Source organism: Kribbella sp. NPDC050820 (assembly GCF_040653975.1).
In the GTDB taxonomy this organism is placed as follows: domain Bacteria; phylum Actinomycetota; class Actinomycetes; order Propionibacteriales; family Kribbellaceae; genus Kribbella.
In genome coordinates, this window is record NZ_JBFAHB010000043.1 from 8,073 (window position 1) to 64,378 (window position 56,306).

Sequence of the window (56,306 nt, forward strand, 5' to 3'; positions counted from 1 at the left end):
GTTGTGGATTTCGGCTGATGTCGGCCGCCGAATCCGACCAAAATCCACGACTCGGCGAGGAGTATGGGTGTCGGGTGGTGCGTCGGCGGCGACATCCTGCTGTGAGTCGTTGAGTTGTGGATTTCGGCTGATGTCGGCCGCCGAATCCGACCAAAATCCACGACTCGGCGAGGAGTATGGGTGTCGGGTGGTGCGTCGGCGGCGACATTCTGCTGTGAGTCGTTGAGTTGTGGATTTCGGCTGATGTCGGCCGCCGAATCCGACCAAAATCGACAACTCGGCGAGGAGTATGGGTGTCGGGTGGTGCGTCGGCGGCGACATTCTGCTGTGAGTCGTTGAGTTGTGGATTTCGGCTGATGTCGGCCGCCGAATCCGACCAAAATCGACAACTCGGCGAGGAGTATGGGTGTCGGGTGGTGCGTCGGCGGCGACATTCTGCTGTGAGTCGTTGAGTTGTGTTTTGGCTGGTGTTGGCCGCGGAATTCGACCGAGATCGACGACTCGGCGAGGAGTTGGGTGTCGGGTGGTGCGTCGGCGGCGACATCCTGCTGTGGGTCGTTGGGTTGTGGATTTTGGTTGGTGTTGGCCGCGGAATCTGACCGAAATCGACGACTCGGCGAGGAGTTGGGTGTCGGGTGGTGCGTCGGCGGCGACATCCTGCTGTGGGTCGTTGAGTTGTGGATTTCGGCTGATGTCGGCCGCTGAATCCGACCACAATCCACGACTCGGCGGGGAACCTTCGTCGGGAGCGGAGCGGAGCGGAGCGGGGCGGGGCGGGAGCGGGCGGGAGCGGGGGTGGGGCGGGAGCGGGGGTGGGGCGGGGGCGACCACGCCGGTCGGGACGTGCTCGCGGTGCATTCGCGCAGCGACGACAGCCGTTCGGAGGCCGGCGCGGGAAGGCGAAGGGATCGGGGCGGGTGGGTCGGGGGGGTTCGGGTTTGGATGTTGGGGGTCGTGTGTGGATGAGTGTGGATGGGGTGATCGGGTAGGACGGTTCATGGTGACCGTTACGGTAACCGTTTGCCGCGGTTGTCGTGAGGAGCGACGAGTATTTTCGGGTGCACTCGATCGTCGTCCTGTATGACGATCCGCTCGGCGACGTGTTGGTCCCCCTCGTCGTCTTGCTCGCGGTCGTTGCCTTCAGCACCGGTTTCACGCGCTGGCGTATCCCGCGGTCGCCTACGCGCTGCGGTCTACGCGACCGGCCGCAGACCACATCTCACCGTGCTGAGGATAGGCCGCGGCAGGCGTCCTCGTGAACCAGGTCCCATTGGGCTGTGCAGGTCAACGCGTGGATCGTGCTCGGTGGATCAGGCGCTTGGTGACGGGGATGAGGAGGGCGAGGCCGATCATCGACAGGCTGATGATGGAGGCGTACCTGTCGATCATCAGGACGATGTCGACGGCTCGCTGACCGCTCCAGTAGCCGAGTGCTGCGATCAGGCCGGTCATGAGCACGGCACCGGCGAGGTCCAGCAGGAGGAAGACGGACAGCCGCATCCGTGCCCAGCCGGCCATCGCGTACACCACCGCGGTCGGAACGCCAGGCAGTACGGCGAGAAGCACGGCGACTCGCAGGACCCACGGCGGGAGCTCGGTGGTCCGGGCGGCGAAGCGCAGTACCCGTTGGCTGGTGGTGAACATCCGGATGATGCCCTCACCCCACTGCCGCCCGGTCCACCACGTCAGCCAGTCGAACTTCACCATCCCGGCCGCACCCGCGACGATCACCAACCACAGCGGCGCTTCCCCGATCCGCGCGAAAGCCGCCGCGGCGCCGATCGCCACCAGATCGCCGGTCAGGAACGCGAGCGCGACCGGATGCGACGCGACCAGGAACGGCTTGAGCGGACGCAACGCGAGCCCGAGTGCGACGACCCCGAGGATCGCGCCCATCAACGCAACGTCGACCCGGGTCGCGCGGCCCTGCCAGGGCACGAAGCGACGCCAGGCAGGAGATGCGTCCTGCTGAGCTTCGGACACCTCACGCCCCCAGCAGCGAGTCGCCCACCGGCGTACGGCGATAGACCACGCTGTTGCCGCGTCGAGTTCGTCCGACCAGACCCGCTCGCAGGAGGACCTGCAGGTGGTACGACACCGTCGGAGCACTCCACGGCAGTCGGCTGCTCAGCTCCTTCGTCGACTGGTGTTCGCCGAGCTCGGTCAGCAGTGCCGCACGCGTCTCGCCGAGGAGGTCGGCCAGTGCGCGATTGGGCGCCTGGACGGCGCGCTGCCAGAGTCGGCCGATGCCGTTCGCGCGGTAGACGACGGCCGGTTGCTCAGGACACTTCACCGTGAACTGCACCGGGCCGACGTGCGTCGAGGTCGGGATCATCAGTACGCCGTCGTCCGCCCAGTCGACGGTGACGTCGTACGGCCGGTCCAGGACGATGCCTTCGCCGTCCCACACCATGCCGCGGCCGAGGTCGTTGAGCATGGCGACGGCTCCGCGGGAGGCGAGCAGGTCGCTCTTGCGGCGTACGTCGTCCTCAAGGACTGCTGTGGTCCGGCTCCAGTCCGGTTCGATCGCGAGCTCGAAGAAGAGTTGCAGCGCCTTCGCGGCGGCCATGGCGACCGCTTCCGGGCCTTCGGCGATCACGCGCTCGAGCGGCTCGGGCGCCGTACGACGCCACCGCAGGTAGGTCTCCTCGTCGCCGAACAGCGCCACGACGTCGTCGCGGACCGGCCGGCCGCGCAGGCTGATGTCGAGTTGGCGCTCGATGTCGTCAGGGGAGCTGTTGGCGATGAGCCGCGCCTGCTCCTCGATCGTCACCGTAGGCCGCGCGGGCGGCGGCGTCAGGAAGTCCGGGGCGTAGTCGTGATCGGCCGGGACCAGCGCCTCCAGCAACGCCAGCTCACTGGCCGGCATCAACGATCGCGCCCGCGAGTACCAGGTCCTGGCGTGCTGCGCGGGATGCCCGTCGCGAAGGCGGACTGTGCTCACGACCTCCTGTGCAGGCGAGACGGCGAAGCGCGACCGACCAAGCTGATCCGCGGTCATCGTCAGGTGAATCGCCACCACTGCAGTATGCCGAGCAGCCCCCGCCAAGGAACCAGATTCGACCAGCTTCGAATCCGGTGTTACGTCAGGAGGGAAATGAGGATGGCGAGGGTGGTGAGGAGGGTGAAGGTGATGGCCAGGCGACGGCCGCGGGTGGTGCGGTGGTGGTGAGCCGTGCGGTCGAGGGTCCTGGCGCACGGGGTGAAGTCGGCGGCGTCGGGCGGCGCGAGCGCGCTGCTCAGGCGGCACAGCGGCGTACGGCGGGAGGCCTGGTGGGCTGCCTCCTGGATGACGAGCCGGCGCATGACCTCGCGCGGGTACGACGTGTCGGGTGGCAGCGCACGCTGGACGACGGCATGCGCCGCGGCCACCCGTCGGGGCCGGCTGATCGAAGGCGGGAGGATCAGGTAGGCCAGGTGGACCAGGAAGGCGTAGTCGTCGGGCAGCAACGCCTCGATCTGGGGTTCCTCACGCGTGGGTCCCTGAATCGGGCCCGGAACGAGTGGGGTCTGGACCGTGGCGGACATGCAACTCCTCGAATTGGCGTACCTCACACCCAACGAGCGAATCCCTGACCGGTCACGGACGGGTCGGCTACCCTCGGCCTCATGAGCACTGGTGACGGGGTGGCCGGACGGTGGGACGGGGTCGACATCCACTTCGGTGAGGAGGGTGGGCGGCTGACGTACGGCAGCTACCTGCGGCTGGCGCAGCTGCTGGACCAGCAGCGGCTGGAGTCGGATCCGCCGGCGCACGACGAGCTGCTGTTCATCACCATCCACCAGGTGTACGAGCTGTGGTTCAAGCAGGTGCTTCACGAGCTGACCGCGTCCCGGGACGCGATGCTGTCCGGTGAGCTGTGGCTGGCTGAGCACCTGCTCCGCCGGGTGCACACCATCGAGCGGACGCTGACCCAGCAGGTCGACATCCTGGAGACGATGACTCCGCAGGACTTCGGCGAGTTCCGGCACCGGTTGTCCCCGGCAAGCGGCTTCCAGTCGGTGCAGTACCGCGAGATCGAGTTCCTCTCCGGGGCCAAGGACCCGTCGTTCGTGAAGCGGTTCCGGGGCCTGACCGACGCCGAGAAGGCCCGCCTCGAGGAACGCCTGGCGGCGCCCACGCTCTGGGACGCGTATCTCGCCGTCCTCGAGAAGGCCGGATTCGCCACCGACTCCGAGGACGCGGTCCGCGACGCCCTCCGCAAGGTCGCCGGCGACCGCGCGCACTACGCCGCCGTCTGGGAGCTCGCCGAGGCCCTGGTCCAGCACGACGAGCTCGCCGCCGCCTGGCGAGCCCGGCACGTCGTCATGGTCGAGCGAATGATCGGCACCAAGCCCGGCACCGGCGGCTCGTCCGGCGCCGGCTACCTGCGCAGCCGCCTCGACCTGCGCTACTACCCGCTGCTCTGGGACTTGCGCTCGGCGCTCTGACCTACAAGAAAGGGCTGGACAGAGGGCACGAACAGGGTTGACCGTCTTAGTTTGCCTGCACGAATCGACCAGTTTACATGTTCGATCTACCTCGATAACATGACAGTATGTTCGCGCTCGAAGGACTGGAGGAGGCTCTGCAGACCCTTGGCGCGGTGCTCGAGAGCCGGCAGATCGAGAGCCGCATCCTTGTGGTCGGCGGTAGCAGCCTGCTGCTTCTTGGGGTCGTGAAACGACCGACAGCAGACCTCGACGTCGTGGGGCTGGTCGAGGACAACCACTACGTGAAGGCCGAGAGAATTCCTGCACCGCTCGCCGACGCGGCTCGTGAAGTCGGCGCAGCGCTCGGTCTGTCGGAGCGGTGGCTCAACAACGGGCCGGCTTCGCTGTTCGACTTCGGTCTGCCGGACCATTTCGAGGACCGGGTCACGGTACGGCGCTATGGATCACTCGAGGTTCATGTGGTCGGCAGGTACGACATGATCTGCTTCAAGCTGTACGCCGCCGTCGATCATTCCGGTGTTCGAACCAGCAAGCATCTGACCGATCTGCAAGCGTTGGCGCCGACAGCCGACGAGCTGGTAGCGGCGTCGCGGTGGACTCGGACGCACGACGACTCCGGCGGTTTCCGTCAGGAGCTCACGACGATCCTTGCGCAGTTGGGAGTTGAGGCCGGAGATGTCGACCTCTAGGAACCAGCGCTCATCCCTGCGTGAGCTCGAGCTCGAACTGCTCTGGGGAGCGTGGGCCGAGCTCGGGGTCTCGGGTTGGGGGCGGACTCACCGATCGTGGATCGTGGATCCGGAGCCGTTGATACTCCGCACAGCAGAGGTTGCCGACTTCGATCCCAGGCTTCGCGACGAGGCGCTCGACTGGTGCATTCACTACTGGCGCTACGTCTCACGGGTGCGCCTACGCGGTCTGTTGCGGAACAGACCGGAGGCCGCGGCGGCCTGGGGCTGGTTCGCGGCTACAGTCAACGAACACTCGACAGCTCGGTGGCCCGGGGCCACCGACGAGATTCCCTACGAGACCACCAATCGATCATCGCTGACGAGCATGAAACAGCCGTCTCGTGCTTGGCTGCGGATGCGAGCCGCGTTCGGTGTCGGCGCCAGGACGGAGATTCTCCGCTACTTCCTCTCCGGACCGTCACTTGGCTCGACGACGATCATCAGCGAGTGGATAGGTTATGCGAAGAGCAATGTCGTCAACGAATGCGACTCGCTCGAGAAGGCAGGAATCCTGCGCAGACGCCGGATCGGTAACCGGTTCTACTATTCACTGACACGATCGGAAGCACTGCAGGACTTCGTCGGCGAGCTCGGAGCGCACCGCCCGTCGTGGACAGCATTGCTCGACGTGACTGCTGCTCTTGTCGCGCTCGAGGATGCCGCGGAATGCTTGCCGCCTGCTGTGCTGATGGTCGAGTCACACAAGACGAACGGCCAGTTGGATGTGTTTCTCGATCAACTGAGCATCGAGGAACGACCCGATCTCAGCCGGTCCGACGAGTACTGGCCGAACACTCGAGAGTTTGCCTATGCCTATCTGTCGGCCTGGGCCTCAGGAGAGTGGGATCCTGCATCACCTCGGCGCTCTGAGTGATGAGAGTTCTCCAATCGTCGCGCTGAGAACCCGCACGGATCCCTAGACTGCCGCGCATGTGGAGCGTGACACGCGCTGCGGCCGTGGTCACGGTCCTCACCGCGGTATCGACGCTGCTCGGGTTCGCCCGGGACGTCGTCATCGCCGCGGTCTTCGGCGCCGGGGCAGCCCTGGACGCGTACTTCGTCGCGCAAGGCCTGATGAACGTCGTACTCGGCCTGGTCGCCGGCGCGATGGCCAAGGCCGCCGTACCCGTGACCGCACGCGAAGCCCGCGACGAGGACGGCCGTTGTCGCCCGCACCGCAGCTTCGACGTCGCGCTGTCGGTGACCTTGATCGTCCTGGGCCTCGGCTCGCTGGTGATGTGGATCGCGGTCACCCCCGTGCTCGCCGCCCTCGCTCCGGGCTTCGAGGGTGAGCAGGCCGAGCTCGCTCGCCAACTGACCCGAGTCGTGCTCGCCGCGACGGTCCTGATCGCCGGCACCAACCTGCTGGCCGGACTCGTCCAAGCCCATGGCCGCTTCGGCTGGTCCGGCTTCCAGGGCGTGCCGTTCAACCTCGTGATGATCGGAAGCGCTGCGATCTTCGGTCCCCAGTACGGCGTCATCGCGCTGGCATGGGGCTTCGTCGCGGGCTCTGCCACCCGCCTGCTCCTGCAACTGATCCCGGTGCATCAGTTGGGCATCCGGCTCCGCCCGTCGCTCCGCCTGGACGACCCGGGCTTCCGCGAGATCGCACGTCTCGTGCCCGCCCTGCTCGTCGGAAGCGCAGTCGGCAACGTCAACACCCTGGTCGACCGCGCGGTCGGTTCAACCCTTGCCGAAGGAACGATCTCGGCTCTCGGATACGCCTGGCGGCTGGTCAGTCTCGGCGAGACGTTGCTCGTCGCCTCGTTGCTCACGGCCCTCTATCCCGCCCTCGGCGCGTACGCGACGGATCGCGCCCGGATGCGGAAGCTCGTCGACCAAGGCCTCGCCGTGACAGCGGTGTGCCTGACACCGCTCTGCGTGATCCTGGTCTGCGCCGCAGAACCCTTGGTGACAACGGTCTTCGGCCACGGCGGGTTCTCGGACGACGATGCCGCGCTGGCTGCCAAGGCGATGGTCTTCTACGCCCCGGCGCTGCTCGCCCTCGGATGGCGTGAGCTCGTGGTCCGGGCGTCGTACGCGGTCGGCGACACGACTCGCCCGGTCGCGGTGGCCGTGGTGGCGATGGTGGTCAACGTCGTCGGCGACCTGACGCTTGGCCTGCGGTACGGCATCACCGGCCTGGCCGCCTCGACGACGTTGTCGCTCCTGCTGGCCGCGGCCGCGAACACCTGGCTACTAAGGCACCGGCACGACGGTGTCAGCCTCCGACCCGCGACGTTCCTTCTACTTCGATCGATGGCCCTCGCCGTCATCGCAGCCGGCGCCGGGCTCGCCGTACGCGTTCTGCTGACCCCGCATGCGGTCATCGAGTCCGCCTGCGTCGCGGTCACCGTCTGCGCCGTGTACGGCGCCGGACTGCTGGTCACCAAGGCGCCAGAGGGACGCCTGCTCCTGGACACGGTGAAGAGGCTGCGCGGCCGCGTCCGTCAGGCTGCATGAAAGGACTCTCATCGTGGATTCATCCACTCGCGCGGATTCGGCTGCCAGGCTGCGGACGAACCCGCGAAAGGACCTCGAGGAATGTCCGCTTGGACCACGATCGCCGTGCCGACCCGATGGCTGGAACCCACCGACGACCTGACCCTCGCGCTGGCCGAGCACCTGCCCGCGCTGTCCTCCGACGACACGATCGTGATCAGCGAGAAGGTCGCCGTACTGCTGTCCGGGGGCGCCGTCCCGATCGCCTCGCTGGGGGTCGGAGCCCTGGCGCGGTTCCTGGCCGGGAGAGTCCGGCCACGGTCGGGATCCCAGGGACTCTCGGTGCCCGCCAAGATGCAGTACGTCGTCCAGACGCAGGGCCGGGTGCGGATCAGTCTCGCCGTCCTGTGCGCCGGATTCACCCGGCCGCTCGGCCACAAGGGCATGTTCTACCGGGTGGCCGGCAACCTGGCGCGTGACCTCGACGGCGCGCGACCGCCGTACGACGACGTGCTCATCCCGCCGATGCCGCCGTACCAGGCTGTGGAGCTCTGCCGGCGCCTGGAGGCGAGGTTCCAGGCCGGGGTGGCGATCGTGGACATCAACGACTTCGGTGGATCGATCCGGGCGACGTCGTCCCGGTCGCTGCCGCCGGCCGACCTGCTCCGGATCCTCGGCGGGAACCCGCTGGGCCAGCGCCGGACCGGCACCCCGTTCGGCGTCGTCCGGCGGGCCACAGCCGATCTAGTTGCTGGCAGCAACGAGACGTCGCCGGTGCCGAGCCTCGGCGGGAGTGGCCCGAGCGGCCACCCCTCCTCCTGCTGACGAGGCTCCGAACGGGCCGCCCGGGCTTCACCCCCCACCGGGCGGCCCCTTCGTCTGTCAGTCCAGCAGCTCCGGGCCGGGCGCGAGGCGATAGCCCATGCCCCCGACGGTCTCGATCCGTTCTGGGCCGAGCTTCTTGCGCAGGTACCGGACGTAGACGTCGACGATGTTCGACCCGGGGTCGTAGTCGTACCCCCAGATGTGGCTGAGCAACTGCTGCCGCGACAGCACCTGGCCGGGGTTGCGCAGGAACATCTCCACCAGCACGAACTCCCGCGCGGTCAGCTCCACCACCCGCCCGTCCGCGGAGGCACGCCGGCTGCGCAGGTCGAGCGACAGGTCGCCGCAGCGCAGCACTGTGGGCTCCGCCGTCCGGTCGTCGCGCAGCCGCAACCGGATCCTGGCCAGCAGTTCCTCGAACCGGAACGGCTTGGGGATGTAGTCGTCCGCACCGCCTTCGAGCCCGGCGACGGTGTCGTCGACGGAGTCCCGGGCGGTCAGGATCACGACCGGCATCGTGCTGCCCGCCGCGCGCAACCGGGCCAGCACCGTGAAGCCGTCCAGGTCCGGCAGTCCGAGGTCGAGCACCAGCAGGTCGAACTCGCTGCTCAGCGCCCGCTCCAGGGCGAGCTGCCCGAAGCCCACGGTGGTCGGCGTGAAGCCGTTCGCCCGCAGGCCTTTCGCGACGAACGACGCGATCAGCTCCTCGTCCTCCGCGATCAGGATGCGGTTCACGACCGGTCCTGGTGACTCACTGTGGTTCCCCCAGGGATCTCGTACGGCGACGCCGTCCGCGGAATCTCCAGCCGGAAGGTCGCGCCACTGCCCGGCGGCGACTCCACCCAGGCATGACCGCCGTGGGCTTCGGCGATGGCCTGCACGATCGCCAGGCCGAGCCCGGAGCCCTCCGCCCGTTGGCCGCCGCGCCCACGCCGGAAGCGTTCGAAGATCCGGATGGTGTCCTCGGCCGGGACCCCCATCCCGCTGTCCCGGACCCAGAACCGGACCACGCTCGCGTTCGCCGACGACCCGATCGCGATCACATCATCGGGGCCGGTGAACTTGACCGCGTTCTCGGCCAGTTGCACCAGCGCCTGGGTCAGCCGCTGCGCGTCGGCCGCGATCGTCGCCTGGGCCCGTTGATCGATACGCCACTGGCGCTTGCCGAGGGTACGCGCCTTGTCGAACACCTCGTCGGTCAGCATCTCGACATCGACCGGCGCGGGGCGCAGGAAGTCCGGCCGCTGTGCCCGGGCGAGCAGCACCAGATCCTCGACCAGCCGGCTCATCCGGTCCAGCTCGCCGACCAGCAGCGTCCGGGTCTCGGCGACGTCACGCGGGTCGGACTCGTCCAGCAGCTCCAAGTGGCCGCGCACGATCGTGATCGGCGTCCGCAGCTCGTGCCCGGCGTCGTTCAGGAACTCCCGCTGAGTGGCGAACGCATCCTCCAGCCGGTCCAGCATCGCATTGAACGTGCGGGCCAGCTCGGACACGTCGTCGTGCCCGGTGACGTCGATCCGGCGGGTCAGGTCGGTGTCGCTGATTGCCAGCGCGGTTCGCCGTACGTCGCGAATCGGGCGGAGCAACCGGCCGGCCGTCAGCCAGGCGGCCAGCGCGACCACGGCCAAGGCAACGACTGCGACGGCGAGGTAGGTGCGGATCACGTCGGCGAACTCGCCGTGCTCGGAGGCCGTGAAGTAGGCGACCACGAAGGTGCCTTGGTGATCGGACTGTTTGACCGGCATCGTCGCGTACCGGACCGGTCCGTCGGGTGAGTCGTAGCTGCCGAACACCGGGACGTCCGAGCCCGTCGTCGCGGCCCGGAACCGGATCGTTGTGCAGCGGGAGGGCGTCGCGAGGCGTGAAGGTCCGGTCGGGCAGGAACGCGACGATGGTCTGGTGCTCGTCCGGCACGTTCCGGCTCATCGCGACCTGGAGCAGCCGGTCGACGCTGGTGAACGGCTGCCCGGTGCCAGGATCGATCCCGGTCCGGTGGAACTCGGCGAACTCCGCGATCTCCTGCTGCAGCGAGCGGTCGATCCGGACGTCGATGCGCTCGGTCTCGAGCAGGTACGCCGTACCGGCGGCGCCGGCCATGCCGAGGGCGGTGAGCACGATGACCCAGGCCAGGATCCGGGCCCGGACCGACCGGACCACCTCCGAGCCCGCGCCGACCAGCCGGCCGACCCCGGCCGGCTGCTCAGCCGTCCCCGCCTGCTTCGCCGTCGTCCCCGTCCGTTGCGCCTGCACTGCCGTTGCGGTCGTCATCATCATCGTCCATGCCTTCACCCCGGGTGCTGGACCGCACCGGCCGGCTCGGCTTCGGGGCCGGTTTCGGCGCCGTGGCCTGGGTCCGGGCCGGTGCCCGGGTCTTCGTCGCGGTCGGTGCCGGCGCCGGTTCCGGCGTCGGCGTGACCGTGTGAGGTGGTGTAGCCGGGGTACTCGGTCCGGGCACGACCAACGGTTCGCCGAGATCGGGCGGATCGGCCTTCGCGCCGAACAGCGCGGCCGCCGCGACCCCGAAACCGGCCGCTCCGGTCAGCGCCAACGTCACCAGCCTGGGAGACAAGAGCATGCTCAGACTATGGCGCGCCCAGCAGGCGCCCCCATGAAATCTGGATGAGAATCCCTTCATCGACCGCCCCGCCTCGAGGGAGTTCCGCTTGTGAAGGTCTATTCCGACGTCGGCTCGCAGCGGTTCGGGCAGGTGCTGGGTGATCTGATGCTGGTGGGGTGGGTCTGGCTGTGTGTGCAGCTCGGCCGGCTGATCTTCCGGATCACCAACGCACTCGGCACCCCCGGGCGGAAGGCGGCCGAGGCGGGCGACGGGTTGGCGGGTGACCTGCGCAGGCTGTCGGAGCCGATCGGGAAGGTGCCGGCGGTCGGCGATCAGCTCCGGTCGCCGGTGGATGGAGCCGCCGCCGCGGCCGGGCGGCTCGCACAGGCCGGGCGGGACCAGGCGCACGCGGTGGAGCAACTCGCCTACGTGCTGGCCGGTGTGACGATCGGGCTGCCGGTGCTGTTCGCATTGCTGCTCTGGCTGCCGCGTCGGATCCGGTTCTCCCGGCGGGCGACCGCAGCGCAGAAGTTCATCGACAACGATGCGGACCTGGACCTGTTCGCGCTTCGGGCGATGGCCAACCAGCCGATGCACCGGCTGGCCAAGATCTCCGACGACCCGGTCGCCGCGTGGCGCGAAGGCGACCGGGACATCATCGGCCGGCTCGCCGACCTGGAGCTCCGCAGCACCGGCCTGAAAGCACCTTCGTAACGACCTCACAGAGGGTGCCTCTTCGAGGCACTACTCTCATCGCATGGCGCGGGTGTTGCTGGTCGAGGACGATCATGCGATCCGGACGTCGCTGGGCAAGTCCCTGACGGCGGCCGGGCATGTCGTCACGGCCGTGGCCGCCGGCGCCGACGGGGTCGCCGTGGTGGCCCGGGACCGGCCCGACGTACTGCTGCTCGATCTCGGCCTGCCCGACCTGGACGGCCGGGACGTGCTGGCGATGGTTCGTTCGGTGAGCGACGTACCGGTGATCGTGGCGACGGCGCGTGACGACGACGCCAGCGTGGTCAAGCTGCTCGATGCGGGCGCGGACGACTACGTGATCAAGCCGTTCAGCTCGGCCCAGATCGACGCGCGGATCCGTGCCGTCCTGCGCCGCCTCGGCCAGGACCAGCAAGGCGAGACGATCGTCGACCTCGGGGCGCTGCGGATCGACCCGCGCAGTCGCGAGGTGACCGTCGATGGCGCGCCGGTCGACCTGACCCGCAAGGAGTTCGACCTGCTGCTCGCGCTGTCCCGCCGGCCCGGCGCGGTGGTCAGCAAGCGTGAGTTGCTCGCCGAGGTGTGGGGCCTGCCATGGGGTGGCGGCGACCGTACGGTCGACGTCCACCTGTCCTGGTTGCGCCGCAAGCTGGGGGAGACGGCGGCCGAACCGCGGTTCCTGCACTCGGTTCGCGGTGTCGGCGTGAAGCTGTCGGGCGGCTGACCATGCGCCGGCGGATCCTGCTCCTGTCGGTCGGCATGACCACGCTGGTCGTGCTGGCGTTCGCCGTACCGCTGATCATCCTGCTGCGGAGCACGACCGCGTCGGAGTCGAAGGAACAGGCGCGGTACCGGGCCGAGTCGGTGGCCTACTACGTCGGCGACAAGGCCCACACGCCGGACGACATCACGGCGTACATCGAAGGCCTGGAGAACGAAGGGCCCGGCAACATCTCGGTGCGGCTGGCCGACGGTACGACGCTGGGCAAGCCACCACCCGGTGGAGTCTCGGCGCCGAAGCCGCTGCCGAGTGACTACGACGACGGCGACGACGGCAAGAAGGGACCGCCGAAGATCGGTGACGCCGACTACCGCGACGTCGGCGGCGGGATGGCGGTCGAGGTCGGCGTCGGCACCGAGGACGGCCCCGCCTCCGTCTGCCTGTTCCTGACCGCCGACGAGTTGTACGACGGCCTCGTCCCGCGGGTCCTGATCCTGATCGGCGGCAGCCTGCTCGTCCTGCTGCTCAGCATCGTCGGCGCCGAGCTCGTCTCCCGCCGCCTCGCCCGCCCACTCGAAGAGACAGCGCGTACGGCGGAACGCCTGGCTCGCGGCGACATGGACGCCCGTGCTCCGACGACCGGCCCGGCCGAGGTCGCCAAGGTCGGCGCCGCCCTCAACGGGTTGGCCGACCGGATCGACGAGGTGATCGCCGTCGAACGCGAGGCCGTCGCCGACCTGTCCCATCGCCTCCGGACACCATTGACCGCACTCCGACTGCAGGTCGAGGCACTGCCGGATCGCGAGCGCGCCGAGGAGCTCAACACCCAGGTGAACAGCCTGGAGCGGACCCTGACCGCGGTGATCAGCGCGGCCCGACGACCACAGCGAGAAGGCCGCGTGCCGCACTGCGACGCGGTTGAGGTGACGCGCAACCGGGCCGCCTTCTGGGAACCGCTCTTCGAGGACCAGGGCCGGGAGCTCGCACTCGACCTGCCGAGGCCGCCGGCCATGGTCCGCTCGTCCGCCGAGGACCTCGGCGCCGCGCTGGACGCGCTGGTCGAGAACGTGGTCGCGCACACCCCCGATGGCACACCGGCCCGGATCACGCTGACGCGCGAGCCGCACGGCGTACGCATCGTCGTCGCCGACAAGGGGCCGGGGATCCCGCTCGGCGCCGGCGAACGCGGCCGCAGCGACCGCGGCTCCACCGGCCTCGGCCTCGACATCGCCCGCCGCTGCGCCGAAGCCGCGGGTGGTCAGCTGACCATCGGCCGCAACGAGGTTGTGCTTACTCTCGCGACTCCGTGAGGCTGTGCAGCGTGGTGCGGGGAGACTGTCCGTACTCGGCGCGATAGGCGGCTGCGAACCGGCCGTGGTGGTGGAAACCCCAGTGAGCGGCGATCGACGTGACGCTGGTCGTGGCGGCGTCGGCTTCCTGCAGTGCTTGGTGCGCCAGCGCCAGCCGGACCCGCCGGACGTAGCCCATCGGCGTCGTGCCGAGATGGTGCTGGAACGCCAACTGGACCGCGCGTGGCGTGACCGACACGGCCCGTGCGATGTCGGCCAGGCTGAGGTCGGACTGCGGGTGCGACTCGATGAAATCGATCGCCCGTCGCAGGGTGGCCGGATGGGCGTCGCGACGGTCGCCGGCGACAGTCTCCGTCGGCACGGTGCTGGGGAACGCGTTGAGCACGCTGGCAGCCAGCAATTGTGAGGCGGTTGAGGCGACCAGGCTGCCGGCCGGGATGTCGGGTTGGGAAAGCACCGAGTCACGCAGGTAGCTGATGGTGTCGATCAACTGGCGCCCGGCCGCAGGCGAAACCGGCCGGTGATCGAGCAGCCGCACCGGGGCCGAGCTGATGCCGGCGACCTGGGTCAGCAGTTGCGGGTCGAACATGACGATGTTGTAGCGGGAGTGCCGGATCGTTCCCCGGTACGGCCGGTCGGGTGGCGCGAAGGCGAACACCTCACCCGGACCGAAGCTCTCCCGCCAGCCGTCGGTCTCCTGGTCCTCGATGCCGCCGGACTCGATCAGGCACAGGCAGATCCGGCCCAGCGGGTCCGCGTCGTACTGCATGTCGAAGCCGATGTCGATCCGGTCGATGCTGACGGAAGCGATCACGTCACGGATGACCTCGGCGTGGAAGTGCTCGCTGGAGCTGCCGATCTGCATCGTCGTGTACGCGCTGTTCAGGAACTCCTCGGTGTCGGCGACATCGCGGCTGCTGAACACGAGCGACTCCATCACGCCTCCTGCGCTCCGGGCCCGGCGGTCGCCGGGGGACCAGCCTAGACGGCCGCCCGGCATTCGTCCGGAGTGCGAAGCCACCTGCGCCGATCGTTCGTTCTCCGGCTTGAGGGCCGGCCCCCGCGAGACCAACACTCGCAGCGTGGAGGGGACTGTGGGCGCGGCCCAGAGGAGTGGGGTGGGCCGCGCCCATGAACTCGTCGAGCTCGCGACTGAGCTGGTCGCGCTCGACACCGTCGCCGCGACCGCCGCCCTCGGGGTAGCAGCGGGCCGGGAGTTGCTCGGAGCTGAGGGCGCAGTGAGCATCCAGGTACGCCGCCGGCGCCGGCTGACTCCGGTGGCGGCGAGTGACCCACTGCTTGCTCTCGCCGATGCGTGGCAGGTCGCGGACGACGAAGGCCCGGCGGTCGATGTCGCCGCCGGTGCGGCCTCCGCGGGGTGCTCGGACCTGGCGACCACACCGCTGTGGCCCGGCTGGGCAAGCGGAGCCGCGGCGCTCGGCTGGCGTGGCTGGCTCAGCGTCCCACTGATCGGCCGCCGGAAGAGCGTGCTCGGCGTGCTCACCTACGCCCACCCCAAGCCGGACACGATCGGCTCCGAGCTGGCCGGTGCCGTGGCCGTGCTTTCGTCGTACCTGTCGATCGCGATCGACACGGCCCGAACCATGGAGAGCCTGGCCGTCGCCGCCGACAGCCAGGCCCATGTGGCGGTGGCCGTCGGCCTCCTGATGGAGCGCTACCGGCTCAACGCGGAGCAGGCGTTCAGCGTGCTCAGCCGCTACTCCCAGGATCGGAACGTCAAGGTCCGCGACCTCGCGACCGACCTGATCCTCAACCGACGGCTCCCCGGCTCAGCCGGTCAGGGAGCGCTGGACCAGGGAGACCAGGAAGTCCGCAGCGGCTGAGGTGTCGTAGCCGGGGTCGTTGAGGCGCTCGATGACGATCGAGTCGATGGCGCCGCCGATGATGATCGCGAGGGTCCGGGCGTCCGCGTCGGGCATGTCGGACGCGCGGGCCGCGGTGAGCAGGTCGGCGAGCGGACGCCACCGGTCGGCCGTGTTCGCCAGGTCGCCCGCGTCGGTCATCGCCTCGATGATCACCCGGGTGTGCCGCGGGTGCTCGCGCAGGTGGCCGATCATCGAGCGGATGTAGGCCGCGGGCCGATCGGCCGGCGCGGCGGCCTCGACGGCGGCGGCGACCGTCCCGACCAGGGCGTCGAGGACATACTTGTGGGCTTCCCGGAGCACCGCGTCCTTGGACGGGAAGTGGTACAGCACCGCCGCCTTGGTGATCTCCGCGCCCTCCGCGATCCGGGCCAGCGAGGTGCCGCCGTACCCGTGCTCGGCGACGAGGCCGATGGTCACGTCGATCAGCTGGGCCCGCCGCGCCTGCTCGGTCAGGGTCAGGCGGCGCTCGCCGGTTCTTGGCTTTGGCATGGCCCTCAACTTACCGTACGATCAAATTACTTACCAAACGGTTAGGAGAGGAAAATCGTGACGGAGAAGCCGAAACGCCGGTGGCGGCGGCGAGGCCTGATCACGCTCGGGGTGCTGGTGGTGATCGTCGCCGGGTTCGCGCTGGTCCTGCGGACGCCGTCGCCGGTCGGCCACTGGAACAGCGCCGAGGGATATGACCGGTTCGTGCGGATCTACGACCAGGTGAAGGAGGAGTTGCCGGAGCCGGCCGTCACCCGCGACATCCGGACGGACTTCGGCTACGTGCGGATCTACCGGTTCGACGGGCCGAGCAAGCGCGCCGAGCCGCTGGTGTTGCTGCCGGGGCGGGCGTCGGCGTCGCCGGTTTGGGCCGGCAACCTGCCCTCGCTGCTCCGGGTGGCCGACGTCTACACCATCGACCTGCTCGGTGAGCCTGGGATGAGCGTGCAGAACAAGCCGATCACCTCCGCCGACGACCAGGCCGCTTGGTTGAACCAGGTGCTGGAGGCCTTGCCGGAGGAGAAGTTCCACCTCGTCGGGTTGTCGATCGGCGGCTGGACCGCGACGAACCTCGCAGTGCGCCAGCCGGCGCACGTGGCCAGCCTGACCACGATCGACCCCGTCTACGTGTACGACGGCATGCCGGTCGAGACGATGATCCGAGCGATCCCCGCGAGTGTCCAATGGCTGCCGAAGTCCTGGCGGGACAGCTTCAACTCCTATACCGCCGGTGGTGCGCCGGTCGAGGACGAGCCGGTCGCGGACATGATCGAAGCCGGGATGAGCGGCTACACGCTGCGGCTGCCGCAGCCGCAGCGGATCACCGAGGACGAGTTGTCCAAGCTGACCGTGCCGGTTCTGGCGATCATCGCCGGGAAGTCCGTCATGCACGACCCCAAGACCGCGACCGCGACGGCGGAGCGGGCCCTGCGCAACAAAACCGTGCGGGTGTACCCGGAGGCGTCACACGCGATCAACGGCGAGTACCCGGACGAGCTCGCAGCCGACCTGGAGACCTTCCTGCCGTGAGTTGGTCAGCCAAGGTCACACCCGGCTGGGGTCAGCTGAGGATGCCGTAGTCGCGGATCTTGCGGTAGATGGTGGCTCGGGACATGCCGAGGGCGGTGGCGGCGGTGGTTTTGTCGCCGTTGTGGGCGGCGAGGGCGCCGACGATGGCGTCGCGTTCGAGGGCTTCCATCCGGGTGAGGTGCCGGCGGGTGGTGGCGTGGCACTCGGCGGGCAGGTCATCCAGCTCGACGACCCCGGAGCGTCGGCGCCGGGCGACGTCGGTCAGGACGGTCCGGAGATGGGTGACGTTGCCGGACCAGGGGAGTCGCATCAACTGGTTCATCGCGCCGGCGGACAGGGTCACACCGGTGATGCCGGCCCGGCTCAGCAGGCTTCGGACCAGGGCCGGCACGTCCTCGAGGTGATGCCGCAGCGGCGGTACGGCGACAGTCCGCGGGAAGAAGCTGAGCAGTTGGGTCCCGAGCGCGTCCTCGTCGGAGCGACCGGTCAGCACGCTCAGCGCGATCCACGGATCCCGGCCGATCGCGCCGTCCCGAGCGTTCTGCAGCAGGTCGGCCAAACCGTGGATGACCTCGTCGGACACCACCTCGGCATGCCGGACGATCAGGTCGGACCCAGACTCCAGCTCACTCGCAGCAGTCGCGACGACCTCGGGATCGTCGGCATCCAGCACCGCCAGCCGCCGGGCCGGCGTCGTGTAGTCGTGGACCGCGCGGAGCAGGGTGGTCTTGCCGACACCAGGTTCGCCCTCGGCCACGAGCCATTCCGAACGACCGCACGCGTCCAGGACCTCCTGCGTGGTGTGCCGCCACAACGCGCTGGTCCCGGCCATCCCAGGCACCGCGGGGACCCGCGTCCCGGCACGCGGCGCCGACCGCTGCTCCCGGATCTGGATGATGCCGCCGGCCAGCGTCTCGCCGAGGAACGTCGGCTGGTAGGCCAGCCGCGCGCTGATCCCGCTCGGCAGGTCGGCGATGAAGGTCAGCGGTTTGGTGCCGCCGCGGGCGTCCCGGGTGCGGTCGATGAGCGCGGCCTGGTCGGTGGAGTCGAAGTGCTGCTGGGCGTGCGCGTTGATCATGAACACCTCGTCGCCGAGCGCGATCACCGAGCCGCCGGTGTGCCGGCAGACCGCGTAGTACTCGCTCAGCAGCGCCTGGTCCAGCGCGTTCGCCTCCTCGATGATGCGCTCCTGGATCCGCCGGGCGGCGATCTTGGCCACCGACAGCAGTACGGCGTTGGAGTTCCGCGCCTGGGTGGTGATGTCCAGGACGCCGAGCAGACCGCCGGTGATCGGATGCGTGATCGGCGCCCCGGCACACGCGAAGTTGCGTAGTACACCGGTGTAGTGCTCGGCGCCGAGGACCAGGATGGGGCCGCCGACCTCGAGCGCCGTACCGATGCCGTTGGTGCCGACCTCGGACTCGGCGTACCGGAACCCGGGCGCCAGGTCGACCGCGTCGAGGCGCCTGATCAAGGACCGGTCGCCGCCGCGGCGGTCCAGCACGATCCCCTTGGCGTCGGTCAGGATGATGCACACCGGCTCGTCGGTCAGTTCCGACGACAGCGCGTCGATGACCGGCCGCGCGGCCCGGCTCAGCGTGGTGTCGAAGTCGATGCCGGGGAAGTACGCCGGGGCCGGCTGGTCGAGGTCGACCGCCGAGTCCTGAGAGCGCTGCCACGACATCCTGATCGAGTTCCGGACCGGCAGGTCAGTGGCCATCCCGGTTCCCTCCGCTCGGCGGCGCTGTTCGACAGCGGAACACGAACAACGGTACTGCGCAAGCCTGTGACCGCCGTCTCACATTGAGACAGGACTTGTGTCTGCGCACCGCTTTCATTCCTGCAACGCAGCTCAGCCGAACCGATGGAGCCGGCAGACACCGGCTCCCGACCCTGGAGGCAGACATTGAGCAGGCAGAGTCTCACCAAGGCGCATGCCAAGATCACCGAGCTCTCGTGGGAGCCCACGTTCGCGACGCCGGCCACCCGGTTCGGCACCGACTACACCTTCGAGAAGGCTCCCAAGAAGGACCCGCTGAAGCAGATCATGCGGTCCTACTTCCCGATGGAGGAGGAGAAGGACAACCGGGTGTACGGCGCCATGGACGGCGCGATCCGGGGGAACATGTTTCGCCAGGTCCAGCAGCGCTGGCTGGAGTGGCAGAAGCTGTTCCTGTCGATCATCCCGTTCCCGGAGATCTCCGCCGCCCGGGCGATGCCGATGGCGATCGACGCCGTACCGAACCCGGAGATCCACAACGGGCTGGCGGTGCAGATGATCGACGAGGTCCGGCACTCGACGATCCAGATGAACCTCAAGCGGCTGTACATGAACAACTACATCGACCCGGCCGGGTTCGACATGACCGAGAAGGCGTTCGCGAACAACTACGCGGGCACCATCGGCCGGCAGTTCGGTGAGGGGTTCATCACCGGCGACGCGATCACCGCGGCGAACATCTACCTGACCGTGGTGGCCGAGACAGCCTTCACCAACACGCTGTTCGTGGCGATGCCGGACGAGGCCGCGGCCAACGGCGACTACCTGCTGCCGACGGTCTTCCACTCGGTGCAGTCCGACGAGTCGCGGCACATCAGCAACGGCTACTCGATCCTGCTGATGGCGCTGGCCGACGAGCGGAACCGGCCACTGCTCGAGCGCGACCTGCGGTACGCGTGGTGGAACAACCACTGCGTCGTGGACGCGGCGATCGGCACCTTCATCGAGTACGGCACCAAGGACCGGCGCAAGGACCGGGAGAGCTATGCGGAGATGTGGCGCCGCTGGATCTACGACGACTACTACCGCAGCTACCTGCTGCCGCTGGAGAAGTACGGCCTGGTCATTCCGCACGACCTGGTCGAGGAGGCCTGGAAGCGGATCGTGGACAAGGGCTACGTGCACGAGGTGGCCCGGTTCTTCGCCACCGGCTGGCCGGTCAACTACTGGCGGATCGACGCCATGACCGACAAGGACTTCGAGTGGTTCGAGGACAAGTACCCCGGCTGGTACTCGAAGTATGGCAAGTGGTGGGAGAACTACAACCGGCTCGCCTACCCCGGCCGGAACAAGCCGATCGCGTTCGAGGACGTCGGCTATCAGTACCCGCACCGCTGCTGGACCTGCATGGTGCCGGCCCTGATCCACGAGGACATCGTGGTCGAGAAGGTCGACGACCAGTGGCGCACGTACTGCTCGGAGACCTGCTACTGGACCGACGCGGTCGCGTTCCGCGGCGAGTACGACGGCCGGCCGACGCCCAACATGGGCCGGCTGACCGGGTTCCGGGAGTGGGAGACGCTGCACCACGGCAAGGACCTGGCCGACATCGTGTCCGACCTCGGCTACGTCCGCGACGACGGCCGGACGCTGATCGGCCAGCCGCACCTGGACCTGGACGACCCGAAGAAAATGTGGACCCTCGACGACGTCCGCGGCAACACCTTCAACAGCCCGAACGTGCTGCTGAACGAGATGTCCGACGCCGAGCGCGAGGCGCACATCGCCGAGTACCGCGCCAACGGCACCGTGGCTGAGTCATCGGTCGCCTGACCGCACCCGAACAGGCTGGTGGCGCCGCCGGGGATGAGCGCCGCCACCAGCCGCTGCACCCAGTGTGAGGAGGGCCGACGTGGCCGACACCCACCGGATCCGGTTCGAGCCGGTCGACATCGAGATGGACGTCACCGAGGACGACAAGATCCTCGACGCGGCGTTCCGGCAGGGCATCCACCTGATGCACGGCTGCAAGGAGGGGCAGTGCTCCGCCTGCAAGTCGTACGTGCTGGAAGGTGACCTGCAGATGGAGCGCTACTCCACCTTCGCGTGCAACGACGCCGAGGTGGCCGAGGGCTACGTGCTGCTGTGCCGGGCGCACGCGTTCAGCGACTGCACGATCGAGTTGCTCAACTTCGACGAGGAGGAACTGCTCGGCGGCGTCCCGATCCAGACCGTGAGCTCGCGGGTGGAGGCGATCGAACCGGTCACCCGGGACATCGTGTCGCTGCGGCTGCGGACCGAGCGGGCGTTCGAGTTCCGGCCGGGCCAGTACGCCGACATCACCATCCCCGGCACCGACGAGCACCGGTCGTTCTCGATGGCGACCACCCAGTCGACGCCGGACCAGCTCGAGTTCCTGATCAAGAAGTACCCGGGCGGCCGGTTCTCCGCACTGCTCGACGGCGAGCTCGCGGTGGGCGACGAGTTGTCGCTGACCGGGCCGTACGGCTCGTCCACGCTGAAGGACGGCCACGTGCTGCCGGTCGTCTGCGTGGCCGGCGGGGCCGGGATGGCACCCATCCTGTCCATCCTGCGGCACCTGCGGGAGAGCGGCAGCACCCGTCCGGTCCGGTTCTACTACGGCGCCCGGACCGCGGCCGACCTGTTCTACCTCGACGCGATCCAGGAGCTCGGTGCGGACCTCACCGGCTTCGAGTTCGTCGCCTGCCTGTCCGATTCGGCCGACGGCGCGGGCGAGCTCCAGGTCGAGCACGGCAATGTCACCGACATCGTCGAGCGGCGGGAGGCGGAGCTGCACCGCAACGAGGTGTACCTCTGCGGACCGCCCCCGATGGTCGACGCGGCCTTGGCGTTGCTGGAGGCAATCGACGTACCGAAGGACCAGGTCTTCTACGACAAGTTCACCAGCCCAGCGACTACCGATGGAGTCTGAGATGGCGCAAACCAAGCAGCGCAGCTTCCCGCGGATCGAGTTCACCGACTCGGAGGCCGGGGCGCTGGAGTTCCCGAGCTCGAAGAGCCGGAGCTACAACTACTACCGGCCGGCCAAGCTGCGGGCGACGATGTACGAGGACGTCACCGTCGACGTGCAGCCCGATCCCGACCGGCACCTGACCCAGGGCTGGATCTACGGGTTCGGCGACGGGCCGGGCGGCTACCCGAAGGAGTGGACGAAGGCGCAGTCGTCCAACTGGCACGCGTTCCTCGACCCGAACGAGGAGTGGGACCAGACCATCTACCGGAACAACTCCGCGGTGGTCCGCCAGGTCGACCTGTGCCTGCAGAACGCCAAGCGGGCCAGGGCGTACGACGGCTGGAACCCGGCCTGGCTGAAGTTCATCGAGCGCAACCTCGGCGCCTGGATGCATGCCGAGAACGGTCTCGGCCTGCACGTCTTCACCGCCGTACAGCGGTCCGGCCCGACCAACATGATCAACACCGCGGTCGCGGTGAACGCGGCGCACAAGCTGCGGTTCGCGCAGGACCTGGCGCTGTTCAACCTCGACCTTTCCGAGGCCGACGTACCGTTCGACGGCTCGGCGCACAAGGAGGTCTGGAAGGACGCCGCCGAGTGGCAGCCGACCCGTGAGCTGGTCGAGCGGCTGACCGCCGTCGGTGACTGGTGCGAGCTGCTGTTCGCGACCAACGTCGTCTTCGAGCAGCTGGTCGGTTCGCTGTTCCGCACCGAGTTGGTCATGCAGATCGCGGCCCGCAACGGCGACTACATCACGCCGACGATCGTCGGCACCGGTGAGCACGACTACGACCGCGACCTCGCCTACACCCGGAACCTGTTCCGCCTGCTGACCCGGGACGAGCAGTACGGCGAGGCCAACAAGCAACTGTTCGGCGAGTGGCTCGGGACCTGGGTGCCGCGCAGCCTCGCCGCCGCGCAGGCGCTGCAGCCGATCTGGTCGCAGCCGGCCGACAAGGCGGTCACGTTCGCGGCGAGTTTCGACGCCGCCAAGCAGAAGTTCCGTTCGCTGCTCGACGAGCTCGGGCTCGACTCTCCGAAGGAGCTGGACCAGTGACGATGCAGTTCGGATCCGAGACCGCGTTCTCGAACAAGTGCGGTGTGACCCTGATGAACACGCCGGTCGGCCGGGTGGTCGCGGACGTGATGGGCGCCAAGGACGGCGTCGAGCTGACCGAGTACCCGTCGATGATCCGGGTCGACGGCGTCGGCCTGCTCGACTTCGACTACGCCGAGCTGACCGACGCGCTCGGCTCGGAGTTCGACGGCTCGATCTTCGAGGAGATCAGCTCCACCCACTACGGCCGGATGGTCCACCTCGACGACAAGACGATCCTGTTCGCCAGCCCCGAGGACGCCGCCGAGTACATCGGCTTCGACCTCACCGCGCACTGAGAGGCGGCGGCATGTACTCCAAGGACGGCGAGAACTACTACGTGGTGGACGCCCACGTGCACATCTGGGACGGCCGCGAGTCGAACCTGAAGAACGTGCACGGCAAGCAGTTCATCGACTGCTTCTACGACTACCACAAGAACCTCAGTCCCGAAGAGGTCGTCTGGGACTACGACACCTACACCTACTACGGCGGCCAGCGGCTGATGAAGGACCTGTTCGAGGACGGGTACGTCGACCACGCGATCTTCCAGGCCACCCTGCTCAGCGACTTCTACAAGACCGGGTTCGGCCAGACCGAGGAGGCGTTCGGCCTGGCGACCGAGCACCCGGACAAGCTCACCTACAACCACGCCTACGACCCGCGGTACGGCGAGGCCGGCCTGGAGCAACTCCGCCGGGACGCCGACCGGATGGGCCTGAAGGGCGTCAAGCTCTACACCGCCGAGTGGCACGGCGACTCCCGCGGCTACAAGCTCGACGACCCGTGGTCGCGCCGGTACCTCGAGGAGTGCCTGAAACTCGGCATCACCAACATCCACGTGCACAAGGGCCCGACGATCCGGCCGCTGGACCGGGACGCCTTCGACGTCGCCGACATCGACAAGGTCGCCACCGACTACCTCGACCTGAACTTCATCGTGGAGCACGTCGGCCTGCCCCGGCTGGAGGACTTCTGCTGGATCGCCACCCAGGAGTCCAACGTGTACGGCGGTCTCGCGGTCGCGATGCCGTTCATCCACACCCGGCCGAAGTACTTCGCCCAGATCATCGGCGAGCTGCTCTACTGGCTGGGCGAGGACAAGATCTTCTTCGCCAGCGACTACGCGCTGTGGACGCCGAAGTGGCTGATCGAGCAGTTCGTCGACTTCCAGATCCCGGCGGACCTGACCGAGTACGCGCCGATCACGACCGCGCAGAAGAAGAAGATCCTCGGGCTCAACGCGGCGGCCATGTACGGCCTCGACGTACCCGAAGAGCTGCGGCTGCCGACCGACGCCGGTGACACCCCGGTCGAGGTGGCGGCGGGCGCCCGATCATGACTGAGTTGGATGCTACGCCTCCGGCGCAGCGGGTCATGGGGCTGGAACTCCCAGCCTTCCCTCGTCCCTCCGGTCGCTTCGCTCCCTCCGCTCCTCAGTCCAGGCAGGGAGGCCCCATGACCGGGGTCGCGACGTCGCTGGTGCACGAGGTGCTGGCGGCGTTGTCGACGGTGCTGGATCCGGAGCTGGACGAGCCGATCACCGACCTCGGGTTCGTCCGGTCGGTGGGTATCGACGACGCCGGGGTGACCGTGCGGTTGCGGCTGCCGACGTCGTTCTGCTCGCCGAACTTCGCCTACCTGATGGCGTCGGACGCGCAGGACGCGTTACGCCGGATCGACGGTCTCGGCCGGGTCGTGGTGCAGCTCGACGACCACCACGACTCGGACAAGATCAACGCCGGCCTGGCCGCCGACGCCGGGTACGTCGGCACCTTCGGCGTCGAGGCCGAGACCAGCCTGGACGAACTGCGCGCGATCTTCCGCCGCAAGGCGCACACCGCGGCGATGGAGCGCAGCGCCGCCGCACTGCTCCGGGACACCGACCTGCAGGTCGACGAGCTGCACCGCATCACGCTCGCCGACCTGCCGGACGGACCGTCCAAGGAGGCGCTCGTACGTCGCCGGATCGCCATCGGGCTCGGCGTCGAGCCCGGCGATCCGGTGGTGGTCGACGAGTACGGCGGTGCGCTCGAACCAGCCGCCGTACCGCTGCGGCTGCGGTTCGCCAAGGCCGTGCGGATCTCCATCGAGGGGAACTCGCACTTCTGCCGCGGACTGCTCGCGACCCGGTACGCCGACACCGGCACGTCCACCCGCATCACGAACCTGAGGAGCACGGCATGAGAGCGGTCCAAGTCGTCGGCTACCACACGAAGCTGCAGCTGACCGACGTACCGGAGCCGAAGATCGAGGGGCCGCTCGACGTGATCGTGAAGATCGGCGGCGCGGGGGTGTGCAGGACGGATCTGCACATCCTCGAAGGGCAGTGGGCGGAGAAGAGCGGCGTCACGCTCCCGTACACGATCGGCCACGAGAACGCGGGCTGGGTGCACGCGGTCGGGTCCGCGGTGACGAACGTTGCCGTGGGCGACAAGGTGATCCTGCACCCGTTGATCACCTGCGGTCTGTGCCGGGCCTGCCGGTTCGGCGACGACGTGCACTGTGAGAACAGCGGGTTTCCGGGGATCGACACCGACGGCGGGTACGCCGAGTACCTCCGGACCACCGCCCGCAGTGTGGTCCGGATCGACGACAACCTGGAACCCGCCGATGTCGCGGCCCTCGCGGACGCCGGGCTGACGGCGTACCATGCGGCGGCCAAGGCGGCCCGCGCCACCCGGCCCGGGGACGTCTGCGTGATGATCGGCGCCGGCGGCCTCGGCCACATCGGCATCCAGGTGCTGAAGGCGATCTCGGCCGCGACCATCGTCGTGGTCGACCGCAACCCGGCCGCCGTCGAGCTCGCCGTCGAGATCGGCGCCGACCACGGCATCGTTGCCGGCGGCACCCAGGTCCAGGACGTCCTGGACCTGACCGGCGGCCACGGCGCCGAGGCGGTGATCGACTTCGTCGGCGAGGGCGGCGCGACCGCCGAGGGCGTGGCGATGCTGCGCCGGGCCGGCAACTACTACGTCGTCGGGTACGGCGAGAACATCGACGTCCCGACGATCGACATCATCTCCACCGAGATCAACTTCATCGGCAACCTGGTCGGCTCCTACACCGACCTGCAGGAGCTGATGGTGCTCGCCGCGCAGGGCAAGGTCACCCTGCACACCAGCAAGTACCCGCTCGCCGACTTCCAGCAGGCGATCGACGACCTCGACGCGGGCAGAGTCCGCGGCCGGGCGATTCTCATCCCGTGACCCGACTGTCACATCCGTGACGTGAAAGGCGGCTCGACCATGGCCAAGGAACTGAGGTTCAACGAGGAAGCACGACGGTTGCTCGAGTCCGGGGTGAACTCCCTGGCCGACGCGATCAAGGTGACACTGGGTCCGAAGGGGCGCAACGCCGTCCTGGAGAAGCTCACCGGGCCGCCGACCATCACCAACGACGGGGTCACGATCGCCCGGGAGATCCAGCTGCGCGAGCCGTTCGCCAACATGGGCGCGCAGCTGGTCAAGGAAGTCGCGATGAAGACCAACGGCGTGGTCGGCGACGGAACCACGACCGCCACCGTGCTCGCCCAGGCAATGGTCCGCGAAGGCCTGCGCGCGGTCGATGCCGGCGCCAATCCGATGCGGGTACGGCGGGGCATCGAGCAGACCGTCCCGGTCGTGGTCGAGACGCTGCGGTCGTGGGCCGCCGAGGTCGGCGGCAAGCAGGACCTGCGGCACATCGCGACGCTGGCGGCCAGTGACGACGAGTCGATCGGCGAGGTGATCGCGGAGGCGGTCGAGCGGGTCGGCCGCAACGGCGTCGTCACCACCGAGGAGTCGGACTCGATCGGGCTGTCGGTCGAGGTGGTCGACGGGATCGAGTTCGACCACGGCTACATCTCGATGTACATGGTCACCGACAAGGAGCGGATGGAGACCGTGTACGAGAACCCGGTCATCGTGCTCACCAACAAGAAGATCACGCAGGTGCAGGAGATCATGCCGGCCGTCGAGGTGGCCAAGCGCGCCGACCGGCCGCTGGTCGTGCTCGCCGAGGACGTCACCGGGCCTGCGCTGCAGCTGCTCGTCGGCGGCAACATGCACAACACGATGCGGTCGGTCGTCGTACGCGCTCCTGGCTTCGGTCATCGCCGGGTTGCGGAGCTGGAAGACCTCGCGGTGGCGCTCGGCGGACACGTGATCGCCAACGACACCGGCCTCGAGCTCAACGAGGTCGCGCTCGAGCACCTCGGGTCGTGCGACCGGATCACGATCACCGAGAACAGCACGACGATCGTCGGCGGTCACGGCGACGAGCGAGCGGTCGAGGCCCGGCTGCGCCAGCTGGAGACCCAGTTCGAGCGCGCCCGGATCGAGGCGGACCAGGACAACCTCCAGCTCCGGCTGGCCCGGCTGTCCGGCCGGGTGGCCGTCATCCGGGTCGGCGGCGCGACGAGTGTCGAGCTCAAGGAGCGGATGCTCCGGGTCGAGGACTCGCTCGCCGCAACCCAGGCCGCGCTCGAGGAGGGCGTGGTGGCCGGCGGCGGTACGGCGCTCGTCCAGGCGCAGGACGCGGTGTCGCGGGTCGAGTTGCTCGACGACGACGCGGTCGGTCGCGAGGTGGTTCGCCGGGCGCTGCCCGAGCCGCTGCGCTGGATCGCGATCAACGCCGGGTACGACGGCGACGAGGTGGTCGCGCGAGTCGCCGATCTCCCGTTGGGCCACGGGTTCAACGCGCTGACCGGCCACTACGGCGACATGTTCGACGAGGGCGTGATGGACCCGCTCAAGGTCACCCGCGCGGCCCTGGAGAGCGCGGCGTCGATCGCGGCGCTGCTGATCACCACCGAGACCGCTGTGGTGGAGGAGGTCATGGGCCACCCCGGCGAGATCCTCGCCCCCGGCTTCGGCGACCTGGCCGAAGGCATGGTCCGGCCCTCCAACATCTACTGAGCCATGACCCTCGACCAGCTCCCACGCGGCTCCAGTGCGGTGATCACCGCACTGGACACCCGCGGCGCCGAACGCCACCGGCTGATGGACCTCGGCGTACTCCCCGGCAGAAAGGTCCGCCCCGACCTGACCAGCCCGCTCGGCGACCCCACGGCCTACCTGGTCTGCGAAAGCCTGATAGTCCTCCGCCGCTCCCAGGCCCGCGCGATTCATGTCGAACTGGTGAAAACATGAGTCACGACTGTGGGAGTTGTGGGCTGAATCCGCAGCGGTTGCAGGTGGTTGCCGGTGGCCACGACTTCGTCGTCGCGGTCGCCGGCAACCCGAACACCGGGAAGAGCACGGTGTTCAACGCGCTGACCGGGCTGCGGCAGCGGGCAGGGAACTGGCCGGGTACGACGGTCACGCGAGCAGAAGGTCTCTACGGATACGACGACCACAGGTACAAGGTGGTCGACTTGCCCGGGGTGTACTCGCTGCGATCGACCGGCGGTGAGGAGGAGGTCGCGCGGGAGTACCTCGAGCACGGGGCGCCGGATGTGACCGTCGTGGTGGTGGATGCGACCCGGCTGGAGCGCAACCTCGCGTTGGTGCTGCAGATCCTGCAGATGACCAGCCGGGTCGTGGTCGCGGTCAACCTGGTCGACGAGGCCGAGCGACACGGGATCTCGGTCGACACCAGGCACCTTGCGCGCGAGCTCGGCGTACCGGTGGTGGCGATGGCGGCTCGGCGGGGGCGGGGGATCGCGGACCTGAAGGAGTCGATCGACTTGGTGGCACGCGGGGCTGTGGCTCCGCGGCGCCGGCCTCGCCCGGATGGTGAGGGGGAGGACGAGGCGGTGGTGGCGTTGTTCGCCGAGGCGGCCCGGATCGCTCGGCGGACCGTGGACGGGCAGTCGCGGCTGACGTTCGACCGGCTGTTGGACCGGGCGCTGACGCATCGGGTCTGGGGCTTCGCGGTGATGGGACTGCTGTTCTTCGGCGTCTTCTGGTTCACGATCACCGGGGCCGCCGTACCGTCCGACTTCCTGTATCGGGTGCTGGTGCAGGACGGGCACGCGGTCGTGCGGGAGTTGCTCGACGGTGCACCGTGGTGGGTCACCGGACTCGTTGCGGACGGCATCTACCTGGGCACGGCGTGGGTGATCGCGGTGATGCTGCCGCCGATGGCGATCTTCTTCCCGTTGTTCACACTGCTGGAGGACTTCGGGTATCTGCCGCGGGTGGCTTTCAACCTGGACCGCCTGTTCGCGGCGGCCGGTGCGCACGGCAAGCAGTCGCTGTCGATGATGATGGGGTACGGCTGCAACGCAGCCGGGGTGACCGCGACCCGGATCATCGACAGTCCGCGGGAACGCATGATCGCGATCGTCACCAACAACTTCAGCATCTGCAACGGGCGCTGGCCGACGCTGATCCTGATGGGCACGGTGTTCATCGGGACTCTGGTGTCTCCGGCCGCGGCCGGGCTGGTGGCGGCCGGGAGTGTGGTGCTGGTCGCCGTACTCGGGATCGTCACGACGCTCGTGGTCTCGTGGGGACTGTCGAAGACGGTGCTGCGCGGTACGACGTCGGTGTACTCGCTGGAGCTTCCGCCGTACCGGCCGCCGCAGGTCCTGCGCACGATCTACACCAGCGTCATCGACCGCACGCTCAAGGTGCTGTGGCGCGCGATCGTGATGGCGGCGCCGGCCGGCGCGGTGATCTGGCTGATCGGCAACGTGTCCATCGGCGACGCGACCATCGCCGGCCACCTCGCCCACGGCCTCGACCCGCTCGGTCTCGCAATCGGCCTCAACGGCATCATCCTGCTCGCGTACGTCGTCGCGATCCCGGCCAACGAGATCATCATCCCGACCATCCTGATGCTGACGATGACACTGGGCCCACTCGAGTACGGCGCTGCGAACGGCGTGATGCTCGAACTCGGCGACGCCGAGGCCGGCGCGGTCCTGGTCGCCGGTGGCTGGACGGTGCTGACCGCGGTCAACCTGATGCTGTTCACCCTGCTGCACAACCCGTGCAGTACGACGATCCTGACGATCTGGAAGGAGACCCGGAGCCGGAAGTGGACCGCGACGGCCACCCTGCTGCCGTTGTCGCTGGCCTTCCTGGTCACCTTCTCGACGACCCGCCTGGCGCACTGGATCCAGTGATGACCGAGCCGACCCGACTCCAACTCGACGCCGCGGCCCGCACGCTCGCGCTCCTGGTCGCGCCGGTCCGGCTGCACCTGCTCTGGCTCGCGATCGACGGCGAGTACGACGTCGGCACCCTGGCCGACCGGGCCGGCGTCAGTATCACCACCGCAAGCCAGCACCTGGCCAAACTCCGCCTGGCCGGCCTCATCACCGCCCGCCGCGAAGGCCGCCGCCAGATCTACACCGTCGACGACCCCCACATCCTCACCCTGGTCGACCAGATCCTCGCCCACATCACCCCATCGGGCACCCTCGCCCCGAACCCGCCGCTGCTCGAGCGGGAGGTGGTTACTCGGCGGCTGACTGGAGTGAGAGGCTGAAGCCTTTCGGCTCTTCGTGGAGGTAGACGTCCAGGCGCATGCCGTCGTGGATGGCGACGCTGCCGCGGCCGGTGGCGTTGGTCAGGTGCTCGGCGCCGGTTGCGTCGTACCACCTGATCGAGGCGTCGAGGACGTAGCTGTAGTTGCCGGCCTTCGTCGCGGTGATCCGCTTGGTCACGATCGGCCGCTCGCGGGTCGCGTGCAGGCGGGCCACCTGCTTGCCCTCCAGGCTGATCAGGATCACCTCTTCTTCGGCGCCTTCGGTGAGCTGGTCGGAGACGGTCAGGCTGATCTGCCGCTTCTGCGTCGGCGCCACCGGCTGCAGGGTCTGCTGTGGGGCGGTGGTGACGATCTGGGTCCGCGGCGGCGTCGCGTCGTCCTCGGCCCGGCCGGGGAGCCCGGTCTTCACCAGGATCGGCACCAAGGCGGCGATCAGGCCGATGACGGCGGTCAGTGCCTGGCCCATCGTGCCGATGCGGGTCCACCAGTTCTCTTTCGCCGGCGGTCTGGGGTTCTGTGTGCTCATTTGCTCCTCCCCTTTTCACAGTGCGGAGGGCCGGAGCGGGCCTGAAATACCACCGGAATCGAGATCGCTCAAACGCATGTTTTCGGCGGAACTGGTATCAGAAAGAGCGGCTCGGCCTCTTGTCGGCATTACGGCGATCGCAAGGAGGTTCGAGATGGCCAGACCGACGTGCGTCACCGCCGTCACCGCCCGCCGCCGGCAGCGGTGCGGGCGAAGTGCAGCCCATGGACGGTCCTGTTGTTCTCGGCAAGAATGCCGGAGGGGGCGAATGGCAGCCGACCGTCCGGGGGCCACTGCGATGGACCAGAAACGGCAGCTCGACAATCCTGCGCTGGTCGCAGGAGTGCGGTCCGACGACCCTGCCGCCTGGGCAGCGCTGACGGATCGCTACACGAATCTGCTGTGGTACATCGCGCGCGGAATGCGACTGAACCAGGAGGATGCGGCCGACGCCATCCAGACCACGTGGCTGCGCCTGGTCGAGCGGATCGACACCGTTCGGCAGCCGGAGAGCATCGGAAGCTGGCTCGCCACCACGATGCGGCGCGAGTGCCTTGCGGCGTTGCGGCGCCGATCCAAGGTGGTCGTCTCCGAGACGTGGGAAGACTTCGCGGATGACGCAGACCCGCTGGACGACGGGTTGCTGCAACGCGAGCAGGACTCCGCCCTATGGCGAGCCTTCCGGTCCCTGAAGCCGCGCTGCCAAACGCTTCTGCGGGTCCTGCTGGCTGACCCGCCACCCAGCTACACCGAAGTCGCGGCCGCGCTGGACATGCCGCTCGGAAGTGTCGGCCCGACCCGGCAGCGGTGCCTGACGTCGCTCCGCGAAATCATGGCGACCGGCTCCTACCCGTTCGACCCCAGCATGACCGAGGCGGGCGGTGACCTCCGATGAGCGCCGACCGAGACGAGGCGCTGCTGGCGTGGTTGCGACAGGTCGCCAACGAGGCGGATCCGGTGCCCGAGGTGATCAGCGCCGCAGCGCGCGAGGCGATCAGGATGCACGACCTCGACGGTGAGCTCGCCGAGTTGATCGCCGACTCCTCCGGAACCACGCCGGACCTGCAGTACGACGTCGTACGACGAGCGACACCGGACGCGACCGCGGACCGGCTGCTGTCATTCGAGGGTGGTGGGGTCCGGGCCGAGCTGGAGATCGTGCCTGGCGACGACGGGCTGACGGTCATCGGGCAACTCATCGGCGCATCGCCGGACGGCTGTGAGCTCGAGTACGGCGACGGTCGCCGCGAGGCGCTGGAGTTGGACGAGCTCGGGCGCTTCCTGCTCGATCGGAGGCGAGGTGGTCCGGTGCGGATCAGGTGCCGATCTGTCCGCGGGAGTCCGGTCACCACCTCCTGGGTCAACCTGTGACGGCCCTCTCACCGGCCGAGCGCGACGAACGACAAGGCCGTCGCGACCGCGACCGGGTCGTCGCCGACCTTGCTGCGGGCTTCGTTCAGCGCGACGCCGAACGAGGCCCGATCACGCAGCTGCTGGTGGAAGTCGACCATCAGCGCAGCGGTCGTCTTGTCGTTGACCGGGACGACACTGGCCAGCAGGCTGGCGGTCCCGAGCGGGACCAACGCGGACACTGCGCCGAGCAGCTCGTCCGCGCCGATCGGAGCCGCGACGCCGGACTCGCAGCTGGACAGCACGAGTCGCAGCGGCGCGCGCCGGAGCCTGCCGAGGTCGTAGAGCGTCAGCGGCCCGTCGTCCAACGCGATCGCGGAGAACAGCGGGTTGTCGCGCCGGAAGAGTCCGTGGGCCGCGATGTGTGCGGTCCAGGCGCCGTCGAGTGCGGTGAGGGTGTTGTCGGCCGTGGCCTGCCCGTCGGTGAGGACGACCGAACCGGGGTACTCGCGCCCGATCTCCTTCATCTCGCTCCGCCCACCGTCGAGGCCGGGGCCGACGACGAGCGCGACCCGGCGCTGCCGGGGGACCGGCAGCTGACCGGCCCGCAGCCAGACCGACGCCGAGGGCGCGACGACGACCGGACTCGATCGCAACGCCGGCAACATCGCCCAGGGCACCGCGTGCAACGCCGCCGGCGGTACGACGAGGACGGGCCCGTCGTCGAGATCATCAGCGGCCGGCCCCAGCAGCACCTGCTGCAACCGCAGCCCAGCAGCATCCAGTCGTTCGAGAGCCCCAGCCGGCGCCCGGCCATGGGCGAGCCGACGCAGCATGAACAGAGCGAGCTCGAGCTCCCGGACGGCGGTCCCGACCGGTCCGACCGGGTACATCCGCACCCGCCGCCCGACGACTGTGATCGCGTAGAGCAGGCCGTCGACGGCGGCGAGCTCGACCAGCCGATGGTCACCGAGTCCGTCGACCACGGCGCCGACGTCGGCCGTGGTGTCGCGGTGCTGCGCATCGGACTCGCGAGCGCGCAGGCGCCTGGTCCGCGCCCGGATGGACGACTCGAGCCGGCCGCTTTCGAGCCGGAGGCGATCGGTGTCGCCGTCCGCGCCGAGCGCCGCGTCCAGTCGGCGCGCGACGTTGCGCAGCGCCGCGAGGTCCGCCGCCAGCTCGGGATCGTCCGGCGGCCGGACCGGCGGCAAGGCGAGCGCACTGGCCCGCCACTGCTCGCTCCAGCGCAACAGCATCCGCGCGTCGTCCCGTCGTACGGCGTGCCGTTGCGCCAGGGCGGCGAGTTCGATGCCGTAGCCCGCGGCGTGTGCGCGCAACTCCGGCGCGGCCAGGGATCGCTGATGGTCGGCGGCCGCTTCGAGCCCGTGCCGGCAGGCGATCAGAGTCGCCGCCGTGGCTCCGCGACCCTCGGCGCGCAGCGCTTGCGCAAGCCAGCCGGCCGCATGACCGAAGGTGGGACCTCGGTGGCGGAAGCGTGCCGCGCGGGCGAGGTGTCGGTCGGCGTCGTCGGGGTGGCCGTCGGCGGCAGCGAGGTGACCGGCCAGCAGGTGCGCCGCGGGTGCTTCCGAAGCGTTCAGCTCGTCGAGTTGGTCGGCGAGTCGTCCGGCCTTGGCAGTGAGGCGGGCACCATGCTTTCCGGCGTCGTACTGCGCTTGGATCATGACGAAGGTCGCGCGGGCGAGCCAGCCTTGCCGGTCCTGTCGCCGGAAGAGTTCGGCAGCGGCCAGTGCGCGTTCCTCGGCAAGTTCGAGTCGGCCGGCGGCCAGCGCGGCCTGCGCCGCGGCGAACAGCAGCTCCGCCGTCTCGGCCCCTTTGCTGCGGCGATGCAGGTGGTCCTGCAGGACATGTTCGGTCGCGGTGACCGCTTCGGTCGCCAGACCGGCAGCGAGCAGTACGGCGCAGCGGTCGATCTCGAGACTGGTCCACTCGGTCTGCAGCGCGGCGTAGCGGGCAGCCGCCTCGTCGAGGAAGCCGAGCGCCGCGGGCAGATCGCCGGCTTGGAACGCCACGTCCGCGCGGTTGTGCACGAGCATCGCCGACTCCAGCTCCTGCCCGGTGGCCGCCGACAGACGTTCGGCCACCACCAGGTCGCGGTCGGCGTGGGCAGCCTGGCCCATGGCGGCGTACACGAGGAACCGGTGAGTGCGGGCGCGGGCCTCCCAGACCTGGTCGCCGCCACGACGCAGCAGCGTGATGGCCTGGCGCAGGTCGGTGAGCGCTTCGTCGTACCGGCCGACGACGCGGAGCAGGTAGCCACGGCGGGTCAGCACCCGGCCGGCGGCGAGCCCTCTGCTGTTGGCGATCGCCTGGTCCAGCGCGGCGAGGCCCTCCTTCGGTTTGCCGCCGAGACCGAGGGTGAGCCCGAGGGTGGCCTGGACGTCCGCGATGCGACCCGGGTCCGCCGACTTCTCGGCCTGGCGCAGGGCACGGCGGAGCTCGGCGACTGCCTCGGCCTGGCGGCCGGAGTCGCGCAACACGATCGCCTTGGCCTGGTGAGCGATCGACGCGGTCACGGCATCCGGCGACCCGTCGAGCAGCGCGGTGGCGGAGGTGAAGGCCTCGGCGGGCCGGGACAGCGCGAGCGGTAGCAGGTACTCGTGACCTTGCTGTCCACGGTCGGCTGACATTCAAGGAGTCTAAGGAACTCGATGGGGAACTGGGAGGGCCAATGGCATCGAACGACGCGACCGGCACCGGGGACGAGCCTGCAGCGACGGAGGACCTGACCAAGACACGGCAGGGCGTTCAGCGGGCCCGGCTGCGCGACAAGTTCGACCGCGACGCCGAGCAACCGCGGAAGGTGGACGAGGGGAGGAGCCGCCGGACCGAGGAAGGTGCGGACTTCCTGTACGAGAAGGGCGCCGTGCTCGTCCGCGAGGAGTACTTCGACAAGGTGCGGGTCATCCTCGAACGGCTGTTCCTGTTCCCGATCGACGACGACCGGCGGCCGCAGCCGATCATCTCCGGTGTCCGGCTGATCCGCCTCCGCACGGACATCAACCCGCAGCTGGACACGATCCAGGTGCTGAACCTGATCCGCGACGGCGGCGCCGTCCCGATCAACCGTCCCCAGCAGGAAGGCAGTCCGGAGCAGACCGAGGGGTCAGCGGATGACGAGGACCGGCCGATCGTCACCATCACCGGGCTCGGCGCCGGTGCGGCCAACCTGAACCACCTCGTGCACATCACCGGCAACGGCGGCGGCTGCCCGGCGTCCGAACCCGAACCGATGCCGGCCGGCAGTGCGCCGTACCCCAGCCTCAGCTCCGACCGCTGCGCCGGCGAGGGCGTGAAGGTGGTCGTCGTCGACACCGGTCTCGACGAGTCGGCCCGGGAACGGAGCCGGTGGCTGCAAGGCGTGGAAGGTGACGACGACCTCGGTGCGAACGGCACGACCATCGACACCTACGCCGGGCACGGGACGTTCATCGCCGGGATCATCCGCTCCATCGCGCCGCTTGCCGAGGTCTACGTCAAGCGGGTGTTCGGCTTCGGGGACGGGGTGCTGGAATCCGATCTGGTGCAGGCGCTGGACGACGTGCTCGAGGAACACCACCCCGACATCATCAGCATGTCGGCCGGGACCTACACGTACGACGCGACCGGGCTGCTCACCTTCCCGGTGTTCCACGGACGCCGGCTGAGCCACCACAAGGGCGTCGTCATGGTGGTTGCGGCGGGCAACGACAGTGACCGGAAGCCGTTCTGGCCGGCGGCGGCGCCGTACACGGTGTCCGTCGGCGCGCTCGGCACGTACTGGCGCGGCCGCGCGGACTTCAGCAACTTCGGCGGCTGGGTCGACGTCTACGCGCCCGGCCAGGACCTGGTGAACGCGTTCCCGGTCGGGACCTACACGTACACCGAGCCACCGCACGACGCCACCGGACGGGTCGAGCAGTTCTACGGGATCGCGAAGTGGAGTGGTACGTCGTTCAGCACGCCGGTCGTCTCGGGGTTGATCGCGGCCCGGATGTCGCGGACCGGTGAGAACGGCCAGGACGCGGCCGCCGCCCTCATCGCCGAGGCACAGGCGGCGGCCCAACATGGTGTCGGTGCCGTGCTGCTGCCGGAGTAGTCAGCGCCGGTCGGCGCTCGGGGTCGTCTCGTCGTCGGGGACCTGGGTCTCCTCGGGCGGGGTCGCGCCCAGCATCGGCCGGAGCCGGCGCATCGCCTGGTCGGTGAACAGGCCGGCCAGGCACCCCGCCATCACCAGGACCGTCACGCCGGCCGTGGAGGTCGTCTCGTCGCCGATGCTGATCAGACCGGTGTTGAAGGCAACGACGACGACCGCGCCGAGCAGTGCGGACCAGACCGGGCGGAGCAGGTACCACCACACGAACCCGCGTTCGAGGGTCTCCAGACCGGCTCGCTGTGCGAAGACCATGCTCTGGTGGATGACGCTGCCGACGGCGCCGGCCGCTGCCCCGACGATCAGCAGCGACATGTTCAAGGTGGTGGTGAAGTCGGGTCCCCACCAGTGCACCGTCCGGGTCGCGACCAGGTCCGGCCCGGCGAGCTCCTGCGCGGACACCAGCCGCTCGGCGATCCCGTACGCGGCGACGAGCCCGACCAGGGTCAGGACGGCCTCGGCGAAGTTGATCGTGCCGATCATCCGCCGGGTGAACGGCTTCATCGCCGGCCCGCGCCGCGGGCGCGGACCCGGTGCTGCTGTGGTGGTCACGTCGATCCCTCTGTTTCCTTGGTTCTCCGACGTGGTGCGGGGCCGCCTCCCCCTGGTGTGTCACCAGGCGACCCGCGCACCGCGCCAGCCCTCCCCCCGGACTCGATAGTCGGAGTCGCGAACCGGTCGCCAAATACATCGGCTTGACCACGTATTTGAAACGGTGGTCACGCCTCCGGTCGGCGAAGGCTGTCTTCGGGGGTGAAAGACCATGTGGAAGACGGTGTGGAGAACCATGGAACCGCAGCAGAACCGGCGGCCGCTCAGCCGGCAGATCAAGGACACGCATGCCTTCAGCGGCAAGTCGCTGTTCTTCGCCGTCCTCGCGTCGGTCGTTTGCTCGGCGATCGTTCCGGCGCTGGGCGCGGGACGGACCGCGACGGTGCTGGGCGCCGCGCTGAGCCCGCTGGTCGTGGCCGTCATCAGCACGCAGGGACCAGGGCTGGCCCGGACGATCGGCATCGCTTCGCTGAGCGCGGTCGCACTCCTGATCACCATCAGCGGGTTCACGATTCCAGAGGCGATCGCGGGCAACGGATCCCTGACTGCCACTGGCTCCGGCACCTTCGTGACCACCAAACGCAGCCCGACCCCAACACCACCGCAGGTCCAGGCGGCGCCCGCCGGGAAGCCCACGACGATCCGCCAGCCGACATCCCAGCCGACCTCTGCACCGACCTCTCAGCCGACGTCGGAACCGACGAGGACACCCTCTCCGACCCCCAAACCCTCATCATCAGAGCTGGTCGAGCTGCCGGCGAACCGGCAATGCCCCGACGTCCCGGCCGGGGAGGCCAAGGCCTGCAAGCAGATCGGCATCCGCAACACCGGCACCACCAACGTCCAGATCGCCACCGTCAGCCTCGACGGCGACCAGGCTTCCGCCTTCACCCTCACCAAGGTCTGCAACGGCACCCTGAAGCCAGGCACGGCGTGCTCGATCCGGCTGCGCTTCGAACCGATGGGACTAGGGGCCCACGAAGCCGTCCTCGTCGTACGCCTGGATCCCGGCAACGTCGAACGCCGCGTCACCATCACCGGCAACGCCACCGGCTCCGAAACCGGCACCTGCCTGAGCGGTTACCTCTTCCGACGTGCGACCCCCGACGACACGGTCTGCGTGACCCCCGACGAGCGGGCCCTGACCCAGCAACAGAACGCCGCCCACATCCGAGCCCACCTCGCCACCGCCAACGGCACCTGCGTCGAAGGCTACGTCTGGCGCGAAGCCGTCCCCGGCGACCACATCTGCGTAACCCCCGAGGAACGCACTGCCGCCCAACGCCTCAACGCGCTCCACTCCGAACGAGTAGCCCACTAAGCCTGCGGGCGGGTCGAGTGGTGGGGGCCCGACCCGCCCGTCAGTTCCTCCTTGAACCAAAAGCCGACGCCTCGCGTACTCAACGCCGCTGGATATCGCTTACCGATCTCATGGAGGAGACATGCGAATCGCAGTACGCGCGGCAAGCGCCCCGAGCCGTTGGATCGTCGAGGACCTCCACCGGGACTGCTGACCGCAGTCAGTCCTCTTGGTCAGGAGTGCGGGTGCGCCTGGGTCAGGTCGCGGCAGACGGCGGTCATCGCGTCCAGGTCGGTCCGGGTGGGCGCGGGGGCGTCGCTGAAGTCGCCGGCGTAGTAGCCGTTGTGCGGGTGGATCGAACCGGTCCAGATACCGGTCTCGACCTCGACGATCAACGATCCTGCCATCTCGTCCACCTCCTCGGGTTCCGATGGTCACGACGCTAGGCGGCGGGCACCCGGCGGCGCGTCGTCGGAAGGCCGTGTTCGTGCGGGCACCAAGCGATGAACGGCAGTACTACCTTGGTAGGACGCAGACAACGTTGTGCTGTCGTACGTTGACGAGGTGAGCCGAGCGCGGCTGTTCTTCTCGAGGTACGGTCTCGACCTGCTGATTGTGATCGCGGCGGTCGAGAGCGCGATCGCTACGGCGCTGAGCGACGCCCCGGGTCGCCCGACCGGCGTGTTGCTGTGGCTCGAGGTGCTGGTGGTCGCTGCGATCGTCCTGACCCTGCTTGCACGCCGCCGTTTCCCGTTCGCCGCGCCGGCGGTCACCTGGTTGGCGAGTGCGGCGGTGTCGTTCGCGGACGGCCGGCTCATCGTCGACAAGGCCGGGCTCTTCCTCGCGGGAATGGGCGCTGCCCTGCTGCTCGGCAACTCCCGCAGCGATCGCCAGGCACGCATCGGCCTGGCGATCGTGCTCAGCGGCGCCGCGATCGTCATCTACAACGACCCGCTTCACCAGCGCGGCGACATCATCTTCACGCCGGTGCTGTTCGCGATCGGCTGGCTCCTCGGCTTCGCGCTGCGGCAGCGCACCGAGCGGACCGAGGCTGCCGAGGAGCGCGCGACTCGGGCCGAGCGGGAGCGGGAGGCGGCGGCTCGCGTCGCGGTGGCCGAGGAGCGCGGCCGGATCGCTCGAGAGCTCCACGACGTCGTCGCGCACGCCGTCAGCGTGATGGTTCTCCAGGTGGGGGCCGTGCGGCACCGGATGCCCCTGACCGACACGGAGGATCGGGAGACCCTGCGGAACGTCGAGCACGCCGGACGTACGGCGCTCGCCGAGATGCGTCGCCTGCTCAGTGCGATGCGGCAGGACGGGGACGAGCTCGAGCTCCTGCCGCACCCTGGACTCGACAACCTCGACGCACTCGCGGACGACGTACGGGCTGCGGGGCTCCCGGTGAAGCTCGAGATCCGGGGTGAACCGTTCCCGCTGCCGCCCGGCCTCGACCTCTCTGCCTACCGCATCGTGCAGGAGGGACTCACCAACGCCCTCAAGCACTCCCGCGCCAGCCACGCGGAGGTGGACGTGGACTATTCCGCGACAGAGCTCCTGCTCGAGGTGCGCGACGACGGCCCGGGCGGTCCCTCCGCCGAAGCCGGTCTCGGCCACGGACTGGTCGGTGTCCGCGAGCGGGTCAAGATCTTCGGCGGGGACATGACCGCGGGCACCGCGCGGACCGGCGGCTTCGTGCTCCGCGCGCGGCTTCCATTGGACGGCGGTGCCAGATGACCATCCGCGTTCTCGTGGTCGACGACCAGTCGATGGTCCGGGCGGGATTCCGGCTGCTGCTGGCCGACGAACCCGACCTGGAGGTCGTGGCGGAGGCGAGCAACGGCCGCGAGGCGGTGGCCCAGGCGGCCCGGTTCCACCCGAACGTCATCCTGATGGACATCCGGATGCCAGAGCTCGACGGGCTCGAGGCGACCCGGCGGATCCTGGCGGCCGACGCGTCCGCGCGGATCCTGATCCTCACCACGTTCGACCTCGACGACTACGTCTACCAGGCCCTGCGCGCCGGTGCGAGTGGGTTCGTCCTCAAGGACGACCCTCCGGAACAGCTGATCGCCGCGGTGCGAACCGTTGCCGGCGGGGATGCGCTGCTGTCGCCGACCATCACCAAGCGGGTGATCCAGCACTTCACCCGCCTGCACCCGCAGGCGCCGCCGAAGGCCGTGAACACCCTGACCACCCGCGAGCTGGAAGTGTTCCGCCTGATCACGCAAGGCCTTTCCAACGCCGAGATCGGGCAGCGACTCTTCATCAGCGACACCACGGTCAAGACCCACGTCACCCGCCTGCTGCAGAAGCTCGACCTGCGCGACCGCGCGCAGGCGATCGTCCTCGCTTATCAGACGGGCCTGTTCGATGCGTCCGATCCGGGGCTGCAGCAGGGTTCCGACGGCTCCCGCTGAGAACTCCTACTTGAGTAGGACATCCGGCTCGTCGGCAGGTCTGAGGTGATCGCGACCTCGTGACGACGCGCTCCGGCCGTCGCATTCCTAGCGTTTGAGGTACGGGGGCAACCATCCCAACCACGCCAGGAGCAATCGCGAATGATCACCATCGACTCGCTGTCCAAGAAGTACGGCGCCAACACGGTCGTCGACTCCATCTGTTTCGTCGCGCCACCCGGCCGGGTGACAGGTTTCCTCGGCCCGAACGGGGCCGGCAAGTCGACCTCGATGCGGATGATGGTCGGCCTGACCACGCCGACGTCCGGACATGCCACCATCGCCGGCCGCAGGTTCGCGGATCTTCCGAACCCGGGACGTGAGGTCGGCGTGATGCTGGACGCTTCCGCGCAGCACGCCGGCCGGACCGGCCGGGAGACTCTCACCATCGCTCAGCGGCTGATGGGCCTGCCCAGCCGCCGGGTCGACGAGCTGCTGGAGCTGGTCAGCCTCACCGGGACCGAGGCGGACCGCCGGGTGGGCACCTACTCGCTCGGGATGCGTCAGCGGCTCGGCATCGCCACCGCCCTGATCGGCGACCCGGCCGTGCTGATTCTCGACGAGCCGGCCAACGGGCTCGATCCGGCCGGCATCCGCTGGATGCGGGACCTGCTCCGCGACTACGCGGACCAGGGCGGGACCGTCCTGCTGTCCTCGCACCTGTTGCGCGAGATCGAGGTCGTCGCCGACGACATCGTGATGATCGGCAAGGGCAAGATCGTCTGCCAGGGCGCCAAGGCACAGCTCCTGCAGTCCGCGGGCACCGTCGCCCGGGCCGGGGACGTGTACGCCCTCAAGCGGGCCCTCGACACCTCCGGGGTCCACACCACCGTCTCCGATGACGGCGCCCTGCGCACCGACGCGCCCTCGGAGTGGGTCGGTCGCGTGGCTCAGGAAGCAGGCGTGGCGCTGGTCGAGTTGCGCACCGCCGACGGCGGGCTGGAGGAGATGTTCCTGCAGCTCACCGCAGACACCCAACGAGAAAGGAAAGCAGCATGACCGCCATCGCCGTCCGCCCCGAGACAGGCCGGCGCGTCGACGTCGGCGCCGTACCCTTCGGACGCGTCGTCAGCGTCGAACTGCGCAAGATGTTCGACACCCGATCAGGCTTCTGGCTGATGGCGAGCATCGTCATCACCGCCCTGCTCACCACGATCGGAACGATCGCGTTCGCCCCCGACGCGAGCCTCACGTACTACACCTTCGCCAAGGCGATCGGATTCCCGATGACGGTGGTGCTGCCGATGATCGCGATCCTGTCGATCACCGGCGAGTGGAGCCAGCGCAGCGGTCTGACGACGTTCACGCTGGTGCCGCGCCGTACCCGGATCGTGGCGGCCAAGGTGGTCTCGTCGGTCGCCGTGGCCGTCGTCTCGATGCTGTTCGCCTTCGCGATCGGGGCCGTCGGCAACGTGATCGGAACCGCGATCGCCGGGACGGACCTGGTGTGGGACGTGTCGTTCGCCGAGGCCCTCAACATCCTGCTGGGCAGCCTGCTCTGCCTGCTGACCGGCACCATGCTGGGCATGGTGATCCGCAGGTCGGCGGGGGCACTGGTGACGTACTTCGTCTACGCCTTCCTGCTGCCCACCGTCTCCGGAGTCCTGGCCTCCAGCCAGGAGCGGTTCCGGGACCTGCAGCCGTGGGTGGACCTGAACTACGCCCAGGCCGCCCTGTTCGAAGGCACCCTCACCGCCGAGCAGTGGGCCAACATCGCCGTCACGGCAACGGCCTGGATCCTCCTGCCGGCTCTCCTCGGCCTCCGCCTGGTCATGAAGTCCGAGGTCAAGTGACCCCGAACCACTCCGACCACCTCTGGCCCTGTCGCCCCACCCAGCGACAGGGCCAGAGCCCGGTCACTTCGACGCAACTTCGCAGCTTGTGTCATCCATGCACTCGTTCCAACCGGTCTTGTGGGGTGTGACCATCGGAGTTGGCAGGCTTGTCCTGCGTCAGGGGGACCGATGACGGCAGCGGAGGGATTTGACGCGTTCGTCACGGCACGGTCACGCCAATTGCTTCGTACGGCGTACCTGCTGACTCACGATCACGCATTGGCCGAGGACCTGGTCCAAACCGCGTTGGCCAAGGCGTGGTTCGTGTGGAACCGGATCGAGGCGGACGACCCGGAACCCTACGTGCGGAAGGTCATGGTCAACACCTACGCGTCGTGGTGGCGGCGACGGTGGAACGGTGAGCAGAGCACCGCCGAGCTTCCTGATGCCGGCGAGCCGACGACCGGCGCCGAGGAACGGAGCGACCTGTGGCGTGCGCTTCGCCGGCTGCCGAAGCGGCAGCGCGCGGTGATCGTGCTCAGGTTCTACGAAGACCTCACCGAGACCGAGACCGCGCGGGTCCTCGGCTGCACGATCGGCACCGTGAAACGCCATTCCACCAGGGCGCTTGCCAAGTTGCGGCTGGACCCGGCGCTGGACCGATCAGGGCAGGAGGCGAACCGATGAACCTCGACGACCTGCGGGGCGAACTCCGGACCCGCTCTCGAGAAGCTGACCGGAACGACCCGGACCTGTTCCCTGGCATTCAGCGCAAGATCCGGATCGTCCGGCGCCGCAGTACCGGCGTCATCGTCGGCGCGGCGGCGGCTGTGGCCGCACTGGCACTCGCGGCTCCAGCCCTGCTCGACCACGACGGCGCACGACCGAACAACCCGGTCGACCGCCCGACGCCAGGCGTGATCGTGTCACCACCGCCCGGCGACGTGTCAGCGGCCGGCGTCACCTACCGCAAGACCTTCGGCGGCCGCACACTGCTCGCCGCAGTCATCGGCGAGCCCGGCCAGGACTCGATCACGCTGCGCTGGAAGGTCTCCACGACGAACATCGTGCTGTATCAGTACTGCGCCGACCCTGGCGCACCACAGCCCCGCGACACCCCCAACGAGCTGCCTTGGGTGGCCTTGTCACGCGAGCGAGGACCGCTGATCATGACAGGACCCTGCACACCGCCGTCCTCGCCCGACCCGGTGGTGCTACCGGTGGACAGCTATGCCCGTGGACTTGCCAACCTGGAACAGCGCCGTGCCATCACCGTTGGCTCGACGTTGGCGTTGACCTACTCCTTCAAGAAGTCGCCCGAACCCGGCGGCATGGAGCCGAGTTCGCGGGTCCGTCTCGCTCTCGCCATCTACGAGCGCGGCGAAGAACGGCACGTCGCCGGACATGAACTCCAGGTCGTAGAAGAGATCGACGGCACGACCTACCGGCTCGCAGCCGTCAAGAGTGCAGCGGTCCGGCAGGGTGCCACGGTGAGCGTCCCGACGCCGGCTGATCGTCGCTTCGTCGTGCGGCTCGGCGGATCCGATTTCGCCGACGGGGTTCGATTCCGCATGGAGGGCATCGATCCGGAGGGCCGCCGCTATCCCTGGGTCGATCGGAATGGCAGCTTTCCGGCCGTCGGACCCTTCTTCGGCCCGGTCTCCGGGACGGTGGACGCACGGCCGGCGGGCGTTGCGACAGCACGAGTAGTCTCCGCACCGACCAGCCGGGGCACGATGTATATCGCCGTGTACGAACCCGTCCGGTGACCGGGGCAGGCATGGCGTGGGTTTCGTGGTAGCTATGCAGGGCCGGAGGCGTCGGCAAGGATGCCTGCCATGAAGCATCCGTACGAGTCACTGCCCGAAAACCCGCAGGCGGCCATCACGATCATGACCACCGAGCACTTCAACCTGCAGACAGCGCGGTCGGCCACCATTTCGGAGTCCAACGGGCGTACCAGCATTTTTCTCGGGGCCGTGTCGGCCGGCCTGGTGGCGCTCGCGTTCGCCGGGCAGACGTCGCGGAGCACGCTGCTGACGTTCGGGCTGGTGCTGTTCCCGGTGCTGAGCTTCCTCGGCCTGGTCACGTTCGAGCGCGTGCTGCAGTCCTCGATCGAGGACACGCTCTATCTGCAGCGCATCAACCGGATCCGGCGCTTCTACCACGAAGCGGCTCCCGGGCTCAGTGGCTACCTCGGCGTTGCCGCCCCCACCGACGACATCGCCGCCGTGCTGGCTCTCGATGGCTACCTGCGGTCGCGCTGGCAGGTCGTGCTGAGCGCCGTCGGCATGGTCGGCGTGATCAACAGCGTCCTGCTCGGCGCTGTCGGCGGCTTCGCGGTCGCCGCGATAGCGGGCGGGGCCCTGTGGCTGCCGATTCTGGTGGCCGCCGTGGTGTTCGCAATCGCCGTGGTGCTCCACCAGCGCTATCAGCTCCAGGCCCGCGGCCGGAAGCCGTTCCCGTTCGCAGCGGAGTCGCGGTCCTGACCGCTGTCGCCTGCGGGTAGACCTAAGTCCACCGAGGTTGGGGTGGCAACGCCAGTGCTCGCGAGGACAGTGCGGACGATCGTGGAGATATCCCCGAGGAACCGTGCGGAAGGAGCCTCCGATGTTCACCACCACCACCGAGCACCAAGTGATCGTGACGCTGCTGGCTGCCGGCAAGCCGGTGTGGTACGTCGCCGCCGTGGTCAAGTGGCATCCGCATGACGTGTACTCCGTCGGCGCCGCATACGGCTATCCGGACCGGATCCGCCTGCGGCAGGCGGTCGAGCAGTTCGCTGTCTTCGGTCCCGACGCCGCGTGAAATCTTCGGGCTCCTGACAGCTTTCATCACCTACTGAACAGCCGGCTGTCTGATCGGACTCCAGCGATTCCGCCTAGGCTGTGGCGAAGTCTGTCGCGGGACGGCTCGAAGGGGTCACAATCGCGCCGTGGCCACCCAGCCGGACCTCGCCGACACGTCCCGGATCGAGGCATTCAGCGACGGAGTCTTCGCGATCGCGATCACCCTGCTGGTGATCGAGTTGCACCCGCCCGAACTCGATCCTGGTGAAGGCCTGTGGCCGGCCCTGCTGCATGAGTGGCCGCAGTTCGCGGCTTACCTGACCAGCTTCGCGGTCATCGGCATCATGTGGGTCAACCACCACTCGATGTTCCGGCAGATCCAGCGGGCCGACCGCGAGCTGATGTTCCTCAACCTGCTGCTCCTGCTCTGGACGGCGCTGCTGCCGTTCCCGACGAACCTGTTCGCGGAGCACCTGCTGGACGACTCCGCCAACGCCAACGTCGCGGCCGCCGTCTACAGCACGAACCTCACCCTCGCGGCGATCGCGTTCAGCCTGATCTGGTGGCACGTGCTGCGCAAACACCTGGTCGATCACAACCTGAGTCCGGCGCAACAACGCAGATCGGTTCTCCGCTTCTCGGTCGGCACCCTGTTCTACGCACTGACGATCGGCCTGTCGTTCGTATCGGCCCCGCTCACCTTGCTGGTGCAGTTCCTGCTCGCCCTGTACTACGGCTTCGAACAGGTCCGCGCTGACCGCACGCCGTCGACCACACCCTTCACTGAAAGCGATTGATCCTCACACCTCGGCCGACCCCAAGCTGCTCGCGTTGAGACATCTACACATCTCGGGTGTAAATCAGCTCGCACATCTGCTACTGCCTAGACAATCACTTGCGCAGTAGTGGCTCCGGGGCCGCTTGATGGACGAGTTCCTGGCTGTCGATTTCCCCATCGACTGCGCCGGTTTGGGGTGGTTGGTGGCGCAGGACTCGGCGCAGCGCCGAGGGCAGGTACCAGGTTCGGTGGCCGAGGATCGCGAGTGTGGCGGGGACCGATGAGCAGCCGGACGAGCGTGACGTCGACCAGGATGGCGACTGCCATGCCGACTCCGATGATCTTGACCATGATGCTGGGGTCGGCGGCGAACCCTGCTGCTACTGCGATCATGATGGCAGCGGCGCAGGTGATCACCTTCGCGCTCGACGCGAGTCCTTCGATGATGCTGTCGCGGTGTCCCAGTCCGGCGGTGTCGGCTTCCTTGACTCGGCTGAGCTGAAGACCTCGTAGTCGGTGGACAGTCCGAACAGGATCGTGAACAGAACCACGGGTGCCCAGGCCGCGATTGGTCCGGGTCCGGCCAGTCCGAGCAGTTGGGCGCCGGCCGGGTTTGGAACGCCACGGTGAGCGCCCCGAACGAGGCGGCGACCGACAAGAGGTTTGCCAGCACGGCCTTGACTGCGAGGACGAGGGATCCGAAGACACCGATCAGCAGTACGAGGGTGGCGGCCAGTACTGCGGCGATCACCAGCCACAGGTGGTCGCCGAGGGTTGTGGTCATGTCGACGATTCCGGCTGTGGGGCCGGTCAGCTCGACGCCGCCGGGGAGGGTGTCGTGCAGCCGGTGTGTCAGGTCGTACGTCGATTGGTCCTGTGGTCCTGTGGTCGGTATGAAGTTCAGTACCGCTGTTGTGCCGTCGCCGGACACGACGGGAGGCGTCACGGTGGCTACTCCGGGGACCGAGCCGAGTTGCTTGGCCAGGGTGGTGGGGGAGGCCTGGGACGTGTCGATGACGACGTGAGCGGGCCGTTCGCGCCGGGGCCGAATGGGTCGGCGACCAGGTCGTAGGCTTGCCGGGTCGGATTCGAGGCGAGCTCGCTGCCGGCGTCGTTCTGGCCGAGTCGCATGCCGAGTGCTGATGCGCCAGGGTGAGCAGTGCGAGCAGACCGATGCAGAGGGCGGTGACTGGCCGGCGAACGACCGTCCTGGTGGCGCGCTCGGCCCAGGCGGACCGGAATGAGCCCGGGGCGCGCGTGCCGCGTCGGGTTCGGCGGGGTAGGACCCGGTCGCCCAGGGGTACCAGGGCGGCGGACAGTAGGGTGCTGGCTGCGGTCAGGGTCGCAAGGACGACCAGGCCGGCGGCGACACCCATCGAGGCGAAGCTGGGGATGTCGCTGAAGGCCAGACCGGTGATGCCGACGGGGACGCACAGGCCGGCGAACACCACGGCGCTGACCGCGGTCGAAACCGTGCGGACGCCGTCAAGCTCGTGCAGCGACCGGAGGCTTCACATCTGAGCTGCTTGAGCTCGATGCGGAACGCTCCATAGCTGTGATCGTCGATATTCTCCACCGAGTGCGGCCCCTCGGGCTCCAGCCACCCGGCCCGCGGGCCGGACCCGGCGACAGGAGGCTGGTCCGATGAGGTGAACGTCAAGGTGTCGCCGGTGTAGTAACGGATCCGTGCCGGCCGGTGTACCACCATGATGCTCGGCCAGGGGTGAGTGTGGACCGGCTCGCGCGACTCCGGCCACGACGACCTGCTTGCTGACTGCGGGGTGACGAGTGGACAGCGGCGCTCGCGGTGCCTGTCTGCGCGGCGAGGCCGCCGACGCGCCCATCATGCAGTCGAAGTGACATGATCTAGGGCTGGACGGGAATGTGCGGGGCGGCATCGGGCACAGGGAAGCAAGTAGCGCGTCAGGGATCGTCTGCCGGGGGAAGGACGCGGCCGGCGCGGTGCATGATCCGATCCGAGGAGCAACGATGAGCCCCAACCCTACCCAGCCCGTCAAGAAGGCGGCGAAGAAAACCACAGGATCGACCACCGCGGCGGCGAGCACGGTCAAGCCAAGCCGGCTGACGAAGCGGATGGTCAAGGCGCTGCCCCTGAGTTGGGGCCACAGGATCAAGCTTTTCCTGGCCCGCCTCTGGGCCAAGCTGAAGACGTGGCGCCTGCGTCGGCGCGTGCGGAACGTCTAGGCGCCCCAGACACAACTGAGCTGGCCGTCCGCCGAAGCGCGTGCGTTCGCCGTTGCACAGAGAGTACGTCGGTCTGCACGGAACACCGCGCGGGAGGACATGAAGGTACTTGAAGGTTGCCTGGCTGACAGACGGATCTCCCGGTACGCCGTCGACGTACGGCGAAGGCCTGGTCGAGGGCAGCGTTGCGTCACCCACCGCAGCCAGATTGTCGGTCCAGGACTGGCCGTTCTGTACCCGTTCCGGCCGGGCGTCGCGTCCGGTGAGCCGGCTGCTTCGGTTGACGTAGGCAATCAGTTGCTGAAGGCAAGCAGTTCTGGAGTGAGGACTGCCTGCACAACGGAGGCTGCCCTGGCAGCAGCCTAGGTCGGTGCCCCAACGCGAGTAGCCGTAGCCCGCCTACGGACCGTCCGCGACTTCCGTCAGCCTCGCGCCCGGAGGGTTTGGGCGTTGGGTACCGACCGAGTCTCTTCCCGATTTGGGTGGCTGGGGGCAGCCCGCCGTCGCGGAGGCCCTGCATCTCGTGTCGCCCGATGCGGCATCGAGACCCCCAACGCAGGGCCTCCGTCTACACAGTCGACCCAGAAGGGAGACCAACGATGGTCTCGGCCTCAGGCCCTCGCCGCTCCGGCGGCTATCTCGAGCGTCCCGCACCGAGCAGTCTCGCGGACGTGATCGACAGCATCCTCGACAAGGGTCTCGTCATCGATGCCTACGTCCGGGTGTCTCTGGTCGGGATCGAACTGCTCACCATCGACGCACGCATCGTGGTAGCGAGTGTCGACACCTATCTGCGCTTCGCCGAAGCCACGAACCGCCTCGACCTGTACGAGAAGGGCGGAAAGGACCTTCCGGAACTCCTGGCCGACGCGACCGAGAGCAGCTTCGAGGCCGCATCCCGCGGCCTGGTCGACAAGACCCTAGGCGCCCTGACCGGCCGCGACGAGACCCGCCAGCAGCGCAGATGACGCAGTACAACCGAGGAGCGATGAAACCCTAGGCTGAACCCGAAAGGTTCGACTCCGAACAGAGCACGCCGGGCCTAATCAACCTGTTGTTCCGATCGGGGCTGCTGCGAGGCGGCGTCTGCGGGTCGGAGGTCTTGCTCGTCGATGCAGGCGATGCGCCCATCGGGCAGCTGTACGCGCCCCAGCCTGCGACCGCCCCTCGCTGGTTCAAGCGTCCAGCTCGCCGGCGGTCTGCCAGGCGTCGACCGGTTTCGGCGGGCTGACCCGCCGGACCTTCGTTTCCTGGCGCCTTGGACGTCGTACTGCAACTCCAGGTCCGCGGCCAACTCGTGGGCCTGGACATGCGTCAGATCGCGGCCCCGCTGCCCGTTCATGGCGTGGTCCCCACACCAACCAGTCGCCCACGCGATGCACGTACTGCGTGGTGATGCCGCCGGTTTTCGTTATCTGGGTGTTGTCGACGCTTTGAGGCGTTCGTGGACTTGGCGGTCGATGGTGGCCCACACTGAGAGTGAGGATGCGCTCCGGGCCGGGGGGGAGGCGGCTGGATGGCTGGGCGGCGCAAGGCGCTGATTGTCGCGAACGACGTCTACGAGCACGAGGGGCTCGGGCGGCTTCGCGCGCCGGCGGCGGATGCGCAGGCTCTCGGCGGCGTTTTGGGTGACCCCGGGATCGGTGGTTTCGACGTCGAGGTCGTCCGCAACGAGTCGGCACACGTGATCCAGGGGCGGGTCGAGGACTTGTTCGCGGACAGTCGGCCCGAGGACGTGTTGCTGCTGCACTTCTCGTGCCACGGCCTCAAGAGCGAGTCCGGGGAGTTGTTCTTCGCGGCGCGCAACACCCTGCCGAACCGGCTGGGTTCCACCGCTGTGTCCGCCGACTTCGTGCAGCGATGTCTGCGGATGAGCAGGTCGCGCAGCATCGTGTTGCTGCTGGACTGTTGTTATGGCGGCGCTTTCGGCCGGGGCGTGACTGTGCGGGCCGCCGGTGATGCCAACGTGCTGGACAGCTTCTCCGGTGGGAAGCTGGGCGGTGGCCGGGGCCGCGCGGTGATCACAGCTTCGAGCGCGACGGAGTACGCGTTCGAAGGTGACCGGCTCGCCGATGACCGCAGCAGTCCGTCCGTGTTCACCGCTGCCTTGGTGGAAGGTCTGGCCAGCGGGGACGCAGATCTCGACCAGGACGGCTGGGTGTCGCTCAACGAGCTCTACGACTACGTCTTCGACCGGGTCCGCGAACGGAATCCTCACCAAACCCCCAGCCGCGACGTGGAGATGCAAGGTGAGCTGTACATTGCCCGCCGCAGTCGTCCGGTCACTGTACCGGCGCCGCTGCCGGCCGAGCTTCGCGAGCTGATCGACCATCCGCTGGCCACGGTCCGGGTCGGCGCGGTGCAGGAGCTTGCCGGCCTGCTGCAGGGCAGGAATGCCGGGTTGGCGCTGGCGGCCAGGGTGGCCCTCGAGCGTTTGGCAGACGACGACAGCCGCTCGGTGGCCGCCGCGGCGACGGCAGCGCTAAGTGCCGCCGCCCCAGGCCCGCGCCCGCAGCCTGAACCGCGACCGGAACCGCGGCCGGAGCCGGCCCGCCAGGACCGGTACGTACGGTCGTGGCGCCGCCGGCTGGTTTACCTGTCCGGCGCAGGAGTGGTCCTCGCAGCCGGGACCGTGGTCGCCTTGCAGCTGGTGAACGACAACGACCCGCCCGGAGGGGGTGGAGCGGCGGCCGACGAGTTCAACGAGGCCTCCCCGTGGCGGCTCAGGGTACGCGGCGCCGGCGGCTGCATCGTCACGGTGAGGAATGTCGACAGCGGCCAACAGAAGGTGTTCGACAATCTCTGGGGGCCTGTGAGCTTCCAGATCGCGGACACCGGCAGGTTCGAGGCGAACGCCAGCGATCCCGTCTGCATTGTGACGCATTCCGCCGGTACCGGTCAGATCGCCCTTCCCTTCGCACAGAAGAACGCGACCGGTGACAGTGACGCGTTCACGGTGCCGTCCGGCGACAAAGCCATCGTCCGCGTCGTCGCCTTCAACAGTTACGGTCGTTGCGACTTCGAGTTGCACGACGCCACGGACGGACGCCCCCTCGACTTCGGTGGGACACAGCCGGGAGGCCCCCCGGTCCAACTCGACCCCCGCGGCAGCTCCAAGGTCTATCTCGCCCACTTCTACGGATGCGACGTTCAGGTCTCCAGCGGCTGAGGAGCAGTGCCGCGGAAGCCGTAGTGGCTGTAGAGATGGGGGAGGGTGCCGCCGCGGCCTACGAACTCGTGCGGGCTGAACTCCGTCCATGGATGCAGGTTCGGGCGGCGGATGGGTGAGGCCCGATCCGCCGCGCAGATCACTTGATGGAGATGCCGTCTTTGTGCTTGGTGAGCCCGTCGGTGAAGGACTGGAGGAATGGGTTGAGCTTGCGCACCCCCCAACCGCGGATCAAAAGGGGAATGATGCCCTAGCAACCAGCCTCACTAGGCGTCAGAACTCTGTGTTCGAAGGGACTCTGGCCCCGCTAGCCGACCTCTTTCGACTCCATTTCGCACCACGAATGATCCCACGGCGAGCGACGGTTGGTGGCGGATGGCCAGGCGGGCCGGCCGAACCACCGGTTCAGGTGGAGGTCGAGTCATGGCCTTGGGCGGGCGTGGCAGCGGCCATGCTCTCAGGTCGCGTGGTGCGCGTCCTCCTTACTGCACTGATTGTGCTCGGCGTCGCCGCCACAGGGTGCGCCTATCCAGTAGCTGGCGCCGACCCGGCCGACGCGAACCCGGCGCATCGCGGTGAGCCCACCAGCGATCCGCACGCCCTTCAGCCAGCGGCCGGCACGGCGAAGCTGATCTCTGCCGAACTTCGCGGGATTTGCGTCATCGCCGACCGACCTGACGTGCCTGGATACAGGCGAGACCAGTTCGGCGAGACCTGGACCGACGTCCATGCAGGCCGACCTGCGGCCTGGCCGGTACACCTCGAGTTCGACCTTTCAGACCGCGGGCCGACTGAGGTCGACGTGACGAGATCTGCGGTATTGCACCTGTCGCAGGGGCTGACCATACTGCGAGGGATGGTCGGGTGAGGGGAGTCCGTGATGCGACGAGTTCGGATCGGCCGACTGGCGGGCGCGCTCAGCGCTTTGTCGCTTGTTGCCTGCATGCTGCTGACCGTGCAGCCGGCCGCGGCGATCATTGGCGGGCAGCGCGATGAGGTGCATACCAACGTGGGCGTTGTCCGGTTCACCACCGAGTCGGGTCGGTTCCGCTGTTCCGGCACGCTGATCTCGCCGACGGTGGTGCTCACCGCGGGTCACTGCACGGGGGACACCGGCGCGAGCCCGGCGACCAACGTCTACGTGTCGTTCAACACCGACCTGCCACTCGATCCGCTTGCGCCGGGCATCACCCCGCAGGAGAGAGCGGCGCGCGCGGCGAACTACATCACCGGCACGGCACACCCCGATCCGGGGTGGACCGGCAAGCTGTCGATCTCCAAGCAGCACGATCAGGGCGTCGTGGTGCTGGATGCGCCGGCGGCTTCGAAGTGGCCGGGCATCGTGCCGGCGCCGCTGCTTCCCGTGGGCACGCTCGACGGCAACCAGGGCGCGCTGAAGAACGAGACGTTCACGCTCGTTGGCTACGGCGTTGACATCGGCGCGAAGAAGTCGCAGATCGTCGTGCCGGAGCGGCGCTTCACCACGTCGTTCCTCAAGAACGTGCAGGATGAGGTCGTCACCTTCCAGATCAACGACCGCGACTCCAAGGCCGGCGGGGGCTCTTGCTTCGGTGACTCCGGTGGGCCGGTGTTCCTCGGCCAGTACGTGGCCGGTGATGCCTCCTTCGTGAACTCGCTGACGTGTAACGCGACCGGCGGCTACCAACGGGTCGATACGCCGTACTCGCGTGCCTTCCTGGAGCAGTTCATCTAACCCGGTCAGCCCTACGTAGGGAAGGCGAGCAAGGCAGTGGCCACCTCACGCCGCCGCTGGGCGGTCGTGTCGGGCTGGCCGGCACCGGCTGCTTCGGCCCCGGGCGGGATCACCATGCAGAAGGTAGAGCCCGCGCCCGGTCATGGTTCCTCGCTCGGCGAACGCAATCACCGCATCCACCCCAGATGGAGATACCTCCAGCTCGCCACGCTGCGTGCCGGTCAGCGGCTTCCCATGGCCCCACGCAGCGAGTGTCGTCGGGTGCCACGAGCAGCGGGCGAAACTCGAACCCGGCGCCCAGGGATTATGAGAGCCACGCCACTTGCCACAGCACAGAGGTGGGATCCAAGGCCGACATGTCGAACGGGATCGGAGGCGGAAGTTCGAGGTCGGCGATCCTGTCCCAGTCCTGCTCGCGTGCTCCGATCTGCACGTCGGCACCCAGCGGAGCGGCGAGTTCTTCGGCGACGAACTGGGTCAGCGAGCGGCCGTCGGTGCGCCGTATCAACTCGCCCAGAAGGTGTCTCTGGCTGAGTGCGTGGTATCCGGCGGCGGTGCCGGGGTCCCACCACGGGCGTTGTACGGCGAGCCTTGCGGTAGAGGTCGGTACGTAGAGGTCGGTCAGAGTCACGGGCTGGTCCCAGCCGGACACTCCGGAGGTGTGGCTCATGACGTGCCGGACGAGAATCTCTTCTTTGCCGTTCTGGGCGAACTCGGGCCAGTACGTCGCGACGGGCTCATCCAGATCGAGGATGCCGCGGTCCGCGAGGACCAGGATGGCCAGTGCAGTCACAGTCTTCGTGGTGGAGAAGACGTTGACGATCGTGTCGTGGCGCCACGGCGTACTGCGCTCCGGGTCGCGGTGACCGCCCCACAGGTCGACGACGGTCTCACCATCCACATCGAACGCGATCGACAGCCCGACCTCGTCACCCTGGTCCAAGACCTCCTGCAGTTCGTCATGGACGACACCGAAGCCGTCCTTGACTGTTCCTTGTACTTTCACGACTTCTCCTCCTGGCCGCGCAGCATTTCCTCGGACAGTTGCCACAGGCGCGCGGCGTCTACCAGACGAGTTCGTCTAGATGGTTATGGCCGGAAAGCAGGCGAGCGATGTGGTCCTGCGCCGCTTCGCGTATGTCAGGCTGAGGGTGGTGCGCGTATAGCGCGAGCTCCCCGTACATGTCATAGAAGTTCAACCGCTCGCGCAGATGCTCGCACGCCGGACGACGCGATTCGCGAGTTGCGGCAGTAGCGCGCGGCGCCGCACGCACGCAGAGCGGCATGACAGGGCGGGTTGCCCTTGCAAACCATTGGTGAACCGACTTGCTCCGCTGATGTACTGATGTGCGACCGTGAGTCTGCCCCGTGTCGGAGGTAGTAGTTGTGACGAGCTATGACGCGCTTGCCGAGGTGTACGAGTGGCTCATCTCGGATGCAAAGCTGGCCCCGGCCGAGTTCGCTGCGTCGTTCGACGACGTCCTCAGTCTCGTGCCGTCGAACGCTCACGTCCTCGATTGTTCGTGCGGAACCGGACAGTTGGCGGTCGGCCTCGCCGGTCTTGGCATACAGGTGGCCGCAACTGACGCCAGCGAAGCGATGGTTCGTCGGACTGCGGAGTTGTCTGAGGAATTCAGGGCACCTGTCCGGACAGTGCGGGCGGACTGGCAAGAGTTGCCCGACCATTTCGATGACGACACCTTCGACATGGTGTTCTGCGTTGGCAACTCGCTGCACCATGCCGAGGGCGCGAGAGGCAGGGTTGCTGCTCTGGAGTCGATGTCACGGCTTCTGCGCCGTGGCGGGCGCTTGGTACTCACCTCCCGCACCTGGGAACTCGTGAGGGCCAGAGGTTCCCGGCTCGACATCAGTGACCGTCTTGTCCGCCGGAACGGTCGCAATGCCGTCGTGGTCTACCGCTGGGAGATTGCGTCACAGTGGGAGGAGGAGCACCACATCGAGATTGCAGTCGCGCAAGTTGATGCGGCTGGGTCGGTTCTTGTCCGCTCGGAACTGCTGTCGTGCTGGCCCTACCGATACGACGAACTCGCAGGCGAGTTGCACCAGGTCGGACTCCGGACGGAAAGGAGCACGTACAACCCTGAGGCCGAGAACTACATCGTGGTGGCGAGCAAGGTATAGACAACGGGCTCACAGTCCCTGGCCGGACCGCGCGGTTGCTCGCAGGAGGCTTGCGCCCTCTCATCGGCATGTAAGTAGCGTTTGATCGGTAGTACCGGAGTCTCTGCGTATTGAGTTCGGGCGTATTCGGTCCTGATCCGGGCGCCCGCGCGTCGACCGTTGACCGGGCAGGGAAGCGGGGCGGGTGTTGCGGGCACCTCGTCGCTCCGCGCGCAAGAATCGCTCAGTGCCGGCCCGGTGGTGGAACGATCAGCGGTCACCTTCCAGAACGGCCGACAGGCGTTATGCCGGTGGCAGAAGCCCTGTCGGATCATCGACGTGAGGAGGCATTCTGAGACGATGGATCTGGGGTTCGGCGGCGAGGTTGCTGATCTGTATCACCGATACCGCCGCGGTTATCCGTCAGGGTTGATCCGCGCGTGCGTCGATGCGTTCTCGTTAAAGGGCGACGATCTCGTGATCGATCTCGGTTGTGGCACGGGGCAACTGGCGACACCGATCGCCCCGCATGTTCGGGCCGTGATAGGGGTCGATCCCGAACCAGACATGCTGGCCCACGCCCGCTCAGCCGCCCAGGACCAGGGTGTCACGAATGTGGCGTGGATGGTCGGCAGCGACTCCGACCTTCCGCTGCTGCGATCGCTGTTGGCTGAACAGTCGGTTGGTGCTGTGACGATCGGGCAAGCACTGCACTGGATGGACCATGACGCGCTGTTTGCCGCGGTCGGTCCGCTCCTAGGTCCTGGAGGTGGTGTCATGGTCGTGGCCAACGGGATCCCGCTGTGGCTGCAGGACTCGGACTGGTCACGGGCGTTACGCGAATGGCTGTCCGACTGGTTGGGCGCGCGTCCAGCCAACAGCTGCGGCACCGACAACGCAACGCAACAGCGCTATCGCCAGAGCCTGACGGCCAATGGCTTCGAGGTCAGCAAGGTCGAGCTCGACTATGCCGACGAGCTCGACTTCGATCACCTACTCGGCGGGATCTACAGCGCGCTACCGGTCGACCGCCTTCCCTCGCCCAAGGAGCGT

General features: G+C 68.4%; 55 protein-coding genes and 3 pseudogenes (1 of these 58 only partly in view). 42 read left to right on the plus strand and 16 right to left on the minus strand.

Features of this window, described 5'->3' with window-relative positions; translation table 11 throughout:
- Positions 1–1,284 precede the first annotated feature (1,284 nt).
- The 3 genes from AB0H36_RS29920 to AB0H36_RS29930 form a co-directional block, all read right to left on the minus strand.
- The gene (locus AB0H36_RS29920) at positions 1,285–1,983 is read right to left on the minus strand and encodes a VTT domain-containing protein (protein WP_360530793.1); all 699 of its coding nucleotides are present in this window, start codon (positions 1,981–1,983) and stop codon (positions 1,285–1,287) included.
- 1 nt (position 1,984) lies between these two features.
- Positions 1,985–3,019, minus strand: a complete 1,035-nt coding sequence (locus AB0H36_RS29925; RefSeq protein WP_360530796.1) for a helix-turn-helix domain-containing protein — start codon at positions 3,017–3,019, stop codon at positions 1,985–1,987.
- Positions 3,020–3,081: 62 nt separating this feature from the next.
- On the minus strand, positions 3,082–3,528 hold the full coding sequence (locus AB0H36_RS29930) for a hypothetical protein (RefSeq protein ID WP_360530799.1): 447 nt from the start codon (positions 3,526–3,528) through the stop codon (positions 3,082–3,084).
- 81 nt (positions 3,529–3,609) lie between these two features.
- Here AB0H36_RS29930 and AB0H36_RS29935 point away from each other — a divergent pair, with 81 nt between their 5' ends.
- From AB0H36_RS29935 to AB0H36_RS29955, 5 genes are all read left to right on the plus strand, one after another.
- Complete coding sequence (locus tag AB0H36_RS29935; protein ID WP_360530802.1) at positions 3,610–4,431, plus strand: tryptophan 2,3-dioxygenase family protein; 822 nt, start codon at positions 3,610–3,612, stop codon at positions 4,429–4,431.
- A gap of 107 nt (positions 4,432–4,538) precedes the next feature.
- Positions 4,539–5,123 carry a DUF6036 family nucleotidyltransferase gene (locus tag AB0H36_RS29940; RefSeq protein WP_360530805.1) on the plus strand — a complete coding sequence of 195 codons (585 nt, stop codon included), beginning with the start codon at positions 4,539–4,541 and terminating at the stop codon, positions 5,121–5,123.
- A 103-nt stretch (positions 5,124–5,226) separates the two neighbouring features.
- Complete coding sequence (locus AB0H36_RS29945; protein ID WP_360530808.1) at positions 5,227–6,039, plus strand: winged helix-turn-helix domain-containing protein; 813 nt, start codon at positions 5,227–5,229, stop codon at positions 6,037–6,039.
- A 56-nt stretch (positions 6,040–6,095) separates the two neighbouring features.
- The gene (gene murJ / locus AB0H36_RS29950) at positions 6,096–7,628 is read left to right on the plus strand and encodes a murein biosynthesis integral membrane protein MurJ (protein WP_360530811.1); all 1,533 of its coding nucleotides are present in this window, start codon (positions 6,096–6,098) and stop codon (positions 7,626–7,628) included.
- A gap of 81 nt (positions 7,629–7,709) precedes the next feature.
- Positions 7,710–8,432 (plus strand): hypothetical protein, encoded by a 723-nt coding sequence (locus tag AB0H36_RS29955; protein WP_360530814.1) that lies wholly within the window; start codon positions 7,710–7,712, stop codon positions 8,430–8,432.
- 57 nt (positions 8,433–8,489) lie between these two features.
- Here the strand turns inward: AB0H36_RS29955 and AB0H36_RS29960 are convergent, their stop codons facing one another.
- Positions 8,490–9,167, minus strand: a complete 678-nt coding sequence (locus AB0H36_RS29960; RefSeq protein WP_360530817.1) for a response regulator transcription factor — start codon at positions 9,165–9,167, stop codon at positions 8,490–8,492.
- A complete protein-coding gene (locus AB0H36_RS29965) occupies positions 9,164–10,225 on the minus strand; it encodes a HAMP domain-containing sensor histidine kinase (RefSeq protein WP_360530820.1) in 1,062 nt (353 codons plus the stop codon). The genes AB0H36_RS29960 and AB0H36_RS29965 overlap by 4 nt, the downstream gene beginning before the upstream one ends.
- 486 nt (positions 10,226–10,711) lie before the next feature.
- Between AB0H36_RS29965 and AB0H36_RS29970 the strand changes: the two genes are divergently transcribed.
- From AB0H36_RS29970 to AB0H36_RS29985, 4 genes are all read left to right on the plus strand, one after another.
- Complete coding sequence (locus tag AB0H36_RS29970; RefSeq protein WP_360530823.1) at positions 10,712–10,855, plus strand: hypothetical protein; 144 nt, start codon at positions 10,712–10,714, stop codon at positions 10,853–10,855.
- Between the two features lie 242 nt (positions 10,856–11,097).
- Positions 11,098–11,703 (plus strand): hypothetical protein, encoded by a 606-nt coding sequence (locus AB0H36_RS29975; protein WP_360530826.1) that lies wholly within the window; start codon positions 11,098–11,100, stop codon positions 11,701–11,703.
- A 43-nt stretch (positions 11,704–11,746) separates the two neighbouring features.
- Positions 11,747–12,427: a response regulator transcription factor gene (locus AB0H36_RS29980; protein ID WP_360530829.1), complete on the plus strand. Its 681-nt coding sequence runs from the start codon at positions 11,747–11,749 to the stop codon at positions 12,425–12,427.
- A 2-nt stretch (positions 12,428–12,429) separates the two neighbouring features.
- Positions 12,430–13,734, plus strand: a complete 1,305-nt coding sequence (locus tag AB0H36_RS29985; RefSeq protein ID WP_360530832.1) for a HAMP domain-containing sensor histidine kinase — start codon at positions 12,430–12,432, stop codon at positions 13,732–13,734.
- Here the strand turns inward: AB0H36_RS29985 and AB0H36_RS29990 are convergent.
- Complete coding sequence (locus AB0H36_RS29990; RefSeq protein ID WP_360530835.1) at positions 13,715–14,671, minus strand: helix-turn-helix transcriptional regulator; 957 nt, start codon at positions 14,669–14,671, stop codon at positions 13,715–13,717. The two genes, AB0H36_RS29985 and AB0H36_RS29990, sit on opposite strands and share 20 nt — an antisense overlap.
- A gap of 145 nt (positions 14,672–14,816) precedes the next feature.
- On the opposite strand from AB0H36_RS29990, the gene AB0H36_RS29995 reads away from it, so the two are divergent.
- Positions 14,817–15,578, plus strand: coding sequence for a GAF and ANTAR domain-containing protein (locus AB0H36_RS29995; protein WP_360530838.1), 762 nt, complete (start codon positions 14,817–14,819; stop codon positions 15,576–15,578).
- Here AB0H36_RS29995 and AB0H36_RS30000 read toward each other — a convergent pair.
- Complete coding sequence (locus tag AB0H36_RS30000) at positions 15,525–16,109, minus strand: helix-turn-helix domain-containing protein (protein WP_360530840.1); 585 nt, start codon at positions 16,107–16,109, stop codon at positions 15,525–15,527. The two genes, AB0H36_RS29995 and AB0H36_RS30000, sit on opposite strands and share 54 nt — an antisense overlap.
- 57 nt (positions 16,110–16,166) lie before the next feature.
- Here AB0H36_RS30000 and AB0H36_RS30005 point away from each other — a divergent pair, with 57 nt between their 5' ends.
- Positions 16,167–17,138, plus strand: a complete 972-nt coding sequence (locus AB0H36_RS30005) for an alpha/beta hydrolase (protein ID WP_360530843.1) — start codon at positions 16,167–16,169, stop codon at positions 17,136–17,138.
- A 31-nt stretch (positions 17,139–17,169) separates the two neighbouring features.
- Here AB0H36_RS30005 and AB0H36_RS30010 read toward each other — a convergent pair whose 3' ends face one another.
- Complete coding sequence (locus AB0H36_RS30010; RefSeq protein ID WP_360530846.1) at positions 17,170–18,858, minus strand: helix-turn-helix domain-containing protein; 1,689 nt, start codon at positions 18,856–18,858, stop codon at positions 17,170–17,172.
- Positions 18,859–19,044: 186 nt separating this feature from the next.
- On the opposite strand from AB0H36_RS30010, the gene AB0H36_RS30015 reads away from it, so the two are divergent.
- The 11 genes from AB0H36_RS30015 to AB0H36_RS30065 all read left to right on the plus strand — a co-directional run bounded on the left by AB0H36_RS30015 (position 19,045) and on the right by AB0H36_RS30065 (position 30,368).
- Positions 19,045–20,691, plus strand: coding sequence for a hypothetical protein (locus AB0H36_RS30015; RefSeq protein WP_360530849.1), 1,647 nt, complete (start codon positions 19,045–19,047; stop codon positions 20,689–20,691).
- 79 nt (positions 20,692–20,770) lie between these two features.
- A complete protein-coding gene (locus AB0H36_RS30020) occupies positions 20,771–21,811 on the plus strand; it encodes an FAD-binding oxidoreductase (RefSeq protein ID WP_360530852.1) in 1,041 nt (346 codons plus the stop codon).
- A gap of 1 nt (position 21,812) precedes the next feature.
- Positions 21,813–22,910, plus strand: a complete 1,098-nt coding sequence (locus AB0H36_RS30025) for an aromatic/alkene monooxygenase hydroxylase subunit beta (protein ID WP_360530855.1) — start codon at positions 21,813–21,815, stop codon at positions 22,908–22,910.
- A 2-nt stretch (positions 22,911–22,912) separates the two neighbouring features.
- Entirely contained in the window at positions 22,913–23,248 is a 336-nt protein-coding gene (gene mimD / locus AB0H36_RS30030; protein WP_360530992.1) for a propane 2-monooxygenase effector subunit MimD, read from the plus strand.
- Between the two features lie 11 nt (positions 23,249–23,259).
- Positions 23,260–24,291, plus strand: a complete 1,032-nt coding sequence (locus AB0H36_RS30035) for an amidohydrolase family protein (RefSeq protein ID WP_360530858.1) — start codon at positions 23,260–23,262, stop codon at positions 24,289–24,291.
- A 116-nt stretch (positions 24,292–24,407) separates the two neighbouring features.
- Positions 24,408–25,136, plus strand: a complete 729-nt coding sequence (locus AB0H36_RS30040) for an iron-sulfur cluster assembly protein (RefSeq protein ID WP_360530861.1) — start codon at positions 24,408–24,410, stop codon at positions 25,134–25,136.
- Entirely contained in the window at positions 25,133–26,158 is a 1,026-nt protein-coding gene (locus tag AB0H36_RS30045; protein WP_360530864.1) for an NAD(P)-dependent alcohol dehydrogenase, read from the plus strand. The genes AB0H36_RS30040 and AB0H36_RS30045 overlap by 4 nt, the downstream gene beginning before the upstream one ends.
- Before the next feature lie 39 nt (positions 26,159–26,197).
- Positions 26,198–27,847, plus strand: coding sequence for a chaperonin GroEL (gene groL / locus AB0H36_RS30050; protein WP_360530867.1), 1,650 nt, complete (start codon positions 26,198–26,200; stop codon positions 27,845–27,847).
- Between the two features lie 3 nt (positions 27,848–27,850).
- Complete coding sequence (locus tag AB0H36_RS30055; RefSeq protein WP_360530870.1) at positions 27,851–28,081, plus strand: FeoA family protein; 231 nt, start codon at positions 27,851–27,853, stop codon at positions 28,079–28,081.
- Positions 28,078–30,003, plus strand: coding sequence for a ferrous iron transporter B (locus AB0H36_RS30060; RefSeq protein WP_360530873.1), 1,926 nt, complete (start codon positions 28,078–28,080; stop codon positions 30,001–30,003). Before AB0H36_RS30055 ends, AB0H36_RS30060 begins: the two co-directional genes overlap by 4 nt.
- Positions 30,003–30,368: a metalloregulator ArsR/SmtB family transcription factor gene (locus tag AB0H36_RS30065; RefSeq protein ID WP_360530876.1), complete on the plus strand. Its 366-nt coding sequence runs from the start codon at positions 30,003–30,005 to the stop codon at positions 30,366–30,368. Before AB0H36_RS30060 ends, AB0H36_RS30065 begins: the two co-directional genes overlap by 1 nt.
- On the opposite strand, the gene AB0H36_RS30070 is transcribed toward AB0H36_RS30065, so the two are convergent.
- Positions 30,337–30,894 carry a hypothetical protein gene (locus tag AB0H36_RS30070; protein WP_360530879.1) on the minus strand — a complete coding sequence of 186 codons (558 nt, stop codon included), beginning with the start codon at positions 30,892–30,894 and terminating at the stop codon, positions 30,337–30,339. The two genes, AB0H36_RS30065 and AB0H36_RS30070, sit on opposite strands and share 32 nt — an antisense overlap.
- Positions 30,895–31,192: 298 nt before the next feature.
- Between AB0H36_RS30070 and AB0H36_RS30075 the strand changes: the two genes are divergently transcribed.
- Both AB0H36_RS30075 and AB0H36_RS30080 read left to right on the plus strand, forming a co-directional pair.
- Complete coding sequence (locus AB0H36_RS30075) at positions 31,193–31,789, plus strand: sigma-70 family RNA polymerase sigma factor (RefSeq protein WP_360530882.1); 597 nt, start codon at positions 31,193–31,195, stop codon at positions 31,787–31,789.
- A complete protein-coding gene (locus AB0H36_RS30080) occupies positions 31,786–32,265 on the plus strand; it encodes a hypothetical protein (protein WP_360530885.1) in 480 nt (159 codons plus the stop codon). Before AB0H36_RS30075 ends, AB0H36_RS30080 begins: the two co-directional genes overlap by 4 nt.
- An 8-nt stretch (positions 32,266–32,273) precedes the next feature.
- On the opposite strand, the gene AB0H36_RS30085 is transcribed toward AB0H36_RS30080, so the two are convergent.
- Positions 32,274–34,892, minus strand: a complete 2,619-nt coding sequence (locus AB0H36_RS30085; RefSeq protein ID WP_360530888.1) for a CHAT domain-containing tetratricopeptide repeat protein — start codon at positions 34,890–34,892, stop codon at positions 32,274–32,276.
- A 41-nt stretch (positions 34,893–34,933) separates the two neighbouring features.
- Here AB0H36_RS30085 and AB0H36_RS30090 point away from each other — a divergent pair, with 41 nt between their 5' ends.
- Positions 34,934–36,340: a S8/S53 family peptidase gene (locus AB0H36_RS30090; RefSeq protein ID WP_360530891.1), complete on the plus strand. Its 1,407-nt coding sequence runs from the start codon at positions 34,934–34,936 to the stop codon at positions 36,338–36,340.
- Here the strand turns inward: AB0H36_RS30090 and AB0H36_RS30095 are convergent, their stop codons facing one another.
- A complete protein-coding gene (locus tag AB0H36_RS30095) occupies positions 36,341–36,946 on the minus strand; it encodes a hypothetical protein (protein ID WP_360530894.1) in 606 nt (201 codons plus the stop codon).
- Between the two features lie 235 nt (positions 36,947–37,181).
- Between AB0H36_RS30095 and AB0H36_RS30100 the strand changes: the two genes are divergently transcribed.
- Positions 37,182–38,267 (plus strand): hypothetical protein, encoded by a 1,086-nt coding sequence (locus AB0H36_RS30100; protein WP_360530897.1) that lies wholly within the window; start codon positions 37,182–37,184, stop codon positions 38,265–38,267.
- Positions 38,268–38,479: 212 nt separating this feature from the next.
- On the opposite strand, the gene AB0H36_RS30105 is transcribed toward AB0H36_RS30100, so the two are convergent.
- On the minus strand, positions 38,480–38,653 hold the full coding sequence (locus AB0H36_RS30105; protein WP_360530900.1) for a hypothetical protein: 174 nt from the start codon (positions 38,651–38,653) through the stop codon (positions 38,480–38,482).
- Positions 38,654–38,810: 157 nt separating this feature from the next.
- Here AB0H36_RS30105 and AB0H36_RS30110 point away from each other — a divergent pair, with 157 nt between their 5' ends.
- The 9 genes from AB0H36_RS30110 to AB0H36_RS30150 all read left to right on the plus strand — a co-directional run bounded on the left by AB0H36_RS30110 (position 38,811) and on the right by AB0H36_RS30150 (position 46,063).
- A complete protein-coding gene (locus AB0H36_RS30110; RefSeq protein WP_360530903.1) occupies positions 38,811–39,980 on the plus strand; it encodes a sensor histidine kinase in 1,170 nt (389 codons plus the stop codon).
- The gene (locus AB0H36_RS30115) at positions 39,977–40,663 is read left to right on the plus strand and encodes a response regulator transcription factor (protein ID WP_360530906.1); all 687 of its coding nucleotides are present in this window, start codon (positions 39,977–39,979) and stop codon (positions 40,661–40,663) included. Before AB0H36_RS30110 ends, AB0H36_RS30115 begins: the two co-directional genes overlap by 4 nt.
- A 141-nt stretch (positions 40,664–40,804) precedes the next feature.
- Positions 40,805–41,701 carry an ATP-binding cassette domain-containing protein gene (locus AB0H36_RS30120; RefSeq protein WP_360530908.1) on the plus strand — a complete coding sequence of 299 codons (897 nt, stop codon included), beginning with the start codon at positions 40,805–40,807 and terminating at the stop codon, positions 41,699–41,701.
- Positions 41,698–42,495, plus strand: a complete 798-nt coding sequence (locus AB0H36_RS30125; RefSeq protein WP_360530911.1) for an ABC transporter permease — start codon at positions 41,698–41,700, stop codon at positions 42,493–42,495. Before AB0H36_RS30120 ends, AB0H36_RS30125 begins: the two co-directional genes overlap by 4 nt.
- A 171-nt stretch (positions 42,496–42,666) precedes the next feature.
- Positions 42,667–43,164 carry a SigE family RNA polymerase sigma factor gene (locus AB0H36_RS30130; protein ID WP_360530914.1) on the plus strand — a complete coding sequence of 166 codons (498 nt, stop codon included), beginning with the start codon at positions 42,667–42,669 and terminating at the stop codon, positions 43,162–43,164.
- Positions 43,161–44,246 (plus strand): hypothetical protein, encoded by a 1,086-nt coding sequence (locus AB0H36_RS30135; RefSeq protein ID WP_360530917.1) that lies wholly within the window; start codon positions 43,161–43,163, stop codon positions 44,244–44,246. The genes AB0H36_RS30130 and AB0H36_RS30135 overlap by 4 nt, the downstream gene beginning before the upstream one ends.
- Before the next feature lie 69 nt (positions 44,247–44,315).
- Positions 44,316–44,966 carry a hypothetical protein gene (locus AB0H36_RS30140; protein ID WP_360530920.1) on the plus strand — a complete coding sequence of 217 codons (651 nt, stop codon included), beginning with the start codon at positions 44,316–44,318 and terminating at the stop codon, positions 44,964–44,966.
- Positions 44,967–45,087: 121 nt separating this feature from the next.
- A complete protein-coding gene (locus tag AB0H36_RS30145) occupies positions 45,088–45,285 on the plus strand; it encodes a hypothetical protein (protein WP_360530923.1) in 198 nt (65 codons plus the stop codon).
- A gap of 127 nt (positions 45,286–45,412) precedes the next feature.
- Entirely contained in the window at positions 45,413–46,063 is a 651-nt protein-coding gene (locus AB0H36_RS30150) for a TMEM175 family protein (RefSeq protein ID WP_360530926.1), read from the plus strand.
- Between the two features lie 86 nt (positions 46,064–46,149).
- On the opposite strand, the gene AB0H36_RS30155 is transcribed toward AB0H36_RS30150, so the two are convergent.
- The 3 genes and pseudogenes from AB0H36_RS30155 to AB0H36_RS30165 all read right to left on the minus strand — a co-directional run.
- Positions 46,150–46,752, minus strand: a complete 603-nt coding sequence (locus AB0H36_RS30155) for an MMPL family transporter (protein WP_360530929.1) — start codon at positions 46,750–46,752, stop codon at positions 46,150–46,152.
- Positions 46,676–47,188: pseudogene (locus AB0H36_RS30160) on the minus strand (MMPL family transporter); the annotation flags it as partial. The pseudogene AB0H36_RS30160 and the gene AB0H36_RS30155, both read right to left, overlap by 77 nt.
- Before the next feature lie 55 nt (positions 47,189–47,243).
- Positions 47,244–47,543: pseudogene (locus AB0H36_RS30165) on the minus strand (MMPL family transporter); the annotation flags it as partial.
- 490 nt (positions 47,544–48,033) lie between these two features.
- Here AB0H36_RS30165 and AB0H36_RS30170 point away from each other — a divergent pair.
- The 5 genes and pseudogenes from AB0H36_RS30170 to AB0H36_RS30190 all read left to right on the plus strand — a co-directional run bounded on the left by AB0H36_RS30170 (position 48,034) and on the right by AB0H36_RS30190 (position 53,132).
- Positions 48,034–48,249 (plus strand): hypothetical protein, encoded by a 216-nt coding sequence (locus tag AB0H36_RS30170; protein WP_360530932.1) that lies wholly within the window; start codon positions 48,034–48,036, stop codon positions 48,247–48,249.
- A gap of 671 nt (positions 48,250–48,920) precedes the next feature.
- Positions 48,921–49,058 (plus strand): annotated as a pseudogene (gvpJ, locus tag AB0H36_RS30175) (gas vesicle protein GvpJ); the annotation flags it as partial.
- A 707-nt stretch (positions 49,059–49,765) separates the two neighbouring features.
- On the plus strand, positions 49,766–51,418 hold the full coding sequence (locus tag AB0H36_RS30180) for a caspase family protein (protein ID WP_360530935.1): 1,653 nt from the start codon (positions 49,766–49,768) through the stop codon (positions 51,416–51,418).
- A 466-nt stretch (positions 51,419–51,884) separates the two neighbouring features.
- The gene (locus AB0H36_RS30185; protein ID WP_360530938.1) at positions 51,885–52,286 is read left to right on the plus strand and encodes a hypothetical protein; all 402 of its coding nucleotides are present in this window, start codon (positions 51,885–51,887) and stop codon (positions 52,284–52,286) included.
- A 75-nt stretch (positions 52,287–52,361) separates the two neighbouring features.
- A complete protein-coding gene (locus tag AB0H36_RS30190) occupies positions 52,362–53,132 on the plus strand; it encodes a trypsin-like serine protease (protein ID WP_360530941.1) in 771 nt (256 codons plus the stop codon).
- Between the two features lie 304 nt (positions 53,133–53,436).
- On the opposite strand, the gene AB0H36_RS30195 is transcribed toward AB0H36_RS30190, so the two are convergent.
- Positions 53,437–54,138 (minus strand): serine hydrolase domain-containing protein, encoded by a 702-nt coding sequence (locus AB0H36_RS30195; protein WP_360530944.1) that lies wholly within the window; start codon positions 54,136–54,138, stop codon positions 53,437–53,439.
- A 380-nt stretch (positions 54,139–54,518) separates the two neighbouring features.
- Between AB0H36_RS30195 and AB0H36_RS30200 the strand changes: the two genes are divergently transcribed.
- Together AB0H36_RS30200 and AB0H36_RS30205 are read left to right on the plus strand one after the other, a co-directional pair.
- Entirely contained in the window at positions 54,519–55,274 is a 756-nt protein-coding gene (locus AB0H36_RS30200; RefSeq protein ID WP_360530947.1) for a class I SAM-dependent methyltransferase, read from the plus strand.
- 339 nt (positions 55,275–55,613) lie between these two features.
- Positions 55,614–56,306: the 5' portion of a class I SAM-dependent methyltransferase gene (locus AB0H36_RS30205; RefSeq protein WP_360530950.1), read on the plus strand. 99 nt of this gene lie beyond the right edge of the window; the window shows 693 of its 792 coding nt (coding positions 1–693); the start codon lies at positions 55,614–55,616; the stop codon falls past the right edge of the window.

Coding starts and splice junctions, on each gene's coding strand:
- AB0H36_RS30000 (WP_360530840.1), bottom strand. CDS start 16,109: ATGCCAAAGCCAAGAACCGGCGAGCGCCGCCTGACCCTGACCGAGCAG.
- AB0H36_RS30090 (WP_360530891.1), top strand. CDS start 34,934: ATGGCATCGAACGACGCGACCGGCACCGGGGACGAGCCTGCAGCGACG.
- AB0H36_RS30140 (WP_360530920.1), top strand. CDS start 44,316: ATGAAGCATCCGTACGAGTCACTGCCCGAAAACCCGCAGGCGGCCATC.
- AB0H36_RS30180 (WP_360530935.1), top strand. CDS start 49,766: ATGGCTGGGCGGCGCAAGGCGCTGATTGTCGCGAACGACGTCTACGAG.
- AB0H36_RS30085 (WP_360530888.1), bottom strand. CDS start 34,892: ATGTCAGCCGACCGTGGACAGCAAGGTCACGAGTACCTGCTACCGCTC.
- AB0H36_RS30115 (WP_360530906.1), top strand. CDS start 39,977: ATGACCATCCGCGTTCTCGTGGTCGACGACCAGTCGATGGTCCGGGCG.
- AB0H36_RS29940 (WP_360530805.1), top strand. CDS start 4,539: ATGTTCGCGCTCGAAGGACTGGAGGAGGCTCTGCAGACCCTTGGCGCG.
- AB0H36_RS30105 (WP_360530900.1), bottom strand. CDS start 38,653: ATGGCAGGATCGTTGATCGTCGAGGTCGAGACCGGTATCTGGACCGGT.
- AB0H36_RS29985 (WP_360530832.1), top strand. CDS start 12,430: ATGCGCCGGCGGATCCTGCTCCTGTCGGTCGGCATGACCACGCTGGTC.
- AB0H36_RS30070 (WP_360530879.1), bottom strand. CDS start 30,894: ATGAGCACACAGAACCCCAGACCGCCGGCGAAAGAGAACTGGTGGACC.
- AB0H36_RS30065 (WP_360530876.1), top strand. CDS start 30,003: ATGACCGAGCCGACCCGACTCCAACTCGACGCCGCGGCCCGCACGCTC.
- AB0H36_RS30055 (WP_360530870.1), top strand. CDS start 27,851: ATGACCCTCGACCAGCTCCCACGCGGCTCCAGTGCGGTGATCACCGCA.
- AB0H36_RS30075 (WP_360530882.1), top strand. CDS start 31,193: ATGGACCAGAAACGGCAGCTCGACAATCCTGCGCTGGTCGCAGGAGTG.
- AB0H36_RS29955 (WP_360530814.1), top strand. CDS start 7,710: ATGTCCGCTTGGACCACGATCGCCGTGCCGACCCGATGGCTGGAACCC.
- AB0H36_RS30135 (WP_360530917.1), top strand. CDS start 43,161: ATGAACCTCGACGACCTGCGGGGCGAACTCCGGACCCGCTCTCGAGAA.
- AB0H36_RS30060 (WP_360530873.1), top strand. CDS start 28,078: ATGAGTCACGACTGTGGGAGTTGTGGGCTGAATCCGCAGCGGTTGCAG.
- murJ (WP_360530811.1), top strand. CDS start 6,096: ATGTGGAGCGTGACACGCGCTGCGGCCGTGGTCACGGTCCTCACCGCG.
- AB0H36_RS30100 (WP_360530897.1), top strand. CDS start 37,182: ATGGAACCGCAGCAGAACCGGCGGCCGCTCAGCCGGCAGATCAAGGAC.
- AB0H36_RS29980 (WP_360530829.1), top strand. CDS start 11,747: ATGGCGCGGGTGTTGCTGGTCGAGGACGATCATGCGATCCGGACGTCG.
- AB0H36_RS30040 (WP_360530861.1), top strand. CDS start 24,408: ATGACCGGGGTCGCGACGTCGCTGGTGCACGAGGTGCTGGCGGCGTTG.
- AB0H36_RS30190 (WP_360530941.1), top strand. CDS start 52,362: ATGCTGCTGACCGTGCAGCCGGCCGCGGCGATCATTGGCGGGCAGCGC.
- AB0H36_RS30025 (WP_360530855.1), top strand. CDS start 21,813: ATGGCGCAAACCAAGCAGCGCAGCTTCCCGCGGATCGAGTTCACCGAC.
- AB0H36_RS30125 (WP_360530911.1), top strand. CDS start 41,698: ATGACCGCCATCGCCGTCCGCCCCGAGACAGGCCGGCGCGTCGACGTC.
- AB0H36_RS30145 (WP_360530923.1), top strand. CDS start 45,088: ATGTTCACCACCACCACCGAGCACCAAGTGATCGTGACGCTGCTGGCT.
- AB0H36_RS30035 (WP_360530858.1), top strand. CDS start 23,260: ATGTACTCCAAGGACGGCGAGAACTACTACGTGGTGGACGCCCACGTG.
- AB0H36_RS30080 (WP_360530885.1), top strand. CDS start 31,786: ATGAGCGCCGACCGAGACGAGGCGCTGCTGGCGTGGTTGCGACAGGTC.
- AB0H36_RS29970 (WP_360530823.1), top strand. CDS start 10,712: ATGCCTTCACCCCGGGTGCTGGACCGCACCGGCCGGCTCGGCTTCGGG.
- AB0H36_RS29935 (WP_360530802.1), top strand. CDS start 3,610: ATGAGCACTGGTGACGGGGTGGCCGGACGGTGGGACGGGGTCGACATC.
- AB0H36_RS29990 (WP_360530835.1), bottom strand. CDS start 14,671: ATGGAGTCGCTCGTGTTCAGCAGCCGCGATGTCGCCGACACCGAGGAG.
- AB0H36_RS30010 (WP_360530846.1), bottom strand. CDS start 18,858: ATGGCCACTGACCTGCCGGTCCGGAACTCGATCAGGATGTCGTGGCAG.
- AB0H36_RS30120 (WP_360530908.1), top strand. CDS start 40,805: ATGATCACCATCGACTCGCTGTCCAAGAAGTACGGCGCCAACACGGTC.
- mimD (WP_360530992.1), top strand. CDS start 22,913: ATGCAGTTCGGATCCGAGACCGCGTTCTCGAACAAGTGCGGTGTGACC.
- AB0H36_RS30045 (WP_360530864.1), top strand. CDS start 25,133: ATGAGAGCGGTCCAAGTCGTCGGCTACCACACGAAGCTGCAGCTGACC.
- AB0H36_RS30130 (WP_360530914.1), top strand. CDS start 42,667: ATGACGGCAGCGGAGGGATTTGACGCGTTCGTCACGGCACGGTCACGC.
- AB0H36_RS29930 (WP_360530799.1), bottom strand. CDS start 3,528: ATGTCCGCCACGGTCCAGACCCCACTCGTTCCGGGCCCGATTCAGGGA.
- AB0H36_RS30170 (WP_360530932.1), top strand. CDS start 48,034: ATGAGCCCCAACCCTACCCAGCCCGTCAAGAAGGCGGCGAAGAAAACC.
- groL (WP_360530867.1), top strand. CDS start 26,198: ATGGCCAAGGAACTGAGGTTCAACGAGGAAGCACGACGGTTGCTCGAG.